Annotated in this window: 58 protein-coding genes and 1 pseudogene (2 of these 59 cut by a window edge); 46 read left to right on the top strand and 13 right to left on the bottom strand. The window is 31.2% G+C overall.

What is annotated here, in order from left to right; all coding sequences use genetic code 11:
• The 4 genes from ACREV6_RS07610 to ACREV6_RS07595 form a co-directional block, all read left to right on the top strand.
• On the top strand, positions 1–361 hold the end of the coding sequence (locus ACREV6_RS07610; RefSeq protein WP_431577411.1) for a phosphoglycerate dehydrogenase. It extends 581 nt beyond the left edge of the window; the window shows 361 of its 942 coding nt (coding positions 582–942); its start codon lies beyond the left edge, outside the window; it ends in the stop codon at positions 359–361.
• Between the two features lie 61 nt (positions 362–422).
• The gene (locus tag ACREV6_RS07605) at positions 423–2171 is read left to right on the top strand and encodes a MutS-related protein (protein ID WP_431577410.1); all 1749 of its coding nucleotides are present in this window, start codon (positions 423–425) and stop codon (positions 2169–2171) included.
• A gap of 58 nt (positions 2172–2229) precedes the next feature.
• On the top strand, positions 2230–3459 hold the full coding sequence (locus ACREV6_RS07600) for a competence/damage-inducible protein A (protein WP_431577409.1): 1230 nt from the start codon (positions 2230–2232) through the stop codon (positions 3457–3459).
• Between the two features lie 27 nt (positions 3460–3486).
• The gene (locus ACREV6_RS07595; RefSeq protein ID WP_431577408.1) at positions 3487–4524 is read left to right on the top strand and encodes a hypothetical protein; all 1038 of its coding nucleotides are present in this window, start codon (positions 3487–3489) and stop codon (positions 4522–4524) included.
• A 210-nt stretch (positions 4525–4734) separates the two neighbouring features.
• Here the strand turns inward: ACREV6_RS07595 and ACREV6_RS07590 are convergent, their stop codons facing one another.
• From ACREV6_RS07590 to ACREV6_RS07560, 7 genes are all read right to left on the bottom strand, one after another.
• Positions 4735–5247, bottom strand: coding sequence for a ferritin (locus ACREV6_RS07590; protein ID WP_431577407.1), 513 nt, complete (start codon positions 5245–5247; stop codon positions 4735–4737).
• 288 nt (positions 5248–5535) lie between these two features.
• Positions 5536–6729 (bottom strand): S8 family serine peptidase, encoded by a 1194-nt coding sequence (locus ACREV6_RS07585; protein ID WP_431577406.1) that lies wholly within the window; start codon positions 6727–6729, stop codon positions 5536–5538.
• 106 nt (positions 6730–6835) lie between these two features.
• A complete protein-coding gene (locus tag ACREV6_RS07580) occupies positions 6836–7741 on the bottom strand; it encodes a selenium metabolism-associated LysR family transcriptional regulator (RefSeq protein WP_431577405.1) in 906 nt (301 codons plus the stop codon).
• 199 nt (positions 7742–7940) lie between these two features.
• A complete protein-coding gene (locus ACREV6_RS07575; protein WP_431577404.1) occupies positions 7941–8369 on the bottom strand; it encodes a DMT family transporter in 429 nt (142 codons plus the stop codon).
• Between the two features lie 87 nt (positions 8370–8456).
• Complete coding sequence (locus tag ACREV6_RS07570) at positions 8457–8942, bottom strand: dUTP diphosphatase (RefSeq protein WP_431577403.1); 486 nt, start codon at positions 8940–8942, stop codon at positions 8457–8459.
• A 32-nt stretch (positions 8943–8974) separates the two neighbouring features.
• On the bottom strand, positions 8975–9523 hold the full coding sequence (locus ACREV6_RS07565; protein ID WP_431577402.1) for a 2'-5' RNA ligase family protein: 549 nt from the start codon (positions 9521–9523) through the stop codon (positions 8975–8977).
• 39 nt (positions 9524–9562) lie between these two features.
• A complete protein-coding gene (locus ACREV6_RS07560) occupies positions 9563–10111 on the bottom strand; it encodes a hypothetical protein (RefSeq protein WP_431577401.1) in 549 nt (182 codons plus the stop codon).
• A 190-nt stretch (positions 10112–10301) separates the two neighbouring features.
• Between ACREV6_RS07560 and ACREV6_RS07555 the strand changes: the two genes are divergently transcribed.
• The 12 genes from ACREV6_RS07555 to nudC all read left to right on the top strand — a co-directional run bounded on the left by ACREV6_RS07555 (position 10302) and on the right by nudC (position 20600).
• Entirely contained in the window at positions 10302–10460 is a 159-nt protein-coding gene (locus ACREV6_RS07555; protein WP_431577400.1) for a DUF1540 domain-containing protein, read from the top strand.
• A 234-nt stretch (positions 10461–10694) separates the two neighbouring features.
• Positions 10695–11951 (top strand): UDP-N-acetylglucosamine 1-carboxyvinyltransferase, encoded by a 1257-nt coding sequence (gene murA / locus ACREV6_RS07550; RefSeq protein WP_431577399.1) that lies wholly within the window; start codon positions 10695–10697, stop codon positions 11949–11951.
• A gap of 17 nt (positions 11952–11968) precedes the next feature.
• Positions 11969–12754 (top strand): MBL fold metallo-hydrolase, encoded by a 786-nt coding sequence (locus ACREV6_RS07545; RefSeq protein WP_431577398.1) that lies wholly within the window; start codon positions 11969–11971, stop codon positions 12752–12754.
• A gap of 14 nt (positions 12755–12768) precedes the next feature.
• Entirely contained in the window at positions 12769–13332 is a 564-nt protein-coding gene (locus ACREV6_RS07540) for a GerMN domain-containing protein (RefSeq protein ID WP_431577397.1), read from the top strand.
• Positions 13333–13456: 124 nt separating this feature from the next.
• Positions 13457–13954: an SEC-C metal-binding domain-containing protein gene (locus tag ACREV6_RS07535; protein WP_431577396.1), complete on the top strand. Its 498-nt coding sequence runs from the start codon at positions 13457–13459 to the stop codon at positions 13952–13954.
• 215 nt (positions 13955–14169) lie between these two features.
• Positions 14170–14784, top strand: coding sequence for a TetR/AcrR family transcriptional regulator (locus ACREV6_RS07530; RefSeq protein WP_431577395.1), 615 nt, complete (start codon positions 14170–14172; stop codon positions 14782–14784).
• A gap of 66 nt (positions 14785–14850) precedes the next feature.
• Positions 14851–15735 carry an ABC transporter ATP-binding protein gene (locus tag ACREV6_RS07525; RefSeq protein ID WP_431577394.1) on the top strand — a complete coding sequence of 295 codons (885 nt, stop codon included), beginning with the start codon at positions 14851–14853 and terminating at the stop codon, positions 15733–15735.
• A gap of 5 nt (positions 15736–15740) precedes the next feature.
• On the top strand, positions 15741–16538 hold the full coding sequence (locus ACREV6_RS07520) for an ABC transporter permease subunit (protein WP_431577393.1): 798 nt from the start codon (positions 15741–15743) through the stop codon (positions 16536–16538).
• Between the two features lie 48 nt (positions 16539–16586).
• The gene (locus ACREV6_RS07515) at positions 16587–17384 is read left to right on the top strand and encodes a DUF2705 family protein (RefSeq protein ID WP_431577392.1); all 798 of its coding nucleotides are present in this window, start codon (positions 16587–16589) and stop codon (positions 17382–17384) included.
• A 23-nt stretch (positions 17385–17407) separates the two neighbouring features.
• Positions 17408–17887 (top strand): 23S rRNA (pseudouridine(1915)-N(3))-methyltransferase RlmH, encoded by a 480-nt coding sequence (gene rlmH, locus ACREV6_RS07510; RefSeq protein ID WP_431577391.1) that lies wholly within the window; start codon positions 17408–17410, stop codon positions 17885–17887.
• Positions 17888–18372: 485 nt separating this feature from the next.
• Positions 18373–19386 (top strand): GNAT family N-acetyltransferase, encoded by a 1014-nt coding sequence (locus ACREV6_RS07505; RefSeq protein ID WP_431577390.1) that lies wholly within the window; start codon positions 18373–18375, stop codon positions 19384–19386.
• Between the two features lie 413 nt (positions 19387–19799).
• Positions 19800–20600 carry an NAD(+) diphosphatase gene (nudC, locus tag ACREV6_RS07500; RefSeq protein ID WP_431577389.1) on the top strand — a complete coding sequence of 267 codons (801 nt, stop codon included), beginning with the start codon at positions 19800–19802 and terminating at the stop codon, positions 20598–20600.
• A gap of 238 nt (positions 20601–20838) precedes the next feature.
• On the opposite strand, the gene ACREV6_RS07495 is transcribed toward nudC, so the two are convergent.
• Entirely contained in the window at positions 20839–21495 is a 657-nt protein-coding gene (locus ACREV6_RS07495; protein ID WP_431577388.1) for an FBP domain-containing protein, read from the bottom strand.
• A gap of 519 nt (positions 21496–22014) precedes the next feature.
• On the opposite strand from ACREV6_RS07495, the gene ACREV6_RS07490 reads away from it, so the two are divergent.
• From ACREV6_RS07490 to ACREV6_RS07400, 19 genes are all read left to right on the top strand, one after another.
• Entirely contained in the window at positions 22015–22308 is a 294-nt protein-coding gene (locus tag ACREV6_RS07490; RefSeq protein WP_431577387.1) for a CD3324 family protein, read from the top strand.
• A 347-nt stretch (positions 22309–22655) separates the two neighbouring features.
• Positions 22656–23564, top strand: coding sequence for an alpha/beta fold hydrolase (locus tag ACREV6_RS07485; RefSeq protein ID WP_431577386.1), 909 nt, complete (start codon positions 22656–22658; stop codon positions 23562–23564).
• Between the two features lie 32 nt (positions 23565–23596).
• A complete protein-coding gene (locus ACREV6_RS07480; protein ID WP_431577385.1) occupies positions 23597–24478 on the top strand; it encodes an AraC family transcriptional regulator in 882 nt (293 codons plus the stop codon).
• Positions 24479–24779: 301 nt separating this feature from the next.
• Complete coding sequence (locus ACREV6_RS07475; RefSeq protein WP_431577384.1) at positions 24780–26528, top strand: ABC transporter ATP-binding protein; 1749 nt, start codon at positions 24780–24782, stop codon at positions 26526–26528.
• A complete protein-coding gene (locus ACREV6_RS07470; RefSeq protein ID WP_431577383.1) occupies positions 26525–28297 on the top strand; it encodes an ATP-binding cassette domain-containing protein in 1773 nt (590 codons plus the stop codon). The genes ACREV6_RS07475 and ACREV6_RS07470 overlap by 4 nt, the downstream gene beginning before the upstream one ends.
• A 58-nt stretch (positions 28298–28355) precedes the next feature.
• Positions 28356–29900 carry a GNAT family N-acetyltransferase gene (locus tag ACREV6_RS07465; RefSeq protein ID WP_431577382.1) on the top strand — a complete coding sequence of 515 codons (1545 nt, stop codon included), beginning with the start codon at positions 28356–28358 and terminating at the stop codon, positions 29898–29900.
• Entirely contained in the window at positions 29897–30655 is a 759-nt protein-coding gene (locus tag ACREV6_RS07460) for a hypothetical protein (protein WP_431577381.1), read from the top strand. The genes ACREV6_RS07465 and ACREV6_RS07460 overlap by 4 nt, the downstream gene beginning before the upstream one ends.
• A gap of 269 nt (positions 30656–30924) precedes the next feature.
• Entirely contained in the window at positions 30925–31941 is a 1017-nt protein-coding gene (locus tag ACREV6_RS07455; RefSeq protein WP_431577380.1) for a LytTR family transcriptional regulator DNA-binding domain-containing protein, read from the top strand.
• Positions 31942–32110: 169 nt separating this feature from the next.
• Positions 32111–32956 carry an ABC transporter ATP-binding protein gene (locus ACREV6_RS07450; RefSeq protein WP_431577379.1) on the top strand — a complete coding sequence of 282 codons (846 nt, stop codon included), beginning with the start codon at positions 32111–32113 and terminating at the stop codon, positions 32954–32956.
• Positions 32956–33687 carry an ABC transporter permease gene (locus ACREV6_RS07445; protein WP_431577378.1) on the top strand — a complete coding sequence of 244 codons (732 nt, stop codon included), beginning with the start codon at positions 32956–32958 and terminating at the stop codon, positions 33685–33687. The genes ACREV6_RS07450 and ACREV6_RS07445 overlap by 1 nt, the downstream gene beginning before the upstream one ends.
• Before the next feature lie 202 nt (positions 33688–33889).
• A complete protein-coding gene (locus ACREV6_RS07440; RefSeq protein ID WP_431577377.1) occupies positions 33890–34393 on the top strand; it encodes a kinase in 504 nt (167 codons plus the stop codon).
• A gap of 150 nt (positions 34394–34543) precedes the next feature.
• The gene (locus ACREV6_RS07435) at positions 34544–35479 is read left to right on the top strand and encodes a helix-turn-helix transcriptional regulator (RefSeq protein WP_431577376.1); all 936 of its coding nucleotides are present in this window, start codon (positions 34544–34546) and stop codon (positions 35477–35479) included.
• A 132-nt stretch (positions 35480–35611) separates the two neighbouring features.
• The gene (locus tag ACREV6_RS07430) at positions 35612–35869 is read left to right on the top strand and encodes a zinc ribbon domain-containing protein (RefSeq protein WP_431577375.1); all 258 of its coding nucleotides are present in this window, start codon (positions 35612–35614) and stop codon (positions 35867–35869) included.
• Between the two features lie 121 nt (positions 35870–35990).
• Positions 35991–36749 carry an N-acetyltransferase gene (locus tag ACREV6_RS07425; RefSeq protein WP_431577374.1) on the top strand — a complete coding sequence of 253 codons (759 nt, stop codon included), beginning with the start codon at positions 35991–35993 and terminating at the stop codon, positions 36747–36749.
• 108 nt (positions 36750–36857) lie between these two features.
• Positions 36858–37904: a MerR family transcriptional regulator gene (locus ACREV6_RS07420; RefSeq protein ID WP_431577373.1), complete on the top strand. Its 1047-nt coding sequence runs from the start codon at positions 36858–36860 to the stop codon at positions 37902–37904.
• Between the two features lie 262 nt (positions 37905–38166).
• A complete protein-coding gene (locus ACREV6_RS07415) occupies positions 38167–38331 on the top strand; it encodes a hypothetical protein (RefSeq protein WP_431577372.1) in 165 nt (54 codons plus the stop codon).
• A gap of 151 nt (positions 38332–38482) precedes the next feature.
• Positions 38483–39616, top strand: coding sequence for an ABC transporter permease (locus tag ACREV6_RS07410; protein ID WP_431577371.1), 1134 nt, complete (start codon positions 38483–38485; stop codon positions 39614–39616).
• 1 nt (position 39617) lies between these two features.
• The gene (locus tag ACREV6_RS07405) at positions 39618–40811 is read left to right on the top strand and encodes an ABC transporter permease (RefSeq protein ID WP_431577370.1); all 1194 of its coding nucleotides are present in this window, start codon (positions 39618–39620) and stop codon (positions 40809–40811) included.
• Between the two features lie 2 nt (positions 40812–40813).
• A complete protein-coding gene (locus tag ACREV6_RS07400; RefSeq protein ID WP_431577369.1) occupies positions 40814–41512 on the top strand; it encodes an ABC transporter ATP-binding protein in 699 nt (232 codons plus the stop codon).
• 31 nt (positions 41513–41543) lie between these two features.
• On the opposite strand, the gene ACREV6_RS07395 is transcribed toward ACREV6_RS07400, so the two are convergent.
• Positions 41544–42404, bottom strand: coding sequence for an AraC family transcriptional regulator (locus ACREV6_RS07395; RefSeq protein ID WP_431577368.1), 861 nt, complete (start codon positions 42402–42404; stop codon positions 41544–41546).
• A 174-nt stretch (positions 42405–42578) separates the two neighbouring features.
• Here ACREV6_RS07395 and ACREV6_RS07390 point away from each other — a divergent pair, with 174 nt between their 5' ends.
• The 5 genes and pseudogenes from ACREV6_RS07390 to ACREV6_RS07370 all read left to right on the top strand — a co-directional run bounded on the left by ACREV6_RS07390 (position 42579) and on the right by ACREV6_RS07370 (position 46928).
• Positions 42579–44036: a UDP-N-acetylmuramoyl-L-alanyl-D-glutamate--2,6-diaminopimelate ligase gene (locus ACREV6_RS07390; protein ID WP_431577367.1), complete on the top strand. Its 1458-nt coding sequence runs from the start codon at positions 42579–42581 to the stop codon at positions 44034–44036.
• Between the two features lie 48 nt (positions 44037–44084).
• Positions 44085–45330, top strand: a pseudogene (locus ACREV6_RS07385) (dicarboxylate/amino acid:cation symporter).
• Between the two features lie 100 nt (positions 45331–45430).
• Positions 45431–46081: a hypothetical protein gene (locus ACREV6_RS07380; RefSeq protein WP_431577366.1), complete on the top strand. Its 651-nt coding sequence runs from the start codon at positions 45431–45433 to the stop codon at positions 46079–46081.
• Positions 46071–46391 (top strand): PadR family transcriptional regulator, encoded by a 321-nt coding sequence (locus tag ACREV6_RS07375; RefSeq protein ID WP_431577365.1) that lies wholly within the window; start codon positions 46071–46073, stop codon positions 46389–46391. The genes ACREV6_RS07380 and ACREV6_RS07375 overlap by 11 nt, the downstream gene beginning before the upstream one ends.
• A 168-nt stretch (positions 46392–46559) precedes the next feature.
• The gene (locus ACREV6_RS07370) at positions 46560–46928 is read left to right on the top strand and encodes a hypothetical protein (RefSeq protein ID WP_431577364.1); all 369 of its coding nucleotides are present in this window, start codon (positions 46560–46562) and stop codon (positions 46926–46928) included.
• Between the two features lie 69 nt (positions 46929–46997).
• Here the strand turns inward: ACREV6_RS07370 and ACREV6_RS07365 are convergent, their stop codons facing one another.
• The 4 genes from ACREV6_RS07365 to ACREV6_RS07350 all read right to left on the bottom strand — a co-directional run bounded on the left by ACREV6_RS07365 (position 46998) and on the right by ACREV6_RS07350 (position 51469).
• Positions 46998–48887: an FtsX-like permease family protein gene (locus tag ACREV6_RS07365; protein WP_431577363.1), complete on the bottom strand. Its 1890-nt coding sequence runs from the start codon at positions 48885–48887 to the stop codon at positions 46998–47000.
• Positions 48884–49678 carry an ABC transporter ATP-binding protein gene (locus tag ACREV6_RS07360; protein ID WP_431577362.1) on the bottom strand — a complete coding sequence of 265 codons (795 nt, stop codon included), beginning with the start codon at positions 49676–49678 and terminating at the stop codon, positions 48884–48886. The genes ACREV6_RS07365 and ACREV6_RS07360 overlap by 4 nt, the downstream gene beginning before the upstream one ends.
• A 100-nt stretch (positions 49679–49778) precedes the next feature.
• Positions 49779–50669 (bottom strand): sensor histidine kinase, encoded by an 891-nt coding sequence (locus ACREV6_RS07355; RefSeq protein WP_431577361.1) that lies wholly within the window; start codon positions 50667–50669, stop codon positions 49779–49781.
• A 125-nt stretch (positions 50670–50794) separates the two neighbouring features.
• A complete protein-coding gene (locus ACREV6_RS07350; RefSeq protein ID WP_431577360.1) occupies positions 50795–51469 on the bottom strand; it encodes a response regulator transcription factor in 675 nt (224 codons plus the stop codon).
• Between the two features lie 320 nt (positions 51470–51789).
• Between ACREV6_RS07350 and ACREV6_RS07345 the strand changes: the two genes are divergently transcribed.
• The 6 genes from ACREV6_RS07345 to ACREV6_RS07320 all read left to right on the top strand — a co-directional run.
• Positions 51790–52167 (top strand): BlaI/MecI/CopY family transcriptional regulator, encoded by a 378-nt coding sequence (locus ACREV6_RS07345; protein ID WP_431577359.1) that lies wholly within the window; start codon positions 51790–51792, stop codon positions 52165–52167.
• 3 nt (positions 52168–52170) lie between these two features.
• Complete coding sequence (locus ACREV6_RS07340) at positions 52171–54471, top strand: M56 family metallopeptidase (protein ID WP_431577358.1); 2301 nt, start codon at positions 52171–52173, stop codon at positions 54469–54471.
• Between the two features lie 152 nt (positions 54472–54623).
• Positions 54624–55253, top strand: a complete 630-nt coding sequence (locus ACREV6_RS07335) for a hypothetical protein (RefSeq protein ID WP_431577357.1) — start codon at positions 54624–54626, stop codon at positions 55251–55253.
• A 250-nt stretch (positions 55254–55503) separates the two neighbouring features.
• A complete protein-coding gene (locus ACREV6_RS07330; RefSeq protein ID WP_431577356.1) occupies positions 55504–56199 on the top strand; it encodes a response regulator transcription factor in 696 nt (231 codons plus the stop codon).
• A gap of 89 nt (positions 56200–56288) precedes the next feature.
• Complete coding sequence (locus tag ACREV6_RS07325) at positions 56289–57212, top strand: ABC transporter ATP-binding protein (RefSeq protein ID WP_431577355.1); 924 nt, start codon at positions 56289–56291, stop codon at positions 57210–57212.
• Positions 57205–57671, top strand: the 5' portion of a protein-coding gene (locus ACREV6_RS07320) for a DUF2705 family protein (protein ID WP_431577354.1). 403 nt of this gene lie beyond the right edge of the window; only the first 467 of its 870 coding nucleotides appear in the window; its start codon is at positions 57205–57207; its stop codon lies off the right edge, out of view. The genes ACREV6_RS07325 and ACREV6_RS07320 overlap by 8 nt, the downstream gene beginning before the upstream one ends.

Here is a 57671-nt window from a genome sequence, read left to right as displayed (position 1 = left end):
TGCTACAATACCATATACAAAAGCTACTCATCATTTAATTAATGAAGAGAGATTTATGGAAATGAAAACTGGTGCTTATTTTATAAATGTAGCTAGAGGCAGTATTGTAGATGAGGGTGCTCTATTGAAAAACTTAACGAATGGCAAATTGGCAGGGGCGGCCTTAGATGTGTATGAAGAAGAACCTTTAAAAGAAAATAATTCATTATGGGATTTAAGTAACGTTATATTAACTTCTCACAATTCCTGGATTTCAGAGATGAGAAACGAGAGAAGGTTTGATATTATTTATAAAAATATGAAAAAATATCTTAAAGGGGAAGGGTTAGTGAATACAGTAAATCTGAAAAAAGGGTATTAGATACAACTAAATAAATAAAAAGTAAGATACTAGATTGTTATTTTTTAAGGGGATAGGATAAATGGAGAAGGATAAAAAATTTAACAACTTATTTTTAACGAGTATGGCTATGGTTGCAATTACAGCGTATTTATCAATTGCTTTAGGAAAAAACATAAATGAAATATATTTTTGGGGAATAAGTATTTCCATAGTTTTGCTGATGCTTGGACTAGTAGCGAGGAGTAAATCAATATTCTACAAGAATTTAAAACAGGTTAGGGAGAACTATGGTAAGGAGAATAAGAGAGAGAGAGAATTTGAAGATATCAAATTATTGTTTGATATCTTCAAATATAAAAATCCAGAAGATATATATATTGATGATCAAACTTATTTAGATTTTAATATGGATAAGGTTTTTAATAAGGTAGATAGAACTTTGTCTTCTCCAGGGGAGCAGTATTTATATCACATTTTAAGAAATCCGATTTTGAAGCAAGAAAAACTAATTAATAGAAATAAGAATATAAGTTTTTTTCAACATAATAAGGAAATAAGAGAAAAAATCCAAGTTAGTTTATTAAAGCTTGGAAGGCCGCGTAATAATACCATAACATCTTTTTTATGGAATGAAATTTCCTATAAAACATCACTTTTGCCATTGCTATATTTGCTTAGCATATTAGCATGTGGTTCTTTAGCCTCAATAGCTTTTATTGGTATATCTAGAGCATTTCCTTTTATATTTATAATTTTAGCGGCTAATAGCTATATTAGTATTAAGATTAAAAAACAAATTGGTTCTGAAATTGAATCTATGGGCTATTTGGGTAAAGTTATTTCTATAGCTGAGGTTATGGGTAAAATAGAGGATAAGGAGATAAAAGAATATACTTTAAAGCTTAAAGAAAAAGCAAAGGTTTGCAAGGTAATAATGAAAAAAGCTACCTCCATTGGAATAGGTAGAATAGAAGGCGTAGATATTCTTTATGAGTACTTTAATTTGTTTTTTTTAATAGAAGCTAGAGGCTTTTATAAAATAATAGATGAGGTTAAGTCACATATTGAAGAAATAAGAAGTGTTTATTTAATCTTAGGGGAAATTGACGCATTAATCTCTGTAGCATCCTACAGAGAGGGACTTTTAGAATATGCAGAGCCAAAATTAACAAAAGGATTTAAAGCAATAAAAGCTGAAAATATAAAACACCCATTAGTAGAAGCTGCTGTAGGTAATTCTTTAACTATAGAAAAAGGTGTTATTATAACTGGTTCAAACATGTCAGGCAAATCTACTTTTTTAAGAGCTATAGGCTTGAATGCGCTATTTGCCCAAACTATATTCACATGCCTTGCTACAAGCTATGAAGGTGGATATTTCAATATAGTATCATCAATGACTGTAAGTGATAATGTAATTAGTGGGAAAAGTTATTATTTAAGCGAGGCAGAGGCAATATTTAGAATAATTAATGATTGCAATGAGGAAGTAACAAATTTATGCCTTATTGATGAGATTTTTAGGGGAACTAATCCTATTGAGAGGGTAAATGCTTCTACTGAGATTTTAGCTTATTTGTCTAGACATAATTCCTTGGTTGCAGTAGCTACACATGATCTTGATATAACCAATATGCTAGGAGATTTATATGAATGCTATTATTTTACTGAGAATGTGGGAGAACAGGGATTAGAGTTTGATTATCAAATAAGAAAAGGAGTATCTTCTACTAGAAATGCAATAAAGGTACTTGAATTTATGGGATATCCAAAAGAAATCACTTATAGAACTAACGAAAGAATTTCAAAAAGCCAACATAAGGAATAAAAAAAAATACATAGATGCCACTTGCCACGTGGGTGGCACTAGGAAAGAGGAGATAATTATGAGAGCAGAAATATTAGCAGTAGGAACGGAAATATTGCTGGGGGATATAATCAATACAAATGCGCAATATATAGCCAAGAGACTTGCAGATTTAGGCATAGCAGTTTATCATCAGTCAGTAGTTGGAGATAACCCAGAGAGGCTACTCGAGGCATATAGACTAGCTTTTAGTAGAGCTGACTTAGTTATAACTACTGGGGGACTTGGACCTACAAAGGATGATTTAACTAAGGAAGTAGCTTTTGAGTATTTCGGGAAGAAGAGTGTAGTTCATGAAGCTTCTATGAAAATTATTGAGGGATATTTTAAGGAAATGAATAAACCAATGGCGAAAAGCAACGTGAAACAGGCATATTTCCCAGTAGATGCAGTTATACTTCCCAATAATAATGGCACAGCACCAGGATGCATAATTGAGGAAAATGGGAAGATAGTTGCACTTTTACCTGGACCACCTAGAGAAATGAAACCTATGTTTGAGGAGGCTGTAGTTCCTTATCTTGAAAAGTTTCAACAGGGTGTATTAGTTTCAAAGGTGCTTCGTGTTATAGGTGTGGGAGAGAGCTCAGCTGAGGAAATGATAGAAGATATATTAGATAATCAAACAAATCCAACTGTGGCACCTTATGCTAAAGATGGAGAAATGCTTTTTAGAATTACAGCAAAGGCAAATACCCAGGAGCGGGGCATAAAACTTATAGAGCCTATGGAAAATGCAATACGTAGCAGACTAGGCAATAACATTTATGGGGAAGGGGATATAACCCTAGAGAATGTACTTGGCGAAATGCTTATAAATAAAAAGTTAACTATAGCTACTGCGGAGTCCTGTACTGGAGGAATGGTAGCAGCAAAGCTTGTAAATTATCCAGGTATATCTTCTGTGTTTATTGATGGCGTCGTGACTTATAGTAATGAGGCTAAAATTAATAGACTAGGAGTTTCGGCAAAAACCTTGGATAAGTATGGCGCAGTAAGTAGTGAAGTGGCGGCGGAAATGGCACAAGGCATAGCGAAAACATCAGGCACTAAGATTGGGATTTCAACAACAGGCATTGCAGGTCCAGATGGTGGAAGCGCTGAAAAACCAGTGGGGCTTGTATATGTAGGCTTATATATGAATGGGGAAGTTAAAACAAAGATGCTTAAATTATCAGGAGATAGGCAGAAAATAAGGGAAAGAGCAACTATGCAACTTTTGGACTGGCTTAGACGAGAGCTACTATAATTCTCAACTGAAAAAGGTGGGGTATAAATGCATAATAAAGAAATAAACATATGTTTAGTAGGATTTGGAAATGCTGCACAGGAATTTTGCAGAATGTTAATAACTAAAAACCTAGAAGTTAAAGAGAACACTGGATATGATATTAAAGTCACAGCTATTGCAGGCAGGTCTAAGGGTGGAATTATTAATGCTAAGGGAATAGACCTTACGAGGACTCTTTGCGATGTGGAAGACAGTGGAAAGTTTGATTCTACTGCAGAAGATACTGTGACTATGGAAACATTACAGATTATAAGGAATTGTAATGCTAACCTGCTCGTTGAACTTAGCTCCTTATCTATTCACGATGGAGAGCCGGCAATAACTCATATAGAGACTGCCTTTGATAGAGGTATGCATGTTATAACAGGAAACAAAGGGCCTATAGCCTTTAAGTATCAAAAACTTCGTGATAATTCAAAAGATAAAGGTCTACAATTCTTATATGAAACTACTGTAATGGATGGCACCCCTATTTTTAATTTTGTTAAATACACACTGCTAGGATGCAAGGTGTTATCTTTTAAAGGAATATTAAATTCTACAACCAATTTTGTGTTAGAACAAATGGAAAGTGGAAATAGTTATGAAGATGCTATTAAAGAAGCTAAAAGAAGAGGGTTTGCAGAAGCTGACCCAACCTTAGACATTGATGGATGGGATGCAGCTGCAAAAACTGCAGCCTTACTAAATGTGTTAATGGACACGAATGTAAATCCTACAGAAATAGATAGAAAAGGGATATCACATATTACTTTACATGATATAAAAAAAGCTAAGGTAGAAAATTGTAAAATTAAGCTTCTATGCGAAGGATATATTGAAGACAATAAAGCAAAAGGACGGGTACATCCAGTTTATATAAACTATAAGGATACCTTTAGCAATATAGATGCAACATCTTCGATATTAGCTGTAACAACAGATTTAATGGGAGAAGTGCAAATAATTGAAAAGAATCCTGAAATTCAGCAAACAGCTTATGGTATATATAGTGATTTGCTAACACTTATAAAAACATTATAATGTCACAGATGATGGTTTAAGAGAGTTTTAAGATGAAAAAACCGCATAAGTATAAAGGCACATACCAATAATGGTATGTGCCTTAAAAAATATGTTACTTTAACGACATTTCAGAAGGAAGTATCTCACTTCTATAAGTGGGAGTCAGAATCTCCTTCTGAAGTCGTTAATTGTAGCATCGCAGATGATGATTTCATAGATCCATAAATTTTATCTAGTAGTAACAGGTGGAACAAAAACTCTTGCTGCAAGTTCTGTATCTAGTAGATAAAGACTTGTAGGGTCATCATTAATTCTTTCAAGTCTTTTTATTAGACCACTAAAGTTAGATTCTTCCTCAACTTGCTCATCAATAAACCACTTAAGTAAGCTTATAGTAGCATGTTCTCTTTCTTCTGTAGCAATGTCAGTAAGGTTGTAAATTTTACTAGTTACAATTTTTTCATGATTATACGATATTTGGAAAGCTTCAAGAAGTGATTTAAAATCATTTTGAGGATCAGGCATCCCTTCTAAAACTATTCTTCCATTCATTTCATTTACATAATTATAAAATTTCATAGCATGGAATTTTTCTTCTTCGGCTTGAACTTTAAACCAATTAGAAAAACCATCAAAATCCTCTGATGCGCAATAAGCCGCCATAGCTAAATAAATGTGTGCGGAATATAGCTCAAAGTTTATTTGTTTGTTTAGTTCATTTAATAATTTTTCGCTTATCATAATAATCCTCCTCGTGTTCCTTTGGGGGCACATAACAATAAGTATGCCCTTGAAAACGTAAATTCATAATGGTATATAATATTGTCCGAGTATTGATAATCATTTTTAATTAATTATCAATATTAATGAATATCTATATTATACACCTAATCAATTGTACTGTATATATTATTAACTAATGTTTAAAATATATTAATATATGATTTTTAGGGTTATGATTTAAGGCACATAAAAACAAATAATAAGTCAAATACGTTAACATAGGACTTATTATTTATTCTCATGTGCCTAAGGTAATAGTTTTTCTAAATTTATAATTCCTGACCCTTGCATATATTTCGGAAAATTTAATAAGTTTGAAGATATCTTTAGTAATGCCAATGTATCTTTGAAGCATAAATTTTTATTGTTTTCATAGAGGAGAGCGCATATACCACTTATAAAAGCAGCGGAGCATGAAGTTCCTGTATAGGTGGTATATAAATTAGTGATATGAGGAGGGTAAAGCTTCACACCATTTTTTTCAGAGATGAATTTTGTATCTGAAATCAAGGAACAAATATCAACACAGGCAGAAATCAAATTTGGTTTATCCTGTTTTTTAAAAGGGCCACAGGAAGAATATTCATATATTTTTGTGCTAAAAGTGTTATCATACCCACCTACAGTTATACAATTATTAAGGGTAGCTATGCCTCGTATTGAACTTTTAATACTTTTATTACTTCCACTAGGAACAATTACTACCAGGCCTTTTGATATTGCAAGGTCAAAAAGCTTAGAAAACAGTGAAAGTATAAATTCATCAGTCTCAAGAGTTTCAAAGGGGAGGCAAATAATTTTAATATTGAAGTCACTACTCTCCACAATTAGAGTTTCTAATGAAAATAAAATATCAGATATAAAGCCCTTCCCTAGTTTATCAAAGGCCTTAATCACATAAAGGTGGCTATCTTTTGCCACACCTTTGTACATACCCTTTGACCCAGAACCACTACCACAAATTAATCCACTCATAAAGGTGCCGTGACCATTGTCATCATAAGGATAATTTAAATTGTTAACAAAATCCACAAATTTTTTGATGCTATTGGTAGGATTCAATAAGTCAACATGTGGATACACACCACTGTCAACTAGTCCAACGCCAATACCCTTGCCAGTTAAATCATAGTTTGTTTGAAAGGATATACCATTAGATGACAGTATGCTATTACCACACAAATGGGCGTAGGAATCTAAAGTTATATATGCTACTTGTGGATATTCTAGTAATTTGTCTATAGCACTTGGTGTTAAAATAGCACAAATACAGTTTACACCGGAAATATGACGTAGGATATCGCATTTTAAGGATTTAATTTTATCCATGGTTTTAATTTCAAGGGACTTGCAGTATATTATTACCCTATAATTTTCATATAGGTTACTGAGCAAAGCATGATTTAAGGTAGGATCTAATTTATGTTTCAAGGAAAACATGTATGCCTCCTAAGGTATTGTTACATTATTATAGTATATGCGAATTTTGAAAATATGTTAATAAAAAAAGCATATATTACCAAATAAATTTAGTAATATATGCTTTTTAGCCCTCATATTCTATTAGCGAAAACATCTCATTGCACATGTTAAAAAATGCATTAGCAATAGGGGTTAATGTTCGTTTTGAATTAACAATTAAATATAGATTTCTTTTTAAAAGTAAATCGTTAATTTTACTTATCTTTATTTTACTCTTATCAATATAATCAAGAGAAATTTTTTCGGAAATGATGGATACACCTGTTCCTAGCTTTACAAATTGAAGAAGGTTGTCCAAAGTATTTACTTCACAAAATACGTTTAATAAATTAGGGTTCAGACCCTTTGATTCAAGGGCTGTATCAAGGGTACTCCTAGTTGCTGAATTTTTCTCTCTAATTATAAACTTATATTGAAGCAAATCCTTTAAAGTTATTTCATCAGGAATATTAAGGCTTGTACTAGAGATTAGAACAAGATTATCTTCCATAAGCTTGTAGCTTTTTATCTTTTCGTTTTTAATTGTAGTTCCAACTATAGCAATTTCACACTGAAGATCTAAAATATCCTTAATTATATCCCCGGAACTTTGTTCTGTAATATTAAAACGAACATCAGGATAGGATTTACTAAATTTTTTTATAAGCTCAGGCACCAGTGAGTTGCAGGGAGTTGTGCTGGCTGATAAATTTAATTTTCCAGAGATTGTAGTATTAAAGTTAGAAAGATTAGAAACAGCATTATTTCGAATATTTATTATATTAATTGCATATTCTAAAAAAGAATGGCCGGCAGGCGTTAAGTATACTTCTTTAGATGTTCTGTCAAAAAGTTGAACATTTAATTCTCTTTCTAAGCTAGCTATATGTGAACTTATTGTAGGTTGCGATAAAAAAATCGTATTAGCCGCTTTAGAAAAACTTTTAAACCTGGCAACATTAATGAAGGCTTCAATCTGTTTGAAATCCATAAGTATCCTCCTTGTATATTGAATATATATATATAGTAGTTAGATTTAAATTTTAATACAATTCATAAAAACTTATAAGCAAACCACTATACCTTTAGGGTAGTGGTTATTGACATATAATTGTGGGGGTATTTACAGTTAATTTCAATAGGGAAGATAAAAAATAACACTGATTTTCCGAAAAAATAGAAAGAGCCTATTACCCTTTCCATTTGAATATTATTATTCCTACAACCATTACGCCAACTCCTATAAACTTAGGTAGGGTGAATTTTATTTGCTCTGCGCCAAACATTCCAAAGCTATCAATTATACCAGCTGCAAAAAGTTGAGCAACTAATATAGTTGCAATAGAATAGGTTGGTCCGAGCTTTGTTATACCTTGCATAACAGAAAATATAATTATAGCACCTAGGAGTCCTCCTAGTAAATACAATTTATTTACATCTTTTATAGCTTTTAAATTACCATTACCAACTACAAGGAGCATTATTAGGGTGAGAATTAAACCAGTGGCTTGAACAAAAACATTAGTTTCCCAAAGCCCAATTTTTTCACTTACCCTTGTATTAAAAACACCTTGAAGACTCATGCAAACACCTGCAATGATAGAAAATATTAATCCCAATTACAATCACACTCCTCTAGGTTAGTTTACCCAGAATGTATTGTAATATTAAAAAAATATAATTATAAAATTTTAAAAAGACGGGATTTAATATCCATTATCCTGTCTTTCGTGATTGATGTTGTTTTTATATAAGTACGCATTTTCAATATCTTTCTTGGAAAAGCCTAAATTTTCACCTAAACTTAAAAAATCCTGAAAAATGTTTAAGTAGCTATCCAATGAAGAACAGGTTATAAAATCTGAAATATTTGTATATAAGTTTAAAAACTGCTCAGATAATTCAAATGTAATATGTTTAGTTTTTAAAGTAATATCTTCAAAGTTTTTTTCTATTCCGATGCTTAAAATAAAATGCAGACAATCAACATACTCCTCTAGAATTACATCATCATTTGAAGGAGATTTTGTACTCCAAAATTTAAAACAACGTGTTTCATTTGCTAGTTCCCCTAGTTCTACTTGAAGGGATAGTATTTTTTTTCTAAGTAATGGTATTCCGCACAGGTTATGTTCTGCTTCTATTCTTTTATCTAAAGCATCTTGCATTTGAAATAATCTCTGTAAGTTCATGTTTAAACCGCCTTTTTACTAAATCGTATATTTTATAAAGTGTATTTTTTAACCACCATTTCATCATTATCATTTATAGGTTTCCAAAGCTCTACGCAGTGGATTGTAATAGTTTTTAACAATTTCTCATCCTTAGCTAATTTACAAGCGTCTAAATATTCACTATCAGACCACTCTCTATCAGCAAAAGTTGTGTTAGCTAGTGAAATATGTAAATTCCAATTTTCAATATGTTCACGAACATTATAACCTTGTGATTTTAAAATAGAATTTATATTCTTAGATAATTCATATATAGTGCCTGTATTATTAATGTTTAAGTTTACGGATTTAAATGGAGGGTCAAAGCATATTACACCATTTAATTCAACTTGGAATTCAGTATAATCTAGGAGAATATTTTTTAAAGAAATATCCAAATCGAAAAGATTGGGATCCGTTATTATTTCTAGAGTTATATGAAGCATAGGTAAATCTGTTCCGGACCTATACAGGCTATATTTTTCACAAAGTGTCTTTTGCAGTGATTCCACATACGTATAAGAATCACTGTCAAATAAAGCAACCAAATAGTAAACCATTTTTATCACCCTCAAACTTAAAACATAACTTTATGTTCTTTAGTATTCTCTTAGATCATAAGTTTTAACTATCATTTCTTTTTTAATACTAACCTGTTTCCATAATTCAAGGCGGCAAACCTTTGCAAACTTAAAAAAATCATCCTTATCTAAATTAGCATCAATAGTAATTGGTCCTCCGTTATATAATTTTTTAATAATGTGATTGGCATTAGATAAGAGAATTCGTAGATCAATATTATCATTCTCACTTTTAACGTTAAAGCCATGTAAATCTAAAGTATCTGTAATACTTCTAGCTAAACGATAAATATATCCTTTATCTTCAACTTTAAGATTAACTTGAGTAAAATTTTCGGTTAAACTAATACTATTGTTTATGTTAACTTTGAATTTCTTATAAGGAACCATAATTTTAGAAACAACTACATCTAATTTTTCTAAATCAGGATTCGTTATACTACATATTGATATATAAAGATTAGGGGAGCTTTTGTATAGTTTATATTTCCTACAAATATCTCTTTGAATATTTTGAATTGTAGAATTAGATTCATCATCAAATAAAGCAACTAAAAAGTATTTCATATTTTTCCTCCGAATAAAATTAATAACCAAGATTGGTTAACATTATTTTAATTAAATTATAAATATATTATAACATATTTTTTTAGTTTTGTATTTTCTATGTAAATTTATGTATACTATTTTACTAGCATAATTAATTTTAATTATGTTAATAATAATTTTATAATCAATTAAAGGAGGTGCTTTTAATATGGAGCATAATGACAGTATAGGTTGTATAGTAAGTGAGTGTAAATTTCATTGTAAAGATGATAACTATTGTACTTTAAACAAAATCGAAGTCATAAAACATGAAAGTGTTGCTAAAACACAAGAATGTACAGACTGTGGAAGTTTTAAAACATCATAATAATATAAAAATCACCGGCCTATCGCGGGTGATTTTTATATTATTATGAAAAAACTATGGCTATTTAAATAAATTATATATTAAACAAAATAATATCATTTCATATTTTCAAAATAAATGTTAGAATATAATTTAGGTATGTTATAATGGCATGTATATATAAAAATAAAAGTAAAATAAAAAGTAAATTATAAAGTAAATTAATATATAAAGTATAGTGAGGATGATACGAATATGGATAAATTGGTAATTAACGGAGGAAAACCTATACTTGGTCAGGTAGAAATAAGTGGTGCCAAAAATGCAGCAGTAGCAATTCTACCAGTAGCTATAATCGCAAGTAAGGGAAAGTGTATCATTGAAAATATTCCGGATATAGAAGATGTAAATTGTATTGAAAGAATATTAGAGGATCTAGGTTGTGAAATTAAAAGAGAAAATAATTCAGTTTCTATAGATAGTACAAATATAATTAGCATGGATGCGAGTACTGAAGATGTAAGAAAAATGAGAGCGTCTTATTATTTAATTGGTGCACTTTTAGCTAGATTTAAAAAAGCTAAAGTGGATCTCCCAGGGGGTTGCCCTATAGGTGTAAGACCAATAGATCAACATATAAAAGGATTTGAGGCACTTGGAGCAACCGTAACAATTGAGAATGGTGCTGTAAATGTTGAGGCGGATAGACTAATTGGAACCAGTATTTATTTTGATGTTGTTAGTGTAGGTGCAACAATAAATGTAATGGCTGCAGCAACTCTTGCAGAAGGTACAACTATTTTAGAAAATTCTGCAAAAGAACCTCATGTGGTTGACGTAGCTAACTTTTTAAACTCTATGGGAGCTAATGTTAAAGGTGCAGGTACAGATGTTATAAGAATCATAGGTGTAAAAGAATTAACAGGATGTACCTACAGTGTAATTCCAGATCAGATTGAGGCAGGTACCTTTATGATAGCAGCCGCTGCTTGTGGTGGTGAAGTAACTGTAAATAATGTTATTCCAAAACATCTTGAATCAATTTCTGCAAAGCTCATGGAAATGGGGGCAGAGGTACATGAAGGTGGAGACAGTGTTACGGTTAAAGCTAAGGGAAGACTTAAGGCTGTAAATATTAAGACGCTTCCTTATCCAGGATTTCCAACGGATGTGCAACAACCAATGAATACATTATTATGCATTTCAGAGGGCAGAAGCATAATAAATGAAAGTATCTGGGAAGCTAGATTTAAACATGTGGATGAATTAAAAAAGATGGGGGCTTCCATTAAAGTAGAAGGAAGTGTAGCTACAGTTGATGGCGTAGATAAACTGATAGGAACAGTTGTAACAGCATCAGATTTAAGAGCCGGAGCAGCACTAGTTATAGCAGGCCTTATAGCAGAAGGTACTACAGAAATTTTAGGAATAGAACATATTGATAGAGGATATCCAAACATTGAAGAAAAATTCAGGAGTATAGGGGCCGATATAAGTAGAGTTACAATTTAAAATTAAAGGAGACAATTATGATATTTTGTCCATTATATAGTGGAAGCAGTGGGAATAGCGTATTTGTAGCGTCAGAAAATACAAAGATTTTAGTAGATGTTGGTATGCCAGGAAAAAGCATTGAAAGTGCTCTTAACCATATAAATCAAGACCCTAACCATATTGATGGTATTTTTATTACTCATGAACATTCTGACCACATAAAAGGTGCCGGGATTATTTCTAGAAGATACGATACACCAATATATGCCAATGAGGCCACTTGGAAGGCTATGGAAAATAAAATAGGCAATATAAAAGAACATAATATAAGAATTATTAATAATAATTCTGTGGACATAAATGATATGCATATAATAAATTATAGTATATCACATGATGCTGTAAACCCTATAGGGTATGCTTTTTACAGCGGAAAAAAGAAGGCATGTATAGCTACTGATTTAGGCTACTTTTCTGAGGAAGTAAAGACTATAATAAAAGATGCAGATGTAATTTTACTAGAGAGTAATCATGATGTGGAAATGGTAAAGTTTGGCCCTTATCCATACCCATTAAAAAGAAGGATATTAAGTGACGTGGGCCATTTATCCAATGATGCATGTGGAAATGCTATAGTGGAAATAATGAATGACAAACAAAAACGCATTATTCTAGGACATTTGAGTAAAACGAATAATTTTCCAGAGTTAGCATATCAAACAGTGGTTAATATACTCAAAGACAATTATATTGAAATAGGTAAGGACATTTTTTTAGATCTAGCTAGAAGGGACATGCCAAGTGATGTAATTGATTTTTAAAGGAGAGGTCAAATATGAAAAATGTAACAAAATTACTATTATGTTCATTACTTGTTATTTCAACAGTAGCATTTTCTGGGTGTGAAAAAAAAGATAGTAAAAGTGTAGTAAACAAAGAAAAGATTGAGAATTTAAAACTTCCCCTAGAAAAAGATGACTTTATCCAATTTGGTATTTATTTTGATGGTACAAAAGATGATTCTAATGTAGAAGTAATTAAAGATGAGAGAATTATCAATAAAGAAGAACTTATTGGGGAAGCTATTATGCAAGAACTTATAAAAGGACCTACTGTAAAAAGTGAGTTAAAACCAATACTCCCTAAAGAAACTAGATTATTAAGTTTTTCGATTAAAGATAGTATCGCTTATGTTAATTTGAGTAAAGAAGCTAGAATAAAGATGTCAGTTGCAAAAGAAAAAAGTTGTTTGCAAGGTATAGCTGCGTCATTAACTCAATTGCCATCTGTACAAAAAGTAAGAATAACTATGGAAAATAAAGATATTGAAACAATAGGTGGGAACTTTGATATATCTAAGCCCTTTAGTAAAGAAGAAATAGTACTAATAAAAAAATAGGAAACTAGCTATGGAAAATTCATTTAATTTAAGATATTTAAACATAAATGTTGAAAATTAGTGAAATATTTATTATAATAATGGAATATAACAAAATACATTATGATTCGAAGGAGAATGAAACATGAGTTTATATAAAGAGTGGACAGATATGGTGGTTGACTATGTTAAACGTAGAGGAGAACCTGCGTTTTGGCAAGAATATGGAGAAGTAGAAAAACGCATTTACACTAAATTATTATCAAACCATAAAGATGAGGTTAAAGGTACAATAGGAGAACTTGCAAAACACTTTGATGTATCTAACATTTATTTTATGGGATTTACTGATGGAATAAACGACAGTCTCTTAGAACCAGTAGTATTAGAAGAAACTGAAGAGGGCACTGAAGTAGATTTTAAAATAGACTATGAAAAACTTTATTTTAATATGTTAGACGCAAAAGCAGATTATCTATATGAGCTTCCACAATGGGAAGGGATTTTCTCAAAAGAAAAGAGAAAAGAAATTCAAAGAGCTTATAGAGATTCCAAAATGGTAGTTAATACTGATAAAGTTGGAAGAAATGATGTATGCCCTTGCGGAAGTGGAAAAAAATATAAGAAATGTTGTGGAAAATAATTACAAGAAATTACGTAAAATTATAAATAATTATAATAAATAAAACCTTGCATATTTGTGTAGGTTTTATTTATTTTTTTTGAATTTTTATAACACAAAAGTTATTCATATATTGTTAAAAATAGTAAAATAACAATATTTTTCCTGTAGGGGGGGTTGTTTTTTCCAGTCATCGGCGTAATATTATGACTATACTAGTCAGAAAGGAGCTTTATATGTATCAGATTTTTTATAAATTGGATGAAGAAAAACAAAATCGGATTATTAATGCAGGAACGAATATATTTTCTACAAATGATTATAAACATGCATCAACAGATGATATTGCAGCAGAAGCAAAAATTGCAAAAGGTTCATTATTTCAATATTTTAAGAATAAAAAATCATTATTTATTTTTTTGTATGAATATACTATGAAAATTTATGAAAAAAAAGTGTACGAAAAGTTTAATTTTGATGAGACAGATTATTTTGAAATGCTTCGCCAAAGTCTGAATTTTACAATGGCTCTTTTAGAGAAATATCCTTATATGTACAAATTTGTTATCAAGGCAAGTTACGAGAAAATGCCTGAGATTGTTGAATCTATTAAAGAAGTCAATGAAAAAATAGAAGAAAAAATGTATAAGAAAATGTTTGAGAAAATCGATTTAAGTAAGTTCAAAGATGGCACGGATATTGAAAAATTGAATAAAATGATTTCATGGTGTTCGGAAGGTATCTGGAACGATGGTGTTAAAAATCATTCAAGTATGAGTGAAATGTATGAACAGGCACTCGAGATTTATAATTTTTATAAAAATGCGGTATATAAGGAAGAATTTCTATAATAAAAAATATAATTGAAATCGACTATTTTGTACTGTATATAAAAAAATCATAAGGAGGGTTTAAAAATGAATGTTATTGAAATCAAAAATTTGACTAAAAGCTATGGCAAAGCAAGAGGGATCACTGATGTGAGTTTTAATGTGCAGCAAGGAGAAATTTTTGGCTTTATTGGGCCTAATGGTGCAGGAAAATCAACAACAATAAGAACATTGTTATCCCTAATTTATCCGACGTCTGGTAGTGCTACAATTTTTGGTAAGGACTGCGTTAAATTTGGACCGGAGATAAAGAAGGAAATAGGATACCTACCATCAGAGGTTTTTTATTATGACAATATGAAGGTTATTGACCTTCTAAAGTATTCAGCTAGTTTTTACAAGAAAGATTGTACCAAGAGAATTCATGAATTGGCTGAAACAATGAACCTTGATCTTAATAAGAAAATTGATGATTTATCTTATGGTAATAAAAAGAAAGTTGGTATTGTCCAAGGGCTTTTACACTCACCTAAACTTATTATACTTGATGAGCCTACTAGTGGACTCGACCCCCTTATGCAACAAAAATTCTTTGAACTTCTAGAGCAGGAGAATAAGCAGGGTGCAACAATTTTACTTTCTTCGCATATTTTAAGTGAGGTTCAGAGGCTATGTAATCGTGTTGCCATTATTAAAGAGGGAAAGATCATAAAGGTTGAAAAAATTAGTACGCTACAAGAAAGTAACCATAAAAAGTTCAAAATAGAAGTGGCATCAAAGATAGAAGATAATTACTTTAATATAAGTGGTGTAAGTGCTTTAGATATAAAAGGTAAAATAGTAAGCTTTTTATTTAGGGGTAATATTAATTTTGTTATGAAAAAGATTTCAGAAATAGATATAACAAATCTTTGGATTGAAGAGCCAGACCTTGAAGAAATCTTTATGCATTATTATGCGAAGGAGGACTAAAATCTATGAATATGTTTTTACATGAACTTAAGGCTTATAGAAAATCCACTATAATATGGACAGGGTCTTTAATTGCCCTTGTTACAATTTTCTTGTCAATGTATCCAGCTTTTTCAAATGAAGTTGAAGCATTTAAAAAGTTGATGGAAGGATTTCCAGAGCCAGTAAGAAAAGCATTGGGTCTCTCTGTAGATAGTATGTCTTCTATTTTAGGATTTTACTCCTATACATTTTTATATTTAACACTTTGTGGTGCAATTCAAGCTATGAATCTAGGCACCTCCATTATATCAAAGGAAGTTCGCGCAAAAACAGCAGATTTCCTTTTAACTAAACCTGTTACTCGCAGGGCAATTATGACATCAAAGTTAATAGCTGCAGTAACCTGTCTAATAATTACTAATACAACTTATCTAGTGGTTGCTAGTATTATGGCGTCTCTTGTAAAAACAGAAGAATATAGTTACAAAATATTCTTTATGATTTCTATTACATTATTTTTCGTCCAGATTATGTTTCTATCGCTGGGAATTATAATTTCTGTGGTGGGACCTAAGATTAAATCTGTGCTACCTATTTCCCTTGGTACGGTATTTATATTTTTTATTATTGGAATGTTTTCATCCACAACCGGGGATGTTGCTATGCGTTATATTACGCCCTTTAAGTATTTTGACACGGGGTACATTATAAAAAATTCTAGTTATGAGGTTACATTTATTATAATAGAAATAGTGTTTATTATTGCAGTAATTTCTGCTAGCTATTTTGTGTATGCTAGGAAGGATGTCCACGCTGTTTAAGGGTGATTAACAATTTATAGTTATCTAGGAATATAAGGAGGTAAGGTTATGAATATATTTATTGTAGAGATGAGAGCTCATAGAAAAAGCCTTATTATATGGGCTTTTGGTATACTATTTATGGTTGTGGCTGGTATGGGGAAATTTGCTGCTTTATCATCCTCAGGGCAATCTATGAATGAACTATTGGATCAAATGCCAAAATTTATGCTAGCAATTATGGGTGTCGGTACGTTAGATTTGTCAAAGGCTAGTGGTTATTATGGAGTGCTATTTTTATACTTAGTACTTATGGCGACGATTCATGCTGCTATGCTTGGAGCTGATATAATTTCAAAGGAAGAACGAGATAAAACAGCAGAGTTTTTATTGGCAAAGCCGATTTCAAGAAATGAAATCATCACATCAAAATTGTTGGCTGCCACAATGAATATTTTGATATTTAATGTTATTACTTTGGTATCTTCAATAATTATAGTAGGAAAGTACAGCAGAGGTGAAGCGGTAAGTGCAGACATAGTAATATTAATGATGGGAATGCTTATTTTGCAGCTTATGTTTATGCTTATTGGCACAGCCATAGCTGCTGTGAGCAAAAAACCTAAGATAGCTACATCTATATCTACAGCCATACTGTTAATAACATTTATACTATCTATAGCCATAGATATAAACAGTAAACTTAAAAATCTTAAATATCTTACGCCGTTTAAGTATTTTGAAGCTAAAGATTTGATGAATGGCTGTGGATTTCAATGGAGCTTTGTGATATTATCAATTATAATTATTTTGGTAATGTTGTGCATCACATATGTGTTTTATAAAAAAAGGGATTTGAATATATAGAAATGTTAAAAAGGAGACCTAGAATGAACATAACTATTATTTGTGTAGGAAAAATAAAGGAAAAATATTTAAAAAGTGCTATAGATGAATATACCAAAAGACTATCTAGATACTGCAAGCTTAATATAGTTGAATTAAGTGACGAGAAAACTCCAGATAATGCTTCAGAAAAACAAGAGGTTTTAATAAAAGAAAAAGAAGGAGAGGCAATACTTAAGAGCATAAAGGATAATATGTTTGTAATTGCTCTAGAGTTAAAAGGAAATATGCTATCCTCTGAGGAACTGTCAAATTATATAATGGAATTGGGCGTCAAGGGTGAAAGTAATATAGCTTTTGTCATTGGGGGATCATTAGGATTATCGAGGGCTGTTTTAGAAAGATCCAATTACAAATTATGCTTTTCAAAGATGACTTTCCCACATCAATTATTTAGAGTAATGCTTCTAGAACAGGTTTATAGAGGGTTTAGAATAATAAGTGGAGAACCGTACCATAAGTAAATGAGGTTTATAGCTTTAGGCATTGATATAACTTGCCTAAGGCTATTTTTATAGGTGAAAATACCGTATCACAAGTAGGTAAAATGATTTTCGTATGTAATATTTATGAAAAAAGTTATAATATACATTATAAATAGGGATGTGTAAAGAAGAATAAGAGTGATATTTACAAATGGATAAGTACATTAAATGTATGTAAAAAACAATTATGAACTGTTTTTTACATAGTTAATAGTAATTTGTTATGCTAAAATATGTAATATAATATAAATTAGTAACTATTCAGCCTTAGAGTTAATTTTTCATTCAGCAGTACGCATTGTAGGGAATCAACGCAGCAGCAACATTGAAAAGAGGACTTTTTTCCTTATTATTTAATTTAAAAAAAGTCCCCTTCTTAGGAGCGCAAGTGATTCAAGACACTGCGTACTGCGTAAGAATCTTTTGCTAGCTGAATAGTTACATAAATTATTTGGAGGATAGAAATGAGCAAACATGAATTCAGATTAATTACTATTGATAATATACCTGCAATGGCTGACTTGCTAATACACAGGCAAAATCTTGAGAGCCAAACATTTCCATTTATAAAAAATAGTTGTCTTAATGTGGAATATATCACGAATACTCTTCAGGAACTGTTCGCTGATAGTAAAGTCATTGGGATGGGGGCATTCGATAATAATGAATTGCTAGGTTACATAATAGGAGAGTTAGGGTTTGATGCTATGAGAGGCAGACATGCATGGGTGCCCTATGAGGGTATTGCTATCAGAGTGGACCAATCCTCTGAACTTATTCGCAGTCTTTATGCCAAGGTCTCAGCTTTATGGCTTCAGCAAGGATGCTTCATCCACTATACGTTTATACCACTTGGAAATCAGGAGTACTATGAAGCCTATCAAAGATTAAGCTTCGCTATTCAACAAGTATTTGGAATAATGAATATGAACGATTACAAGCTCTTTGAAAATGTATCTGATGCAGAGGTTCGATTCGCTAACAAAAACGATAGTGAAATAATGGCGAAGATGTCCAGTATAATTTTCTCACATCAGAATAAAGCACCAGTTTTTGAACTTGCACTACCGGAAGTTATAAATAGAATAAAAACTGGATATGAAAAAATGGTTGAAGATGATGACACAACGATCCTTATTGCAGAAAAAGATATGAAGGAATTAGGATTTCAAGCATATGGACCGGCCGATTCAACGTTAATGACACCTGATAACGGAGTAGAGCTAAGTATCTCAGGTACTTGCGGTTCTCAAAGGGGAAATGGTGTTGGTAAAAAGTTAATGAATGAAGGTTATAGAATCATGAAAGAAAAGGGATACGATTATATAACAGCAGATTGGAGAATAACGAATCTTACCTCTTCAACATTTTGGCCTAAGTGTGGATTTAAGCCTATAGCCTATAGAATGGTTAGACATATTGATAACAATGTAGCATGGGCAAACTTTGATAACCTGAATATTAAGTCGCTGGATTAATAAGTAACAGACACCGTACTTTCGTACTTATTTAAAACCGCAGTTACAGTGATACGGAGAACCGTACCATAAGTAAATGAGGTTTTGTTAAAATGGATAAAGGTAGGGAGGAACGGTAAACCGCACCTCCACTCCACTATGAAATCTACGAATACATAACCAGGGCTACAACAGTTGCGTTAAGTTTACCTTCGCAAAATTACTTATTCTATAAATTGGTAGAGTAAAGAAAAATTAATAATAAATAAGCCAATGATATTAAAAATGTCATTGGCTTATGTTGTATGAAAGATTGTAGTATTGTTATTGTAGATGTATAATATATGCAAATAAGTGTAAAAGCGGGTCCATATTTTTTTACTGATATAAAAAAGAATATGTTTTTAATTTTTAAGTTAATGGGGGTAAATTAAATGGATAATAAGAATCTTAATGAGTATAGTGGATGTTCATATTGTTTTCTATTTTATAAAAGGGGAATTGCAGTTAAAGAACATTCTAAGTTCCTATCAACTAGTGAAGTTGAACAATTGGGAATTGACAATTCAAAATTGATTTATATAGGTACAGCAGAGGGTAATGATTATTATGCTATAGGTGTAAATAAGGAGGACATTGTTAAAGGATATTCAGTAATGGATATTGGAGATATGCGTGATGAGGTTTCTGAAAATGTATTTTCACTTGTTTTACGTGGATTACATTTTATAAACTGGTTAGATAAAACAAAATATTGTAGCTGTTGTGGAAGTAAAGTTAATATAGAGCATAAAAAGGCCTACATTGAATGTTTAAATTGTGGAAATCTTATGTATCCCTTTATAAATCCATGTATTTTAGTTGCTGTTTTGAAAGATGATAAAATTCTTTTAGCACATTCACCTCATTTCCCACCTTATTTATATAGTACTTTGGCTGGGTTTGTTGAGCCAGGGGAATCCTTAGAGACATGTGTAAGGAGAGAAGTGAGAGAAGAAGTTGGAATTGAGATAAAAAACATTAAATACTTTGGCACTCATCCATGGCCTTTTTCTAATTCAATTATGATTGGTTTCATAGCTGAGCATGCATCAGGAGAAATACAAATAGATAATAATGAAATAGAAGCAGCTGATTGGTTTTCATTAGATGATTTACCAAATATACCAGAATATAAGTTCAGTTTTGCAAGAATTGTTATTGACCACTTGCTTGAATCAAGGAAAAAACAATAGCTAGAAATTAGGTAGTAATATTTGATGTAACTTATATATTAGTATTTAAAGATAATGAAGGACAGAGAGTTAATAGCTACTGTCCTTTTTGCTTTATTTATGTTTAAAGGAAGAAATGGAAAATATATAATGGATAACTGCCTAAAGCATAGTATAAGGTGCTTTAGGCTAGAAAATCTCAATTATATTTATTCTGTGATCTTTTGCACCTGTGGAGGTAGTATGGATATGCATGTCACTATCCCTTTATATTGTTTACGTCCTTTAAAATTTTCTCAAGCTTTTCGATTTTTACAATTCGGTCGTTACACTTCTTACTATCTAAACATAGATCAAAGCCAATTGACCTATAGGCATCTTCCCCTGTTGTTTTGCAGATAGGTGAAACAAAGTCTACTTCATTTTCGCCAGCTGAGTGATTGCAAAGCACACATCTATGAGCGTTATTGGAGCCACAACTTGAAAGTCTACATGCCATACCTATAAGTTTACCATCCATATTATAAGCTACAAATAATTTTCTGATGGATTTATCAATCCAACCTAAATACACATTCTTTGAAGCCTGTGCAGTTAGGCTTGGTAATTTAAATTTCTTTTCCTTTTTAAACAATCTATTAATTTGTGCATTTGTAATGGTTGGCATTCCATATACATATTCATTCAATTCAGCTAAATATTTATGGATATGCACGGGGGTGTTTATTTTACCAATATCAAGTAGTTCTTTTTCTTCCTCGGATAAATTTGTGAAAATATTTAATATTTGCTGGTGTTTGTATGCTTTAGTAACTTCAATAATATTAGGATCTAAACAAACCTTAAAAGCATTCTCTAAATCATATAAGCGCTTTCTTATATAATTATACTCTTGTTTTTTAATAAAAGTTTTCAAAAAACCTAGCACCTCTTTTCAAATAAAATCATAACATAGTTTAAAATAAAAATTCAATCTAATAAATGATTCTGTAAAGAGTATGAGCATTGAAGTTTGTCTCAATAGTTTAGGATTTTAATTGAAATGTATAAAAAAAAAATGTATAATATAAATGTTGTTTCTTAATATAATTAGAAGTTAGTATTTATGAAAGGTGTGAATTGTATGATTTACAAAAATGAATTCGGATTAAAAGAAACTCCTTGCGAAGGCCATAAGAACTAAATCGGCTATGCTTTGCTTGGAGATTATTTTGTTAAAATAGCTGATGTTGAATTATATGGTCTTGCTAAGTTCTTTTTGATTTAAATTAAAGGGCTTTAGTCAGTGCGCAATTATTCAGCATTAGCCGATTTAATAGATGATTTCATACATTCCTTCCTTTATATAAGAATGGAAACTGTTGCAAACTTAGTTTTGTGACAGTTTTTTTGGTCTTTGCTTCAACAAAAATTAAATTTTTGAAGGAGTAAAGATATGAAATATAGTAATGCATACAATGTTTTACCGATTTATATAGTAAAAGTTATTCAAAAATACGTGGACGGGGAATATTTATATATACCCAGAAAAGAAGAAGAACAAAAGAAATGGGGAGAAAAAAGCGGCTCAAGAGATACTTTTAAAAAAAGAAATGCGGAAATTTATTTAAAAAATATAAAAGGTGCTGAAATTTTAGATTTAGCTCAGGAATACTATCTTTCAGATAAAAGTATAAGAAGAATTATTAGTCAGCAAAAGAAGATTATGCTCGAAATTAATGCAGAATAATAAACGAGATTGAAAGCCACCATTTGGATACATCAAATAATAATGGTGCTCTAAGGCGTATCATAATTTAAATAAATTACAGAAATAGTAGCTATCCAATTGCAACTGGGCTGCTATTTTTTAAAACTTTTTTTATGTAGCACCATTAATGTTAATAGTGTTATTAAGAATTATCCTGCCTAAAATAGCAACAGTAAAACGTCGTTACTATTTTGTAAGTTTAGAATAAATCAATTCAGACAAATTAAAGCACAATAAGACAGAAACAAAATGTTATCTTCTGATATACTTTAGTGTAGGTAAGAAATTAGGAAATGATTAAGGTTATTATAGGGAGGACGTATTAGATGGGGGATTATTATAAAATTAGGGGAAAAAATATCTATACTGAAATTCTTGGAGAGGATTCATTACCAGTATTGTTATTTATTCATGGTGGGCCCGGTGGAATTGGTGTTGCAGATTTTATTCAATATCAGGGGGATAGATTATCAAAAAACTTTAAAGTTATAGCCCCAGAGCAAAGGGGAGTATGGAGATCTGAGGCTATTTTAGATGAAGAATATATTTCACTAGAAGATATTATTGAAGACTTTGAAGAATTAAGAAAAAAATTACATATAAATAAATGGTCACTGCTTAGTCACTCATTTGGTGGGTATCTTGCTGTTCTTTATGCTAATTTATATCCTGATTCTATTGAATATATGATATATGAATGTCCGTCTTTTAATTTTGCACTTTCAGAGCGTTCTATGCTAAAGGCAGCAGCAAATGAATTGAATAAATTAGGAAACAATATTTTGGCAGAAGAATATTTAAAAGAATTGAAAGATATTACAGATTACAAAGAAATTAATAAACTTCTTATAAAGGCATTAAATGAGCTTGGAGAGAACTGTAATAACTTTATGTGGTATGGAAATGATAAGCAAATAATTGAAAAAATAGCTGTGGCTACTAAAGATGGTGGAGCCTTATGGCGTAAATCTATCAATACAAGAATGAAATTACTAAAGGATTGGCGAGTATATAATGATGTATTTACTGAATTATCAAATGTAAATAAGTCTTCTTTATTAATTAAAAGTAAATATGATCCGATAACTTGTGAAGTGCAAACAGAAGAATTTATGAATCGAGTGAAAGACAAACAAGTGGTTACATTTGATTTTTCTGGTCATTATGCTAGGGTTGAAGAACCTGATAAGTATTGTGAAGTTATAACAAATTATATATATAAGAAGATGAAATAAGTGGAATTTTTATATAATGATTTTAAAAGGAGATGAGAAAGTTGGAAACAATCACATTGCTTAACAATACACTTGAATACATTGAAAGAAATTTGGACGCAGTACTTAATATAGATGAAATATCAAAAGTTGCATGCTCATCACGATATCACTTTCAGCGTGTTTTTTATGCATTAACAGGATTTACAGTAACTCAGTACATAAGAAATCGCAGACTTACCCTTGCAGCAGAAGAGCTGGTTGCAACAGACAAAAGAGTAGCTGATATAGCATTGAAATATGGTTATGAAAATCCAGAAGCATTTACTAAAGCTTTTAAAAGACTGCATGGAATATCCCCATCGGCTTTAAAAAAACTTAATGGAAAAATCAAAGCTTTTACCAAAATGTCTTTTCAGATATCAATAAAGGGAGAATGCGAAATTATTTATAGAATAGTTGAAAAGGGAGATTTTAAAGTATTTGGTGCAGAATTTGTAACAACGTCGGTTAATGATGCTGCGTATGGGGAGATACCAAAATTTATTAATAAGATTTTTAAAAATGGAACACATGATAGGATAAATGAACTTCTAGGAAACTCCAAAGGCACTTTGTTAAATGGATTTCATTATGGGTTTGAAGAAGATGGAACAAGAAAATATATAATGGGAGCTGAACAGTTCGAAGAAGATATACCAGATGAATTTACTATACTAAAGGTACCAAAACACACATGGGCAGTATTTGAAGGTAATGGAGATGTGCCCAATAATTTAATTATACAAAATATTTGGAGACGTATATATTCAGAATGGTTCCCTTCTTCTGGATTTGAACAAGCAGAGGGTCCATGTATTGAAAAAAACTTTTGGAATGATGAAAAACAGAGTGGATATAAGTGCGAAGTATGGATTCCTATAAGGAGAAAATAGATTAATTAGTATAATATATTTATATCTTGTAAAACCATATATGAAATTCTTATTAAGAAGCTTAGTATGAACGTTGAAGAATGTGTCTATGCTGATTAGGGAATTGAATTATTTAAAGCTACCACAATGTGTGGTAGCTTTTTGTGTAAAGAACAATATAGAAAAATTTAATATCTTTTATATGGAGTATTTAAAGAGTAAAATTAAGCCATAGTGAAGCCTATGTTGCAACAGGGGATTTTGATCAAGCAGATTTGCTTTAAGTTTGTAAACAAAATCAAGTCCAAAATGGAGATGTAATATGAAAAAGAAAAAATATTTTGGTTCATTTTTAAAAAAATACCTTAAAGGTGAAAGAAAAATCATGATATCCCTGGCAATATTTTTTATTGTTAATATCGTGCTTCAAATCGTTGCGCCACAGGTGTTGAGTTATTTTATTGATTCCGCACAATCCGGAAAATCCTTCAAATATATCAGCTTGATAGTTTTGATTTACCTGGTCATAATCATTCTGAAGATGGCTGCGGGCGCATGTGAGTCATATTTTGCACAGTGTTTCGGCTGGAAAATCACCAATTCATTCAGAAAAGATGTATTGGCGCACTTTCTTAAAATAGATATGGAACAACATGAAAAGTGGACAAGCGGTGAGGCGATAACAAGGTTGGATGAAGATGTCGAAGGGCTTTTCTCATACTTTTATACGCTGATTTTCAAGCTGGTAGCAAGCACCGTGTTTATGGTGGTTGCTCTGGCAGTTTTGGCACAGAAAAATCTGTTAATTGCTGTTGTTATGCTGTTGTTTTGTATCGCTACGGTCTGGATTTTTAAGGCCATACAGGATTACGGTACGAAATTATATGTCTGCAGGTCGGCAGCCACTTCTAAATTTAACGGAATCATGAAGGAAAGAATCGACAACGCTGTTGAAATACGAATTAACGCTTCAGAGAAATATTCGCTTCACAGCTTGAAGGTGGCAATGAAAAAGCGGTTTAAGGAAAGCTTTCCTGCGGCAATGATGTATTCAAAACTATGGAGTGTATCAACGATTCTCGATGCTATCGTCACTGTGCTTTCGCTGGGTATTGCAGTTGTGCTGTGGGGCAAAGGTCTTATCACACTGGGAACAGTATATCTCATTTATACATATTCGAAATTGATTTATAACCCGCTTCAGGAGTTCAGAAACAATATAAGTAGTCTGCAAGAGGCAAAAGCCGGGCTTATAAGGGTAAAGGAAATGCTAGACATCGAGAGCGGGATTGCTGAAGGATCGCGAGAAACAAGCGGCAGGGATATCACGCTTACGGTAAAGGATCTGAGTTTCGGGTATTCTGAGGATAATGATGTGCTTCATGATATCTGCTTTGAACTTAAGCGGGGAGAAAGGCTGGGTGTCATGGGCGAGACGGGCTCTGGAAAAACCACGCTGGCGAAGCTTCTGGCAAGATTGTACGAGTTTAAATGCGGTGAGATACTGCTTAGCGGAGTAAGTGTAAAGGAACTGAAAGGCGAAAACCTACACGATACAATTGCGTACTGCACTCAGGAGGTTCAGTTTCTTCACGGAACCTTACGGGACAATATAACATTATATAACGAGGATTTTTCAGACGAGGCGATACATAACGCCATAAAACAGATGGGGCTGGAACAGTGGTTCGGAAAGTTTCCTGAAGCGCTTGACACATATCTTGCGATGGGGGAAAATAATCTATCAGCAGGCGAAGCGCAGCTGATTTCTATAATCCGTTTGTTCTTGAAAGACCCAGCAATCGTTATCCTGGACGAAATTTCCTCGCGGCTGGATTATGTGACTGAGCAGAGAATTCTGTCTGCAATCGACGTTCTTACACTCCACAGAACGGTCATTACCATTGCACATAAACTTTCGGCACTGAGATGGACCGACAACATAATGATACTAAAGGACGGAAAAGTAGTTGAATACGGCAGAAAAGAAGAACTGGAAAAAGATGAATCTGGAAGGTTTTACAGCCTGTGCAAAGCGATGGAAGTTGAATATGGAGGTGAGAACAAATGAAAAAGTCAAGATATTCTAAGCTTTTGCGGCGATTACTAGTTTACAGGCCGTGGATTTTCATTATCAGCCTTCTTTGCAATATATTGATTTTTTCACAAGCCGCAGCAGTGGCATATTTTGTGCGTGAGATTCTGAACACCGTTGAAGCTGGATCACGCAGTGGCGCAAGTGAGCTTCTCGGAGTAAAGCTGTTTCTCGCAGGGATTCTTGGAGTTGCATTGCTGAGAATTGCTGCCATCAAGGTATGTGCAGTAATGGATACTACTCAGAGATTCTATTATGAAAATCTTCTGAGAAACAACATAATGAAAATTATATATAAGCAAAAAAATATCAAAAACATCGCCGGCAGATCAGAAAAGGCGTTTGAGATTGTTGACGATGATGTTCCGGCCTGCGCTTTTCCGGCGGAACTTCTGTCGGAAGTGCTGGGATATGTGGTGTATTCTTTGATTGCCATCGCATCGCTATTGATAATCAACTGGAGAGTAACGATCTATATCTTTATCCCGTTGTCCCTGGCGATACTGATAATCGGCATTGCTTCAAAGAAAATCAAGGAAAACCGTAAGGTTAACCGTGAAATTCACGAGAAGGTAAGCGAGACAATCAGTGACATAGCAAATCTTGTTCAGACAATCAAAGCCTCTGGTGAGAACGACAGCGTTTTGAAGCATTATGAAAAGTTGAATAGAAAAAGGCTTGATGTTGTGCTGAAGGATAAGTTGTTCGAATCAAGCTTGCAGGCTGTAACGGGTAGCACGGTATATATAGGTACTGCTGTCATGTTGCTTGTTGTTGCGAAGAGTATGATGAAGGGAGAGTTTCCCATAGGTGACTTTAGCATGTTCGTGTATTATCTCGGAACTCTTGCAAACTGTGTGGAAAGGATTACGGAGCTAGTGTCGGAAACAAAGCAGGCAGAGGTTTCATATGACCGTATCATTGAACTTGTGGGGAAACGAAGCGAAAATGAGCTGACCGCACATTGCGACTTAAGCGCCTTTAGAGACATCAAAAAATTCGAATATGGATGTATGGAAAGAATGCCACTTACGGAGTTTAATGTAAGAAATCTTACATACTCTCATGATGACAGAAATGGTATATACGATATAAGCTTTACGTTGAAGCAGGGAGAGGTTCTTGTTGTGGCAGGTGGGATTGGTTCGGGAAAATCGACTGTGCTCAATGTTCTGACGGGCGTCGTTCCGAAAGATTCGGGGCAGGTTTTCTGGAACGGTACCGAGATTCAACACCAGAAGGAGTTTTTCGTACCGCCGAATGTTGCATACACGCCACAGATTACAAGAATGTTCAGCGATACGATACGTGAGAATCTGCTGCAGGGCAGACATGCAAGCGAGGTCGAAATCAGCGAAGCCCTGTATAATTCAGTGTTTGAAAGTGATGTTGCCGAAATGGAAAACGGACTTGATACGCTGGCAGGTAGCCGAGGCAACAGACTTTCGGGAGGTCAGAAGCAAAGATTTGCGCTGGCACGAATGTTAATTCATGATGCCGAGCTGTATGTGATGGATGATAGCTCCAGCGCAATTGATATCGAAACGGAAAAGGAATTCTGGAACCGTTTTGAAAAAAATATTGTCAAAAAGAAATTCGCCTGCATAATCGCATCAAACAAAAAGTATGTATTAGATCGGGCGGATAAAATTATATTTTTGAAGGACGGCCATGTCATAGGTTGCGGAAAAGCCGATGAACTGTCAATACGTTGTGAGGAATTCGCTAGGATTTATGAGGGGTGATTCAAAAGCTTGTCTAATATAGAAAAGAAACGAAAACAGAATATAATAGGGGGTAATTATGGAAGGTTTAAAAATTGTAGAATACACTCCAGCCTATGCAGGGGCTATTGCAGAAATGTGGCAGAAGAGTACTGAAGGATTTAATGGGGAAAACTGTAACCAAACAGAGGAAAGTGTACTGGCTGATCATGCAAACTCAACTGACATAAATACATATCTTGCTATACTTGGTGATGAGGTACTTGGGTACTGTGCATTTTCAAAATATTTAAAGGATGAGGGAGCACTACATATTAGACTTTTAAATGCTAGATATGATTGTCATGGAAAGGGAATTGGTAAGGCACTTGTAAAGAAGGCAGTAGAAAGAACTATTGAACTTAAGTGGTCTCGTCTGGATTTATATACATGGCCTGCAAATACAAAAGCAATACCTTTATACAAAAAGTGTGGCTATTTCTTTGAAAATAGGCAGGATACTACTCATCTTATGAATTTCATTCCAACTGTTATGCATACTGAGGCAGTGAAGGACTATTTTAAGGATGCAGATTGGTATAATGACATGAAAAGAACAATAAATATGGAACCAGATGGAAGAGGTGAAAACGGTTTTGACTTTTATGAGTACAACTGGGATAAGAATGGGAAAAAGCTTAGGGTGGAATTTGAAAGAAGGGGTAGAGGGGTAAGACTTATTGAAACAGATGATTATAAGATTTCGCTATCTGCTGATTCGCAAAATCTAATTTTTGGTAGGAGCTACAAGGCTACTTATGAAATTATTAATAAAACAGGTAAACCATTAAATGTTGAAATAATAGGTAAGGATGATAAGAACATTAAATTTTCATTAAATAGAAAAATTGACGTTATAGAAAAAGAAATAGTTGAAGGAGAATTTTATATATCAGAAATGGCGACGGAGTTTGGTAATTTTAAAACTCATCCTGGAGTTGTAGCTGAGGTTGTTATAAATAGTAAGAAAGCACTATTTAAGCTTGGGATAGTTCCTAAATTTCCAGCAAAAATATCCTTAGAATGTGATGACTTAGAGAGATGTAGTGGAGAAAATGTCAATATGTATATTGACATTGAAAGCTACATTAATGAGAATGGAATATTTGAATTTGAGCTTCCTGAATGCAGTGATATAGATTTTTCTAAAAGAATGTTTAAAATCGAATTAGCAAAAAATAAGAAAGTTTCAATACCTGTAGAGTGCTTTTTGAAAAAGCCATCTATTTATGGAGTAGAACTTGCTATTAAGGTAACATTAGAATCAGGGGAAAATATTCAGTTTAAAAAGAATACGGGAGTGATTTTTAGAGGACAAGACTCTGCCTTTGGTGGAGAAATTAATGGCAAATACGTAATTGTAAATGGAGTGTATAAATTAACTCTTGATAAAAATTATAATGGAGTAGAAATATTCGTAGGAGAAAAGAAAAAAGATACCTATATAGTATATCCAAAGCTTGGGATGCCATATTCTGAAGAGTTTAGCAGCGTAATTAACACAAATACAGTAAAATCACGACTTTTTAAAGGAAGAGAAAAGCTCAAGAAGATTATGGATAAGTATGAGGAGTGTGCAAAATGAAAAATGAAACTGATGAAAGAATAAAAAAGGCCCTCCTAAAGGTCACTAAAGAAGCAGTTGAAATTAAGGACAGTATTTGGACTAATATTGATAACGTAGTGGATTATAGGGTTAATGTGGAACCACAAAGATACAGGAAACCTAAACTCAGAGGAACCTGGGTCAGTATCTTAGCCAAAGGGATAGCAGCAGCTGTTCTTCTCATTTTTGTAGCAGTTGGAACACCACCTGGAGTTTCAGCAATAAATAAAGTTAAATCCATACTTGCTCCAAAGAAAAATGTAGTTCAGAGTCTGGAGGGACAGGGCTATAAGAAGGAAGTGACATTGGTAGAAAGCAAAAGTGGATATACAATATATATTGATGAAGACTATTTTAAGGTAGAACATCTAGCAGGCATAGATAAGATTACTCCAAAGAATAAGTCAACGGATTCTAAACTGCCGGAAGTTTATATGGAAATTCAGCAAGTAAGCGGCACTAAACCTCAAGAAATTTATTCCAAACTGGAAAATGAACTTAAAAGCAGTAATATGGTAGTGCGCAACACTGGTAAAGTAAATACCCCAATGAATGCTTTGAGAATTTCAGCTTCAGTAGGTACAAAATGGAATGATAAAATGGTTGTATATTATATTGCCTCTAATAATAAAGGCGGAAGCTTTATTATTAAAGAGCAACTTTTTAATGAGGCAGAAGAAGGCCTTGGAGGCAGGTTTGATAATTCCTTGAAGGAATTTAGGGTGGAAGATTAGTGTTATAATAAAAGTAGGTATTTTAAAAGTAGATATGAATAATATATAAGCCATAAAAATATAGCTATAAACAAATGGAGTAACTATAGATAAAAACAGATAATGCAGTAAAATCAACGGCCAAACAAGAAAAGGTGCTAATCTTTGAAGGAGAGAGCGCTTTTTTTTGTTAACGATATTTTAGCACTAAGGGATATAATAGTAATTAATTAACATATCACGTTTTTTTGTGATAAAATTAGGGTATAAAATTTGGAAGGATGTTTTATATGCTGAAAATCAAAGGTCTATATAAAGAACAAAAGAATAATGTGATAAGAGATATAGATATTAATATAAAAAAAAGTAGTTCTATAAGTATAGAGTGCAGCAATGAAATAAGCGATTTGCTGGTGAATTTGGTTTTAGGAAAAGAAACACCAGCAAAAGGTGAAATATATATAGAAGACGTAAGAAATGACCAGTATCTTAAAACTAATATTTGTAGTATTGGAGTTGTACTAAGAGAAGACACTTTTTATGAGAGGATGACTATAGAGGAATATATGAAGTTTTTCTCTAATATTTTAGGCTTGAAAGTAGATTATAAAGAAATAATGCTTAAGCTTGCGCTCTTAGACATTGGTAATATAAAAATAAAAAACTTGAATTACTCTCAAAGAAGAAGAGTAAGCTTTGCAAGAGAAAGATTAAAACAGCCCAAACTTTTAATATTTCAGGAGCCAATTCTTAATATGGACAGGAATGGAGCTAAAATAATAATAGAAAATATCGAGGAATTACGATCTGTTGGAACGGCTGTGTTAATTACATCTGTGCTTTTTAAAGATACTCTTATGCTTTCTGAAAAGGCTTATAGATTAACTGATGAGGGATTGGACGAGCTTAATAATGACAGAGAAGAAGTTATTAATGATACAGAAGTAGCCCAGGATAAAAATTCAATTTATAAAATTCAAAAAATTTCTGCCAAGGTAGAGGAAAGAACATTGCTGTTTGATCCTAAAGAGATTGACTATGTGGAAAGCGAACAGGGAATTAGCAATTTATACATTAGAGGAGAAAAGTTCCCTTGTACTCTTTCGCTTACAGAGTTAGAGGAGAGATTAAAATATTTTGGGTTTTTCAGATGTCATAGATCTTACCTTGTAAATTTGCAGAGAGTTAAAGAAATGATCACCTGGACAAGGAATAGCTACAGCCTAAGTCTGGATGATAAAGTAAAGAGTTCCATTCCTTTGTCTAAAGGAAGATTAGAGGAACTAAAAACTGTACTAAAATTATGATTTCCTGAAATTTGGTAGAAAAATTGTTCCATTTAGAAAATATATGCTCCAATTAACCCTTAAAAGCTGTCATTCAACCAATAGAATACTCTTTTGGTAGTTATTTTATGGTGGTGATATTTAATTTCTGTAATAATTGAATTATGGAAAACAAAAGGGGGTTTTTAAATTGGAAAATATTATATCTATGAAAAATGTAAGAAAAGATTTTAAAGAAAACACGGCTTTGAAGAATTTAACTTTCAGTATTAAAGAAGGTGAAGTTTTTGGTTTCTTAGGACCAAGTGGATCAGGAAAAACTACTACTATTAAACTATTAACTGCTCAATTAATAACAACTAGTGGTGAGGTTAAGGTGTTTGGAAAAGAGGTATATGCTAATAAAAAATATATTGTTAAAAACATTGGAGTATTATCTGATACTAGTGGAATGTATGATAGGCTATCCGTTTTAGATAATCTTATGCTGTATGCAGATATAAATGCTGTCCCTAAGAAAAATGTTTTGGAAATATTAGAGAAGATAGGTATGAGTGAAACTATAAAAAAAGAAGCTAAAAAGCTTTCAAAGGGTATGAAGCAAAGACTTATGATAGCCAGAGCCGTGCTTCACAAACCAAAATTACTATTCCTAGATGAGCCTACCTCTTCATTAGATCCAGGCACAACTTTAGAGATTCACAAGCTACTTAGAAAGCTTAATGAGGAAGGAACTACTATATTTTTGACCACTCACAACATGGAGGAAGCAGATAAACTCTGTGATAGAGTAGCCTTTTTAAATGCTGGTGAAATAGTGGATATAGGAAATCCGGAAGCTTTAAAACTAAAATACATCAATGATGATATAAAAGTAATTTTGAAGGACAATCATAAAGAAATTATGCTGAAAAATGATGCAGAAGGTGCTTCCAAAATTAAAACTTTGATGGAAGAAGGGCAGCTGCTAGCAATTCATTCATTAGAGCCAAGCTTAGAAAAAATATTCTTAAACCTTACAGGGAGGGAACTATAATGGAATTTTCAACAAGAAGAGTAAAAGCATTGTTTAAGAAGGAAATAAAGGATTTAGGCAAAAACATGAATGTTTTGCTGATGTGCATGCTGCCAATTATGTTTAGCATTATCTATTCAAAGCTATTCGGAGGAAATACATCCAGTGATCAAATAGGAAAGGTAGATATACTAATTATGTGTCTAGGTATGAACCTTACAATGGTATCTAGTTTTGTTATAGCGATGCTGATTGCTGAAGAAAAAGAAAAAAATACTCTTCGAACGCTTATGCTTTCAGGTGTATCACCCTTAGAATTTTTAACTGGAAAGGCGCTGATAACACTTTTGGTGTCGGTAATTATCAATGTAGCAATGTTTTTTATAGTTGGGTTTAATGCCCAGTATTTAGGGAAATATATATTAATAACCACTTTAGTAGTTTTTAGTATGATAGAAATTGGGGCTGTGATTGGAGTGATTGCTCCTAATCAAATGGCTACAGGAGTAGTTGGTATGCCTGTGATTATGATTCTTTTGATGATACCAATATTTGCAAAATTAAATAAAACACTAACAAGAATAGCAGAGTTCCTGCCTAATTATAATATGAACCTAATGCTGGAAAAGGTATTTAAATGTGAAACAATTGGTATTGAGTCCGTCTATAGCCTATGTGTAGTTTTGGTATGGATATTAATTGCTGCAGTTGCGTTTGTTTGCACTTATGATAAAAGGGGATTAGATAAATAACAATGGTTTTCAGTAATATGCTTAAAACATGTAAAATAACAGGTATTCTTAATATTCAAAAGTTGTTGTTTCAACTTTTGAATATTAGGTGACGTAAATGTTAAAATTGAAAGTGCGAACAAGTTCAATAAAGCAGAACTAAAAGATTTTTATAATTGGCATAAAGGTAAATAGTAATTCAATTCAGAAGGGAAGATATCAGATGGATGGAGTGGCAAAATTAATAATACTAAGAGGTAATTCTGGAAGTGGTAAGACTACTACAGGCAAGGCTTTACAAAGAAAATTTGGACATGGTACAATGCTAATTTCACAAGATGTCGTTAGAAGAGAAATGCTATTTGTGAAAGATGGAGCCAATCCAGAAGCGAGTAAGTTATTGTTGGAACTTGCAATATACGGAAAAAGCCATTGCAATATAGTAATTTTGGAAGGTATTTTAAATTCAAAGTGGTATAAAAAATTATTTGAAAATTTACTTAATAAATTCAACAACCAAATTTGTGCATATTACTTTGATATACCTTTTGAAGAAACTTTAAATCGTCATAAACAAAAGCCTAATGTACATGAATTTGGAGAAAAGGAAATGAGAAAATGGTGGAATGAAAAAGATTTATTGGATATCATTCCTGAAATATGCCTGCATAAAGAATTAATGTTAAATGAAATAGTGGATATAATCTATCAAGATGTTATAAAGTAAGTAATAAATTTCAAATGATTTTAGCTTAAGTTATGTCGTATTTTTCATAAGTTGCATCACAACTGTAGATAAGTGCAAAGCAACTTGAGCAGGCTAGAATTTAGAAATGAAGTGGAAAATTAAAATTATCATACATAAAGAGGTAAAAAAATGAAAGTAGATAGATTACTTGCAATTACAATGCTTTTAATAAACAAACATAAGGTCACGGCGAGTGAACTTGCGGAGTATTTTGAAGTATCGGTGAGAACAATACATCGAGATATGGAGTCAATTTGCAAAGCTGGTATACCCATAATTTCTTGCCAAGGAAAAAATGGTGGCTATTCCATAATGGAAAACTATAAGGTGGACAAAAACTTTTTAAAGGAAGATGAAATATTGTCATTAGTTACGGCATTAAAAGGAATTAATAAAACTTATGAGGATAAAAATATAGGAAATATTATTGAAAAAGTATGCGGGTTGATACCAAAAAAAAGTATTGAGAATTTTAATAAAAGAAGGAATTATTTTATTGTAGATTTTACACCATGGGGTGAAAGTAATACTCAAAAGAGAAAAATTCAAGAATTAAGGCCTGCGTTAGAAGAAAATAAACTAGTTTCATTTTGCTACACTAATTTAAATGGAGTGCAAACGGAAAGATGTATAGAACCAATGTCTTTAGTTCTAAAAATATCTTCTTGGTATTTGTATGGATATTGCAGGTATAGAGAGGATTATAGATTATTTAAATTATCAAAAATGAAAAAACTAACTATTTTAGAACAGTTTTTTAAACAAAGAGAAAAGACATTAACTGAAGTACCCTTTGAGAACGGATGGAACAATGATAGAATTCAGCACATAGTAATGAAATTCACACAAAAGGTAAGATCAAAGGTTGATGATTATTTTGATGAGGAGCAAATGGTCCTTACTAAGGAGGGGGATATAATAGTAACAGTAGATTATCCTGAAGATGAATGGGTTTATAGTACAGTTTTAAGCTTTGGAAGTGAAGTTGAAGTAATTGAGCCTGCTCATATAAGAAAAATTATTAAAGAAAGGGCAGAAAAAATTTGTGATATATATAAGTCATAATCAAAGAAATAAATAAAAAATTTTAATTTATAATTAAACAGGACATATTGTTGTCATGTTTGTTTAGTTATAATAAAAATATAATAATCAAATGCAAAGTTAAGCATTTGTATGTTGAAAGGGGATAATATCATGGAAAATTCAATTTGTCAAAGCTGCGGTATGCCTATGAATTCTAAGGAGGTTTTTGGTACAAATAGTGACGGAACTCCTAATACTGATTATTGCACTTACTGTTACCAAAAAGGAAATTTCACTTCAGTAAACATAACTATGGAAGAAGAAATTGAGATTTGCGTTCCTTTTATGAAGGAAGATGGAATGGATGAAGACGAAGCAAGGGAGCTTTTGAAAAAAACTTTTCCTAAGCTTAAAAGATGGGAAAAATAATAGCGATTATTTCAAAATTGTGAAACTTAATAAAGAATAGAAAAATGGTACCACATATAATATGACATAATGTTGTCAGATTATATGTGGTATCATTTAATGAAATAAAGGGAGAATTATTATGGAACTTATTCAGATAACAAAAAACAATATAGATAAAGAACATATATGTTGTGCTATTGCTGAAAAAAAAGGGGAATGTTGTGCTAAGTCTAAAAAAGACTGGCTTAAAGAACGATTTAAAGACGGACTTATTTTTAAAAAAGCAAATGTAAGAGGTAAAGTGTTTATTGAATATATACCTGGTGAAAAAGCTTGGTATCCAATTAACGCAGATGAATATATGGTTATTGATTGCTTTTGGGTTTCTGGACAATATAAAGGAAAAGGAATATCAAATCTATTAATAGATGAATGTATTAAAGATAGTAAATTTATAGGAAAAAAAGGAATTGCTGTACTTTCATCAAAAGATAAAATTCCATATCTAAGTGATGGAAAACATTTGAAATATAAAGGGTTTAAAGTAGCTGACACTGCCAAGCCATATTATGAACTTTTGTATCTTCCCTTTGAAGAAGGTGTAGAAAAACCATCTTTTAAAAATTGTGCCAAAGAAAGCAAAATTTTAGAAGATGGGTTGGTAGTATATTATTCCAATCAATGTCCACATACAGAAAAATATGTTCAAATAATAAAAGAAATAGCTAATAAGCGAAGTGTTGAATTAACTATACATAAATATGAAAATTTAGTTAGTGCAAAAAATGCACCATCACCATTTACAACATATAGCTTTTTCTTTAATGGTGAATTTGTAACAAATGAAATCTTATCAGAAAAGAAATTTATTAAATTTCTTGATGAAAATAGCCTGTGATATTTCACCACTTGACCTTCGCCTAAGGTAAAGGTTTATACTATAATTAAGTTAGAGATTAAGCTTAAAACTTACCTTCTAAAAAATCTATTGGTATGAGGTGGAGAAGTGGAAATAAAGTATAGTATTAAAGAAGTGGCAGAATTGTTTAATATAACAACAAATAAGATTAGATTTTACGAGAAAAAGGGGCTAATAATAGCTGCGCGGGATGAGGAAAATAATTATCGCTATTATACAGATAAGGACTTAATAAAATTACAGACCATTCTTATGTATAGAATATTAAATATACCTATAGAAGATATAGAAGATATATTGAAGAATGATTATAAGAATAATGTATTAAATCATTTTTATAAGCAGTGGGAAATTATAAACAATGAAGTTCATAGAGCAAAACTGATTCAAAGTTCTCTGGAAGAAATAATGGATACAATCTATGATGCAAATGATGAAAAATATCATATAAGCATTATTGAATCCATTAAAAAGATGAATGAAATATATAAAATAAAAGAAAACTGGAAGGATAAATGGGATTTTGATGGATGGGCAAAAAACTATGATAAAGATGTAAAAAGAGATATAGGTAGTTTGAAAATTTATAAAAACTATGAAGTGATTTTAGATACGATTTTTAAAAAAGCAACCAGGGATATAGATAAAGAAGTTGAAATATTAGAAATAGGTGTGGGCACCGGTAATCTTGCAAATCGATTTTTAACACAAGGATTTCATATCACAGGACTAGATCAATCTAGGGAAATGCTAAATGTGGCAAAAGAAAAATTTCCAAAGCTAAAACTGAGACTAGGAGAATTTTTAAAGATTCCCTTTGAAAATAATACTTTTGATATTATTGTATCCACCTATGCATTCCATCACTTGAATGAAGTGGAAAAGGGAATTGCCATTAAGGAAATGCTAAGGATTTTAAAGAATGATGGAAAGATAATAATTGGAGACCTTATGTTTGAAAATGAAAATCAAAAGCAAGAAATCATGAAAAGTCTAACAAAAAAACAAATTGATGAAATTGAAGACGAGTATTATTCAAACATTGAGTTATTACAAAATGAATTTGGAAAGTATGGTAAAAGGTTAAATGTGTCTCAAATTGATGAGTTCAATTTTGTAGTTCAAGTAGCCTGAATAGTAAGCTCAATCGTTCTCTTTCGAAAACACCCCTGGGATGTTTATTTTTATAAGTATGTAAAAATAAACAAATAAAGTAGACACAGGTAAATGCCTGTGTCTACTTTATTTGGGCTCCGAAACCTTATACAATGGTAATGTTACGGTAAGGTAAATCGATAGTTGAAAAAATAGAATAATGGTAAAGTAGTGTAAGAGATAAACAAGGAGTGATAAAGATGAATACGATATTAAAAGTTAAAGATATTGAAAAAAGTATATGGAAATAAAGGAAATGCTACCAAAAGTTATGGTACTTATGGGGGTTAGTAGGCTATTGTTTTATTATACAGCTTCTAGTGTAATTATTGTTGTGATGATTATTAAACATAGAAAAAACAAAAAAAATTATCAAAGAGAATATTGCGCCTTAGTTAATTTATAACAAATCTTAAGTAATTATTACAAATTGTAAAATAACTTGAAAATTAGAAAATTATGTTATAACATTAACATGATTGAGGTTTTATGAAAAGTAGTAAGGGTGGCACTACTATTTTATTTTAATACTATAAAATTAATATTGGAGTGACGCAATGTTTAAATTAATTTTAAGAAAAATAAAGAGCAATTTTTTTCATTATTTTTTAATATATATAGGTTATTTTTCAGCTATATTAGTGATTTCATTTGGATTTACTTTTTTAAAATGTAGCAAAGATATAAATATTGACTATACAAATGGTAAATTAAGCCACCAACAGTTGATTACCGTTAATATTAATAAAGATTTAAATAACATATATTATGATAAATTAACGAATATTTTAAAAAAGCATTCAAAAACAATAGCAATCAGAATAGACGGTTTAATGGCAGAAAAAGCTGGTGGAGGTGGCGTGTGGCAAATCCCAATTCAACCAGTACTATTTGATGAAACACCGGAATGGATTCCCACAATTACTCGCGGACGATACTTAAACCCACATGAAAGTAAGTCAAAAGCTAAAATCGCTGTTATAGGTACTGGTGTAGAAGCTAATAAAATAAGTGAAAATAACTATATTAATTTAGGCGGAGAAAAATTTGAAATTATAGGTACTGCAGGTAAGTTACGTAATTTTTCTAATTATCTAGGTTCTGTTTTTATTCCATTAGAATCTTTGCCTGATAAAATGAAAAAAAATATAAAAACAATTAACATATACTTATTGAAAAACAATGATAATTGTAAAAATGAAATGAATGAAATATTAAATGATGTTAATAAGTTACCCAATATAAAGGCAGCCCAAGTTGAAATAGGCGAAAACTTATCTCAGTTTTATACTACGGTGTCAATAACTACAGTTGTAAGTTGTTTAATTATATTAGTATCTGTAAGTAATATAATTATTTTAGTGTTTTATTTAATGTTAAAAAACAAAAAAAATATTTTAATTAGTATTGCTTTAGGTGCAAACAGAAAAATAATTTGGAAACAAATATTTATCGAACTTATATTAGTATCATTATGTGCTATTGTTTCTGCATTTATAGTTGCAAATTTATTAACGCCATTTGTTAAAAACAATTTCACAAATATTTTAAATATACAAGATATGCAATTTAGTTATTTAAATATAATAGTAACTTCTTTAGCTACTGTTATAATGAGTTTTTTAATATCAATAATAAGTGTGAAAAAGTTTTTCAAGTTAAATCTTATAACAGAATTAAAAGGGGAGTAGTATGTTTAGATTACGAGTATTGATTAAATCTATAACAAAGCAAGGTATAAAGTTTAAATTAGTTTTTTTTCAATTAATTATAGTATTTATATCTTTAAATTTTGCTTTTACTTTAATAAATAAAAACATAGAAGTAAAAAATAACATTAATAAACTAGTTAATAAAGATACATCAGCACTACTTAAAATTTCAGTAGGTTCACAAAATGAAGATCCTCTGAATTCAATTAATAAAATACATGAACAAATTTCAAAAAATAAAATGGTTGATAAAATAGGAAGTTATTGTATAGACGAAGTTAAAGTCGATCAAAGCGAGATTAATGCTGTTTTTTTCAATAGAGGTGCTATTGATTTATATAATATCGATATTTGTAAAGGTAGCAATAAAATTTTCAGTTACAAAAAAATCCAAAATGAGCTTCCAATTATAATTAGTAATAATTTATCAAACAAATGGGATGTAGGTGATGTAATTACTGCTAAAATGCAGCAAAATAACCGACCAAAAGATTTCAAATTAAAAGTTATAGGAATAACAAATAAAAATGCTGTTTTTTGGAATTCTAGGATAGGTGATAAATCATCGATTACTTCTTTAAAAAATTCTATTATTATACCATTTGATAAACCATACTTTTTTGATGAGAGTATTGATATTAGAATGAAATCTCGTAACACTGTTGTTTCAACAAAAAAAATGAAGGACTTAAATGAATTTATAACTTATTTTTCAAAACTTAAGTATAGTAATACATCACTTGAATTTTTTAAAGTTAATGAATTGATAATTCAAATATATAGGATTAGCAAACCTTGGATTATGATGACATTAACATTCTCATTTTTATTATCTGTTTTATCATGCATAGGATTTATAGGTATATTAATAAGCTACATTACTTTTAGAAAGAGAGAATATGGAATTAGATTCGCATTAGGATCAACAAGTAAAGAATTATCAAGATTAGTATGTGGAGAAATATCTTTGTCACTGTTTATAACTAATTTTATATCTATTCTTATTCTAATTGTTACAAATTATGTAGTAAAAATGGACTTAAACACATTATTAATTATTAAATCTAGTATACCTTCTTTTATCATTTCTATTACTCTAGTTTTTATAACATTTTTAATATATAAATCCAATATATTAAAGAAAAATATTGTTGATTTAATAAGGGGGAATTAATTTTGAGTTATATAAAATTAGTAGAAATTGTAAAAAAATATGGAGATGGAGAGGAAACTCTTTATGCGTTAAATAAGGTTAATTTAAGTATAGAAAAAGGGGACATGCTAGCAATTATAGGAACATCAGGCTCTGGGAAATCTACATTGTTAAATTTGATTGGATGTCTAGACAACAGTACTAGTGGAAAATTTGAATTTGATGGTAAAGATATTACAAATTATAATGATAAAGAATTAGCTATAATAAGAAACACTAAAATGGGATTTATATTTCAAAATTTTTCTTTGATTACAGAATATAATGTTATTGAAAATGTTGAATTACCTCTTATATATAGAAACCTACTTTTAGGTAAAAGTAAACAATTAAGCAAAACTAAAATAAAAGAATTGGCAATAGAGTCTTTAAAAAAAGTTGGTATGGATGAGTCTATAAATAAAAAAATCACTCAATTATCCGGTGGACAACAGCAAAGAGTTGCAATAGCAAGAGCTTTAGTTAATAAACCAGATATAATTTTAGCTGATGAACCAACAGGTGCATTAGATAAAAATAATAGTTTAAACATTATTAATATATTAAAAAATATTAATGATACAAGTAATACCACAGTAATTCTTGTTACTCATAACGAACAACTTGCAAGCTTTTGCAAAAAAACTATTATAATAGAAGATGGTATTATTGTAAAACAGTAATTGTTACTATTTTCAGTCTCTGATTCATGCATTAATTGGATTTATAATATTGCTTAGGTGATAGCCCAAATTCTTTTTTAAAGGCCCGTACAAAGCTAGAATAATCCCCAAAGCCACATTGCGCGCAAACCTCTCCAGATTGCATGCCACTTTTTATAAGATTGGCAGCCTTTATAACTCTCTTTTTTAGAATATAGCTATATAAGGTGTAGCCTGTCTCTTCTTTAAATAAGTGCATCAAGTAATATTTATTTAAATAAAATGCTTTTGAAAGCATGTCTATAGATAAATCCCTATCTAGATTTGAATTTATAAAGCTCAGGATAGCTTCTATTCTAGGGTCATATTTAATGTCATCAATATTTTCATGTATATCCATTCCAAGAAATAATCTATTTATTTTTACCATGAACTGAATAAATAAAGCATTTCTTAATATAGTGCTACCGAAAGCCACATCTTGCATCTCTTGTTCAATGTCAGCTAGGTTTTGTTTTAATGAAGTTATATGGTCATTGGTTAATCTAATAAGGTTGAGCTTTCGCTCAGATGCCAATTGAAAACAACTTAGTAAATCACAGTTGTTTTTATTATGGCCTTCTAAAAACAATGGATTTAGCCACAATATCATTCTTACGTAAGGCACAGTTGGGCTTATTATTGGTAGATGAAGGTCATTTTTACCAACTAACAATATATCCCAAGGTTTTAGCTTATAAGACTTTCCTTCAATTATATATGTAACTTCTCCTGAAATAAAAACAATTATTTTATTAAAATCATGGTAGTGAATTTCAAATTCATTTTTTTTCTGATCTTTTAGATTAAAGAAAAGAAAATCTTCATTAAGGTACCCTCTTTTTATATTTTGCGTAGAATCATTATTATCCATATAAACACCTCAGATATTAATATTATAGCACTTTATGCAAGATATTAAGCATTATCTACAATAAAAATAGTAAATCTGTGGCATATAATAATTATTAGGAACTAATGGTAAATATTGCAGCATCGAAGATGATGAACAGCTGCAGCAGATGATAATTTAATAGGAGGAAGTAGTATGAAATTGTATGAGTTATTAAAAGGAATAGATCATGAGATATTAGTGGGGGATCTCAATTTGGAGGTATGCAATATAACTTGGGATTCAAGGAAAGTAGATAGCAGTTCACTTTTTATTGCAGTAAAAAATAAAAATATAGATAGACACAATTTTGCATTAGAGGCTATAAACAATGGTGCTATAGCATTGGTTGTAGAATATGAAATTCCCAATATACCAGGAAATATTACAGTCATTAAAGTTAAAAAAGCAAGAAAATCAATGGCTATAATAGCTCAAAACTACTATGAAAATCCAACAGAAAAACTAAAAATCATAGGTGTTACAGGTACCAATGGAAAAACTTCAGTTAGCTATTTTATATCAAAAATACTTGAAACGTTTCAGATTAAATGTGGAATTATTGGTACTATAGAAAATGCTATTTCAAGGCAAAAATTGAAAACGGAAAAGTTGAATCCAACTACACCTGATTCCATCGAGCTTCAAGGATCCTTTGCAGAAATGCTGTGTTATGGAGCAACCCATGCAGCTATAGAGGTAAGCTCCAGTGCATTATCTCAAGATAGAGTCTATGGATGTGAATTTGATGTTGGTGTATTTACAAATTTAACTCAAGATCATTTAGAAGAGCATGGAACTATGGAGAATTATAAAAATGCTAAGTTAAAGCTTTTTCAGATGTGTAAAAAAGCAGTAATAAATATAGATGATGCAGTTGCAATTGACATAAGGGCCACCTCAAATTGTGAGATTATAACTTATGGTATAGAGAATGCCTGTGATTTTAGAGCAACAAATATCAATTATACAAGTAGTGGCATGAATTTTAAACTTGATCATAATGGCGAAATTAGAGAAGTTAAGCTTAATATACCAGGAAGATTTAGTGTGTATAATGCATTGGCTGCAATTGCAAGTTGCTATTGCCTAGGTCTAAATTTAGATGACATAATAAAGGGTGTTAGGGCGCTGAAGGGGGTACCGGGAAGATTCCAAGCCATACCAAATAGTAAAGGCATTTTAACTATAGTAGACTATGCCCATTCACCAGATGGACTAGAAAATATACTAACCTCAGTTAAGGAAATTACTAAAGGTAGAATAATTTTAGTTTTTGGTTGTGGTGGCAATAGAGACATAGGTAAAAGACCAATAATGGGTGAAATAGCAGGAAGGTATAGTGACTACTGTGTTATTACTTCAGATAATCCTAGAGTGGAAAAGCCAAACTTGATAATTGCGGATATTGAGATAGGAGTGGCTAAAACCAGTTGTAGCTATGAAAAAATAGAGGATAGAAAGCAAGCGATTTTTAAAGCACTTAGTATGGCAGAAGGCGATGATACGGTTATAATTGCAGGAAAGGGACATGAGGATTATCAAATATTAAAGGAGGAAACTATACATTTTAGTGACGAGGAAGTGGTTGAAAAATATTTTTTAAGTCGTTAATTGCAGCATCGCAGATGATGATTTAATATAAAAAGGGGCTAAATATATATGAAGAACTTTTTAAAGAATTATAAGATGTCCTTAGTGTTACTTTTATCAATATTAATAGGCGGAATAATAGGCATTATTTTAGGTCCCAAGGCTTTAGTATTAGAACCTTTTGGACAAATATTTATAAACATGATGTTTACTATAATAGTGCCGTTAGTGTTCTTTAGTGTAGCATCATCTATAGCTAATATGGGTGGTACGAATAGGCTTGGTAAAATAATGATAAGTATTGCAATAATTTTTGTAGCCACTGCATTGATATCTGGTATATTGGCTATTATAGCAGCATTGATTTTTAATCCAGGTAAAGGATTAGATGCGGAAGTCGTTAAAACTATTTTATCTAAGGTGGGAGGAGAAATTGGCAGGGAAGCTGAAAAAATATCTTTAGCTGAGCGACTAGTAAACACAATTACAGTGGGAGATTTCTCAGGACTATTCTCAAAAAATAATATGCTTCAAATAATCATTTTTTCTGTGCTATTTGGAATAGCAACTACATTAGTTGGTGAAAAAGCAACAGTTGTAAAAACCTTTTTAAACTCGATTACAGCTATAATGATGAAAATGGTAAACATTATTATGTACTATGCCCCAATTGGACTTGGATGTTATTTTGCCTCCGTTGTTGGGCAGCTCGGAGCACAGATATTACAAGGATATTTAAAGGTCTTCCTCTTATATTTAGGGATTTCAGTAGTATATTACATTTTTTAGCATATATTCTTATTTATCAGCAGGGGAAATGGGCTTTAGAGCATTCTGGAAAAATGCAATTTTACCAACAGTAACAGCACTAGCTACTTGTTCAAGTGCTGCATCAATTCCGGTTAATCTTGAAGCTACGAAGAAAATAGGTGTACCAAAAGACATTGCAGAAACGGTAATACCCTTTGGAGCTAACACACACAAGGATGGTTCAGTTATTGGCGGAGTGTTAAAAATAGTATTTCTATTTGGCTTATTTGGTAAAGACATTAACAATATTCAAACGGTATTATCAATACTTGCAGTAAATTTTTTAGTAGGAGCAGTTATGGGAGCAATCCCAGGTGGTGGAATGATTGGAGAGATGCTTATAATAAGTGTTTATGGATTTCCACCTGAAGCGCTTCCTATAATAGTTGTTATTAGCACAATTATAGATGCACCAGCCACAGTATTAAACTCAACAGGAAACACAGCCTGTGCAATGCTCGTTGCAAGATTTGTTGATGGGGATAAATGGCTAAAGGTTAGTTAATTTACATAATTACGCCAAGCAAATATTGACAAACAAACTACTATGCTATAAAATGTGACTATCATGTAAAGCATGGTAGTTTGTTTGGGGGATGATAAATATGAATAGGATAAACAGGAAGGAAAAATATTGTCTTAAGGGAGAGTATTATGAAGCGCTTGAAGTGATAAACTCAAAACTTATGCAGGTTGTTCCAAATTTGTTTAGAAATGAAGTATATTCTGATTTAATTGATCTTTTTTACAGGAATCAAAGTCAGGGTAAGTCTTTTTCAGAGGCGATTGGGTCTAGTATAGATGATTTTGTTGCTGAGATTGTAGATACTTACTATTCAACTTTAAGTATAAGGAAATGGATAGGTCATTTATTTCAAAATGCGCTTTTATTATCTTTAATATGTACGTTTTTTTATATAGTAAATTCTTTAGTAACTCGAAGTTCAGTAGCACTTTCTTTTGCCACTATTATTATTTCCGCAATTGGGTTTATATCAGGATTAATATGTTTTTATTGTAATTATAAGATTGTGTATAAATTAAAAGGTTGGACCAGAAGTTTAGTACAACTTTTTTTACAGTTGACTCCAATGTATATAGTTATTTTTGGGGGAGAGTTAATATATAATTTGACACAAGATATTGTAGTTTCAAAAAAACTTATAATGGGAATGATAATATTACAAATTCTATTATATGTTGTACTTAAACTCAGTTATAGATTTAACGGAAAGCGTGAGCAAAATGGCAATTAGTTCTCAACTATTAAAAGGACTTATGGATGGAGTAATTCTCAAAATAATATCTAAAGAACAGACTTATGGATATGAAATTTATATAAAACTACAAGAAGTGGGATTCAAAGATTTTGCGGAAGGTTCATTATATCCATTGTTATTAAGACTGGAGAGAAAGGAATTAATTTCAGGTGTAAAGAAAAAATCACAAATAGGTCCATGTAGAAAATATTATACTTTAACTCAAGCTGGGGTAGAGGAAATGGAGCTTTTTAAATTGACCTGGGATAAAATAGCTGATGCGGTTCAAGGGGTTTGGATGGTATAATTACTAATTTTGTGCGGAAAGCACACTTTCGCAAATACCCTTAGTTACATTATTTATACATGTATGTAAAAATAAGGTAACTAAGTATTTTACGTTGTAATAGTTGGAAATTATATGGGGCCTTAAGTGTTTCTGAATTCATTAGTATTATAAGGAGGTTTATAAAAAATGAAGGATAAAAAAACCATTTTTATATATTTAATTACTGCTTTAACTGTTTTGTTAAATTGCTTAATGCTATTTATTACAAGGTTAGAGAACGAGGATATATTTTCTAATATATTTGTAATAATTATTGCATTATTTTGTCTTAAAATTTATATGATTGCAATTAAAACTAATCAAACTTTAAAAATGAGACCAGAATTTTATGGCATTTTGTTTTTGTTTGGTGTTTCTGCAATGAGGTTTTTAAATAGAATAATTCAAATTTCAGATGCAATTAATTATTCTAGTATTATTGTTTTCATTGGTGCAGGTACATTTTTTTTGTTTATTGCTATTGGCAGAATTGCATCCAATAAAAAAAACAAGTAAAGGAAATTACTGGGGCAAACCTAAAAAAATATTGCGATGACATGAGAAGATGGATTTTCCTTACCTAAATTAAAGAACTATCTTCATATACTTCCTTGTAGTAGCAATAAAATAACCTATATATACTACAATAAAAATAACAATGCTCCAGATGGCAGGTACCATTATATTGAAATCCATGAGTTTGCTTAAAACAGACATTGCAACGCAACTATGAATTATACCTACAATTAAAGGTAGCAGATATGACATTCCTATTTGCCTTGTAGTAGCTCTGAAAATCTCCTTCTTCGTCATTCCAAGCCTTTTTAGTAAAATATATTTGTCCTTATCTAAATAAGCTTCGGATACAAGTTTAAAATATATAATGCTTCCTGTAGCAATTATGAAAACAAGTGCGAGAAAAGCTCCAAGGAAATAAATTATTCCAAAAATGCTGTAGGAAGACTTATCTTTACTAACATTTACATGTAAAGATTCTTTAATGGGTTTAATTTTAATTAACTCCTGTTCTAGTAATTTAATATTGTCTGTATTATTTATTTTTATACCATTAAACTCATATATGCCAGCAGTGGGCCTAAGTAAATTATAGTCTTCATCATTTAATATCAGACAAAGGGGGATAGCATTCCCGAAAATAGGGGTTTTAAGTGTATTTTTTATAGTATAATCTTTATTATTTATAGAAGCTTTTACATTTTTGTAATCATAAAGACTCATTATAACACTAGGGGGTGATACATATAAAATTTCACCTTTAGACAATTTTTCTTCTTTAAAAATTTTTAGATTTTTTGCTTTTAGATCAGAACTAATTTTTATAAAATCCGAATATTTTAATGCCACATATTCTTCAATTGGTGATTCATTTTCTGCATAAATATGGGGTTTTATAATAAGGACTTCAGTATTTTCTTCAAGGATTATATCTTTTTTAGATGATGTTAACTTGTCTCTTACCTGCTGCTTCAATTTATCATCCGATGACATATAAGAAATTTCATAAGGCTTTTGTATATGATCTCTTATTTCAACAAAATATTTAAGAGATGCTACTGTTCCATAAGAAGTTAAAGTAATTGTAGCTAATATAGCAACTGCTGCTAAAGTTCGATAATTATTTTTAATTCTAAAGGCAATGTTAGACATGCACACTATATTTACTCCATTGTACAATATTTTCTTTCGGTTTATTATAAATTTCATTATTATGGAGTAGACAGAGCCAAAAAACCAATAGGTACCTATTACTACAAATATAAGGGCAAGAAGTAAATTTATTTCAAACTTTTTACCAAGAGCATGCAATGCAAAGTAATATCCTACAGACATACATATCAGAGATAACAAGCCCTTTACATAATTAACCTTTGGAAGTCTTTCTTCTCTTTTAGATGCATTAAACAAATCAATTAACTTACTTCTAGATATATTTATATAACCTAAAACTGCATTTACAAAGAAGACTGCAAAAAATGTAAGCGCAGTTTTAATTATTGCTTTAGTAGATATGAAAAAACCTATTGTCATATTGAGTATTGCTACCTTAGCCAGCATCATCAAAAATAGCTTGCAAAATACAATTCCAAGCAAAAGCCCCGCAGCCGTTGCAGTTATCCCCATAAAAATAAGCTCTATAGAGTAAATAAGGGCTATTTGAGTATTGGATACTCCCATAAAAGCATAAATTCCAATTTCTTTTTTTCTTTGATTTAAAAAAAAGGAACTTGAAAACCAGATAAAAAATATAATAAATAAAAGGAGCAAGTAAGAAACTGCAATTGATGTTCCTTTAATATAATGAGTAGTTTCATTAGCCTTTTGAAAATCAGGATTATATGTTAGTGCTACAAAATTGTAGAAAACAAGCACAGAAAAAATCATAGACATTATATAGAGACTGTAAACTTTTATATTTCTCTTGAAATTATCGAAAGCTATGCCAAAGGAGTTCATTTGAAATCCCTCATGTTTTCTTCCTTTTGCGCGTAATAATCTGTACCGCCACTCATGGATGCTCCCATGTCCATAATTCTTTGGAAAAATTCTTTTCTTTCTCCGTTTTTGTCAAGTTTTGCATGAATCTTTCCATCTTTTATAAACATTATTCTTCTGCAGTAGCTGGCAGCAAAGGCATCGTGAGTCACCATTACTATAGTAGTCTTAAATTTTTCATTTAGATGCATAAGACATTGCAGAAGTTCTGCTGCTGATTTCGAATCCAATGCTCCTGTAGGCTCGTCTGCAAATATAACAGAAGGCGAAGTTATAAGTGCTCTAGCTGCTGCAGTCCTTTGCTTTTGTCCTCCTGAGAGTTGATATGGATATTTGCTTAGATGATCCTTTAACCCTAAAAAGTCAGCTATTTCATTTACTTTTTTTATTATTTCAAGATGATTTACTTTACTAAGGGCAAGCGGAAGCGCTATATTATCCTGAACAGACATTGTATCCAGTAGGTTAAAATCCTGAAATATAAAGCCTATTTTGTCTTTTCTAAAAGTTGAAAGGGACTTTCCCTTAATATCTTTCATATCTTTTTCTTCAAAGAAATAACTCCCACTAGTAGGTGTATCGATGGTAGAAATGATATTTAAAAGAGTAGTTTTACCCGAACCAGAAGGGCCCATTATACCTAGAAATTCACCCTTTTCCACTTGCAAGTCAAGTCCGTCTAAAACGTTGGACGTCATACCTTTTAAGCCGTAAACTTTTTTTAAATTCTTAGTTTCAATAACAATACTCATAAAAATCCTCCTCATAAAATAAAAGCTTACCACTATTCTACCTATTGACTGCGCTTCCTGCCATCGAATTTAGGTTACATTTAATGTTTTAAGGTTACATTTATGTAACTTTAAAGTAATCTGATAGTTTATAAAAACATATGCTAAACTCCGTACCCAGTCCTTCCTCAGATTTAACATATATATCATGACTTAATTTATGAGCCATCTTTTTAGATAAATATAAACCCATGCCCGTAGATTTTGCGAGGCATCTTCCATTTTCTCCTGTAAAACCTCTGTCAAATATTCTCTTTATGTCTTTTGTTTTTATTCCAATACCACTATCTTTAACATAAAGCACAATAACTTTATCTTCATCTTTAGCGTAAATATTTATTTTTCCATCATTAGGTACATATTTGCAGGCGTTATTAATAAGCTGATCAACAATATATGAAAGCCATTTTTCATCTGATATAACAGTATAGTTTATATTTCCAAGTTCTAAACTCACATTTTTTGATATGAAAAGGGTAGCATTTCTTTTTACAACTTCTTTGACCAACTTTTCAATATTAACTTCACTGATTTGTAAATCTTCTGAATAGCTAGAGGCGCGACTTGTATAAAGTACCTGGTTAATAAGAAATTTTATCCTGTTAAATTCTAGTATAAGCTGCTCTGACACATCTATTTCCTCTATTTTATCAGAAAGGAGTTCACATACTGAAACAGGTATTTTTATTTCATGAACCCATTTTGTTATATAATCATCTATTTCCTCAAGGGCTAATTTTACTTTTTGAACTTTTCCTTCCATTTCAGCATTTTTAAGATTAATTATGTCTTTCATAAGCTGAACTTCAAAAGAGTAACTGCTATTAGGCAAGCTTGCATCTATGTTATCTTCCTTATTTATTGCTTCACAAATTCCTTTGTAATTATATTTCGACCTTCTATAATCAATAAATGCAAAGATTAATGATATGAAAATCAGTAAAAAATCCATGTATACTATATCAGTAAGCTGTGAATGTATAGGCTTGCTACACAATAGGACTATATTTATAGTAAACAAAATACAAATGAAATATAAAATTTTTAAGGTTGAATTTTTTATATATGTCATCACATTCATAGGAGTATGTACCCATAGCCTTTTTTAGTAACTATATAATCCTTAAGGCCTATACCACAAAGTTTAGTGCGAAGCCTGTTAATATTTACGGTGAGAGTATTGTCATTAATAAAATTATCATCATCCCAAAGGACCCTCATTATCCTCTCCCTAGATATGGTCTTACCCCTGTTTTTCATAAGCAGTAGCATTACTTTGAATTCATTTTTTGTAAGCTCAATTTTATCTTCTTTATATAAAAGGGTATTTTCCATTAAGTTTAGTATTACTCCATCACATTCTATTAAATCAGAAGGTTGCTCACCATAAAAATAGGCTCTTCTGAGCAACGCATTTATTTTGGCAATTAAAATATCCATAGAAAAAGGCTTGCTTATATATTCATCACCACCGGTATTCATAGCCATAATAATATCCATATTAGTATCCCGCGAAGAAACAAATATTATAGGCACATTTGATACTTCGCGAAGTTTACTGCAAAAGTAAAACCCATCAAAATAAGGTAGGTTTACATCCATAATAACTAAATCAGGTTTTTTACTAGCAAACTCTGCAGTTATGTTTTCAAAGTTATCCACAACAGCCGTATCAAACCCCCACTTTATCAACATTTCATTCATATTAGTGCACAGTGCTTTATCATCTTCAACTATCATTATCTTATACATTTTCCACACTCCTAAAATAAAGTGAAACCTTATTGTTTAGTTTCTCCTAATATTATGTTATATAAATTTGAGATTACTTAGTTCAATCTTGCCTTGTTTAGTATAATTGTAACATTTATTTATACAATAAATCTATATATGTAAAGTCCAAAATATTTAAAATGGATTTTGCTTTTCAAATAATCTTTTTATTTTTACCGAAAAATACTTAAAACAACGGGTAATTTCTGTTAGCTAACAAAAAAAGAATATATTGACATTATATTCTACAAGGCGTAATATAAAGTTATTCTACGCCTTGTAGAGGAAGGAGTGATATTATGGAAAATAAAAATCTGAAAATCTCCGAAGCTGAAATGGAAATTATGAAAATAGTGTGGCCTAGTAGTGAAGAAATAACCACTAATGATATATTGAATTACCTTCCAAAGGATAATTCGTGGAAGTTAACTACGGTATTAACTCTTGCTAGTAGGCTTGTAAAAAAAGGAATACTAAAAATCGATAAGAGAGGAAAAACTAACTTTTACACTGAGGTTATGTCAGAAGAAGAGTATAAAGAAGTTCAATCAAGGGTATTTTTAGAGGAGATGCATAATGGGTCTATTAAAAGCTTTATAGCAACTCTGTATAACGGAAAAAAAGTTAATAAAAAAGACCTGGAAGAATTAAGAGAATGGTTTTTAGAGGAGAAGTAAGAGATGTTAACTGAGTTGTTTTATAAGATTTTAATATTATCTTTGTCAGGAACGATAATTTTTTTTATATTAACTATTTTAAAACCAATAACTAAAAAGGTAATTACACCTTGTTGGAATTATTATTTGATTATTATAACAGTAATAACTTTTATAATTCCTTATGGTGCATTAATACCAAAAGGGGAGAAGTCTTTAATTGATATACCAACCTTTATAGAAGAAAAAAGCTCTATAGAAACTAATAAAGACACTGAAGTAATGAAAAAAAATTATACATATACTAATGATAAATCGAAAGAAACACTTCAGATAAACCCAGTGAAAGCTCAGGATATAGGTAAAACATCAAGAGTTAAGGAAAAAATGATAAAGGTTTTAAGCTATATTAAAGATAATTTATGGGTTATATGGATTTTAGGAGTGATAATTTTAAGTTGCAGTCAATTGGCAGGAGTTATTCTTTTTAAGAAAAAATTGAAGTGTAGTAGTAAAAATGTTGAAAGGCAAGAGATAAGGGATCTATTTTATGAGTGTTGCCATAAGTTGAGCATTAATAGGAAAATTACCCTAAAGGTTTGTGAGGAGATTGGAACTCCTATGGCTACAGGGTTATTTACTCCTGTAATAACAATTCCTACTGGGGAATTTGACTCAAATATATTAAAGATGATATTTTGTCATGAATTAATGCACCATAAACGTAAGGATTTATACATTAAAGGAGTGTCATTTGTAGCTTTAGCGTTGCATTGGTTTAATCCTGTGATTTATATGGTACATAAGGAATTAAATAAAAATTGTGAGCTAAGCTGCGACTTTCAAGTTATTAAGGATATGAATAGTGATGAAAAAAAATATTATGGGCTTGCTATTTTAAATGTTATAGATAAATCATTAAATAAAAGAATGACCTTATCAAATGCTATGGCAGCAAGTAGTAAAAATCAATTAAAGGAGAGATTGGAAATGATTAAGAATGGTAAAAGTCCTAAAAGATTAGTAAATACAATAGCATTAGGAGTAGCAGTAGTTGTAATTGTTACAGGTGCATTTGTAGGTAGTGCGCTAGGTAAAACAAAAGATAATAAAAATTCAAAGGATTTTGCAGTAATGGTTAAGGATAAGAGTTTATGGGCAGTAAATTTATTAAAATCAGATAAGGAAGTAATAGTAGATAAAGGTGGAGTATTTAAAAATCCTAGTATTTCACCAGATGGAGTAAGTGTTGCTTATACAAAAGATGGAAGTCTTTATATAGCTGAAATTGACTTAATAAAAGGACAGAAAAAGGCTATAAAAGTTGCGGACAAAGTAGTAAGTTATGCATGGGGAAATAATACTGATTTAGTATACGGAGCAGAAAAGGGCGGACTTAATGGGTTTAATTTAAAAACTAAAAAATCTTCTGTTTATATTAAAAGTGAAGAACGTTATGAAGAGATGGTAAGTGATAAAAATGGAACTATATATGCAGAAGTATATAGATATTATACAAAGGATGATGGTCAATATAGTGAAGCAAAAGGGCTTATAAAATATGATGTAGCTTTAGGAAAAGAAAGTTTAATAATAAAATCTAGGCCTTGGAATGACGAAACTGGAGACATGGGCTTAGTACCTAGGGTTGCTGGAGTTTCAAAGGATGGAGCTTATGTTTATATATGGTGCAGAGTTCACTCAGGATCAACAAATACTGATGGAGTTCCTTTTGGAGTGTATGATGTGAAAAATAATAAGTTTACACCTTTTAATAATGAACAAGTATATGCATTGGCTTATAAAGATAATTTAGCGATAAATCCTATAGATGGAAAGATGGCTGTAGTTAATAATGGTGGCGTAAGAGAGATGAATCTTAACAAAACTATAGGAACAGTAGATATAATAAAGGGCACATTTAGTCCTATTTTACCAGAGAGTATGATTTCTACTACTAATGACCCATACAACATGATTGCTAAGGGGGTGGTTACAATGACACCATCTTTCTCACCAGATGGGAAAAAAGTTATATATTCAGCATCTAATGCTAATGAGGATGTTCAGCAGTGGTTAAAGGCACCACACAATATTTATACTGTAGATGTGAAAACTAAAAAGGTAGAAAAAATAACTAAAGGAAATAATTTTGATTTTGCGCCTAAGTATATTTCAAAAGGACAGGGTATTATTTTTGCTAGAGATACTGGTGAAAATGTGATTTCGCTATTTAGATTAAAAGGAAATAAAGAAGAATGTGTAGCAAAAGATATTAAATTAGATTGGAAACTAGAAGGTAGTCTAGATATTTATATTAATTAAAATCGAAATGCCGTAAGTGTTATAATAAAGGTAGGTACTTTAAAATAAGATATGAATAATCTATAAGCCGATAAAAATCATATCTATAAACAAATGGGGGAACTATGGATAAAAAATTATTAGTAATTGCACTAATTTCTACGAGCTTTTTTATGGCAGGTTGTACAAATCAAAAGACAGCAGAAACACAAAGTCAGCCAGTCATCAGTATTCAAACAAAAACAGATAATGCAGTAAAATCAACTGCATCAAATAGCCCTACGAGTAATTCCACAGGTACAGAAACGGTGGAGCAAGCGCCAAAGAATAGCTCTACTGCTAACCAAACAAACACAGTAATAGAAAAGTCAACTACTAAGAGTAGTGCTACAACAAATTCCAAAAGAGAAGTAAAACAACCACAAGAAATATTTTATGGTCAATGGGTTATTGAAAAACCATTGGCATATGGAAAAGTTGGAACTTATGGAAGTGATAATATTACACAATTGATTGGTAGAAAATTAAGTTTTTCAAAAGAAAAAGCGACTTGCTTTGGGGACACGATAAAGGATTTAGATAATGTTGTTATTAACCCTTTATATAAGAAAACTGTTGTTTCAAAAGTTGACTTTGATGTTGATAATCCGGGTATTACCTTTGATAAATTAGGTATAAAAACTGATTCTATTATCCGAATTCAGACTACTGATTCAAAAGGTAATGGATGTACGTTCTTTATTAAAGATAATAACACATTAATTTTAAGTGGTGGCATGACATTTTTTAAACTTGTCAGATAAAATACCATGGTTATCGGTCATCGATTTTTTTTAAAAATCAATATAACATAAATAAGACAAGTGATATATTATACATGTATAATATATCACTTGTCTTATTTATCTAGAGGTTCATGGAAAAAGTCAAGCGTCTCTTATGTTTTAAATTATAGTAGGCTGGAGTATAATAGGAAATAAGTGAATTTATAGTAAGATAAGTATCGGGAAAAAGTAAAAGTTATGGTAATTTTCACTGGGGAGGGAAATATCTATGAAATCAGATATTAATATATTAGTAGCTGAGGATGATGCAGATATCAATGAACTGCTGTGCAATATATTGAGCATAGAAGGATATAAAGTGAAAGGTGCATATTCTGGAACAGAAGCTAAGATGTGCATAAAGCTGTATGATTATGATATTTTACTGCTTGATTTAATGCTACCAGGAATCAGTGGTGAGGCATTAATATCAGAAATAAGAAAGATGAAAATTATGCCCATTATAGTTATATCTGCAAAAACAGCTCAGGAAGACAAAATCAACGTATTAAGGCTTGGAGCAGATGATTTTGTTGGCAAGCCATTTGACATTAATGAAGTAATAGCAAGAGTGGAGGCTCAGTTAAGGCGCTATAAACAATTTTCTGTATCGAAGGTAGAGGATAATAAATTAAAGTATAAAAATATAGTTGTAGATATAGAAGCAAGGGAAGTGCTGATTAATGACAAGCTTGTTACTTTAACCCTGAGAGAATTTACAATTTTAGAGTTGTTAATGAATAATCCTAAAAAAGTATTTACAAGGGCTAATATATTCGAAACTGTGTGGAAGGATGAGTTTTTAGGAGATGATAATACGATAAATGTTCATATGAGTAATCTGCGTTCAAAATTAGCTGGAGGGGACAGTGAAACAAAATATATACAAACAGTATGGGGAATAGGGTTTAAATTACAGGAGTAAAGTTTAATACTTTCTTAAGATTTGCTTTAGCTGGTCTTATTGTTTGTAGTTCATAATGTAAACATAAGATAAGTTAAGGAGGGAAATTCATGAAGGAAATAGTATTAAAAACTCATAATATTTCAAAAAAATATGGAAATCAAGTGGCTGTCAATAATGTAAATATGACAGTGGAAAAAGGACAGATATATGGATTTATAGGAAAAAACGGAGCTGGTAAAACTACATTAATAAGAATGATAACCGGATTAATTCATAGAACCAGTGGGGAAATTGAACTTTTAGGGGCTAACGGTAACAATGGGCTAGATAAGGTTAGAACAATGGTAGGGAGCTTAGTAGAAACGCCCGCTTTTTATGGCAATATGACAGCCAGAGAAAATCTTGAGGTATCAAGATTAGTCAGAAATATAGCAGGAAGACAATGTATAGAGGAAGTTTTAGAACTTGTAGATTTAAAAGATGTAGAAAATAAAAAGGTCAAGAATTTTTCGCTAGGTATGAAGCAACGTCTAGGAATTGCAAATGCACTCTTAGGAAATCCAGCATTTATTATTTTAGATGAGCCTATAAATGGACTTGATCCTGTAAGTATTGTTGAAATCAGGGAACTTCTAAAGAAGGTAAATAAGGAAAAGGATGTAACTATATTAATATCAAGTCATATGTTAGGTGAGCTTTCAGAACTTGCAACCTGTTATGGCATACTAAATAATGGTGAATTAGTAGAAGAAATTTCTGCGGAAGAGTTAAAAGAAAAGTGCAAGCAGTATATAGAAATTGGAGTAAGTGATGCTAAGAAAGCTACTGTGTTATTAGAACTGGAAATGAATATAACTAATTATGTGGTAATGCAAGACAATATAATTAGAGTGTATAGCCACCTTGATATTATTGGAGAAATTAATACTCTTCTATCTGTTAATGGTATAGTTGTAAATCATATAGGGGTAAAAGGTCAGAATCTTGAAGAGTATTTTTTGAGTGTAGTAGGAGGTGGTAGAAATGCTTAGATTAGTAAAAGCAGAAATATATATATTATTTAAAACGAGAACCTTTAAGGTATTATGTGTAATAGCTTTATTCTTAGGTCTACTTTTATTAGGTCAATCAAGTAGTACCCAAAATAGGTTAAAGGCTATGTCACCTGAGCAGCAGAAGCAATATGTAGAAAATGATAAAATTGCCAATGAACCAAATGTATCAGTAGAGCCGTCAGGAAGTATCGGGATTCATCTAGGTGCTAAGGATATAGTTCATCCTAGGGCAATGGAAATATTTTATAGTTCATTTGGTTCTGGTGTAGTGGAAATTTTAATGGCCATATTGATAGGTGCAATGGTAGGTAGTGAGTATTCTTCAGGGACAATAAAGAATATAGTAGCTTATGGTAAGAAAAGAGAGTATTATTACATTTCGAAATTGATTGCTTGCAGTGTTGGATTTATTATAATACTAGGAATAATAGTTAG

This window comes from Clostridium sp., assembly GCF_050717515.1.
In the GTDB taxonomy this organism is placed as follows: domain Bacteria; phylum Bacillota; class Clostridia; order Clostridiales; family Clostridiaceae; genus Clostridium_AD.
Note: the sequence above shows the minus strand (reverse complement) of the source record. Positions and strands in the feature narration are given on the sequence as shown.

Coding starts and splice junctions, on each gene's coding strand:
- ACREV6_RS07605 (WP_431577410.1), top strand. CDS start 423: ATGGAGAAGGATAAAAAATTTAACAACTTATTTTTAACGAGTATGGCT.
- ACREV6_RS07600 (WP_431577409.1), top strand. CDS start 2,230: ATGAGAGCAGAAATATTAGCAGTAGGAACGGAAATATTGCTGGGGGAT.
- ACREV6_RS07595 (WP_431577408.1), top strand. CDS start 3,487: ATGCATAATAAAGAAATAAACATATGTTTAGTAGGATTTGGAAATGCT.
- ACREV6_RS07590 (WP_431577407.1), bottom strand. CDS start 5,247: ATGATAAGCGAAAAATTATTAAATGAACTAAACAAACAAATAAACTTT.
- ACREV6_RS07585 (WP_431577406.1), bottom strand. CDS start 6,729: ATGTTTTCCTTGAAACATAAATTAGATCCTACCTTAAATCATGCTTTG.
- ACREV6_RS07580 (WP_431577405.1), bottom strand. CDS start 7,741: ATGGATTTCAAACAGATTGAAGCCTTCATTAATGTTGCCAGGTTTAAA.
- ACREV6_RS07570 (WP_431577403.1), bottom strand. CDS start 8,942: ATGAACTTACAGAGATTATTTCAAATGCAAGATGCTTTAGATAAAAGA.
- ACREV6_RS07565 (WP_431577402.1), bottom strand. CDS start 9,523: ATGGTTTACTATTTGGTTGCTTTATTTGACAGTGATTCTTATACGTAT.
- ACREV6_RS07560 (WP_431577401.1), bottom strand. CDS start 10,111: ATGAAATACTTTTTAGTTGCTTTATTTGATGATGAATCTAATTCTACA.
- ACREV6_RS07555 (WP_431577400.1), top strand. CDS start 10,302: ATGGAGCATAATGACAGTATAGGTTGTATAGTAAGTGAGTGTAAATTT.
- murA (WP_431577399.1), top strand. CDS start 10,695: ATGGATAAATTGGTAATTAACGGAGGAAAACCTATACTTGGTCAGGTA.
- ACREV6_RS07545 (WP_431577398.1), top strand. CDS start 11,969: ATGATATTTTGTCCATTATATAGTGGAAGCAGTGGGAATAGCGTATTT.
- ACREV6_RS07540 (WP_431577397.1), top strand. CDS start 12,769: ATGAAAAATGTAACAAAATTACTATTATGTTCATTACTTGTTATTTCA.
- ACREV6_RS07535 (WP_431577396.1), top strand. CDS start 13,457: ATGAGTTTATATAAAGAGTGGACAGATATGGTGGTTGACTATGTTAAA.
- ACREV6_RS07530 (WP_431577395.1), top strand. CDS start 14,170: ATGTATCAGATTTTTTATAAATTGGATGAAGAAAAACAAAATCGGATT.
- ACREV6_RS07525 (WP_431577394.1), top strand. CDS start 14,851: ATGAATGTTATTGAAATCAAAAATTTGACTAAAAGCTATGGCAAAGCA.
- ACREV6_RS07520 (WP_431577393.1), top strand. CDS start 15,741: ATGAATATGTTTTTACATGAACTTAAGGCTTATAGAAAATCCACTATA.
- ACREV6_RS07515 (WP_431577392.1), top strand. CDS start 16,587: ATGAATATATTTATTGTAGAGATGAGAGCTCATAGAAAAAGCCTTATT.
- rlmH (WP_431577391.1), top strand. CDS start 17,408: ATGAACATAACTATTATTTGTGTAGGAAAAATAAAGGAAAAATATTTA.
- ACREV6_RS07505 (WP_431577390.1), top strand. CDS start 18,373: ATGAGCAAACATGAATTCAGATTAATTACTATTGATAATATACCTGCA.
- nudC (WP_431577389.1), top strand. CDS start 19,800: ATGGATAATAAGAATCTTAATGAGTATAGTGGATGTTCATATTGTTTT.
- ACREV6_RS07490 (WP_431577387.1), top strand. CDS start 22,015: ATGAAATATAGTAATGCATACAATGTTTTACCGATTTATATAGTAAAA.
- ACREV6_RS07485 (WP_431577386.1), top strand. CDS start 22,656: ATGGGGGATTATTATAAAATTAGGGGAAAAAATATCTATACTGAAATT.
- ACREV6_RS07480 (WP_431577385.1), top strand. CDS start 23,597: ATGAGAAAGTTGGAAACAATCACATTGCTTAACAATACACTTGAATAC.
- ACREV6_RS07475 (WP_431577384.1), top strand. CDS start 24,780: ATGAAAAAGAAAAAATATTTTGGTTCATTTTTAAAAAAATACCTTAAA.
- ACREV6_RS07470 (WP_431577383.1), top strand. CDS start 26,525: ATGAAAAAGTCAAGATATTCTAAGCTTTTGCGGCGATTACTAGTTTAC.
- ACREV6_RS07465 (WP_431577382.1), top strand. CDS start 28,356: ATGGAAGGTTTAAAAATTGTAGAATACACTCCAGCCTATGCAGGGGCT.
- ACREV6_RS07460 (WP_431577381.1), top strand. CDS start 29,897: ATGAAAAATGAAACTGATGAAAGAATAAAAAAGGCCCTCCTAAAGGTC.
- ACREV6_RS07455 (WP_431577380.1), top strand. CDS start 30,925: ATGCTGAAAATCAAAGGTCTATATAAAGAACAAAAGAATAATGTGATA.
- ACREV6_RS07445 (WP_431577378.1), top strand. CDS start 32,956: ATGGAATTTTCAACAAGAAGAGTAAAAGCATTGTTTAAGAAGGAAATA.
- ACREV6_RS07440 (WP_431577377.1), top strand. CDS start 33,890: ATGGATGGAGTGGCAAAATTAATAATACTAAGAGGTAATTCTGGAAGT.
- ACREV6_RS07435 (WP_431577376.1), top strand. CDS start 34,544: ATGAAAGTAGATAGATTACTTGCAATTACAATGCTTTTAATAAACAAA.
- ACREV6_RS07430 (WP_431577375.1), top strand. CDS start 35,612: ATGGAAAATTCAATTTGTCAAAGCTGCGGTATGCCTATGAATTCTAAG.
- ACREV6_RS07425 (WP_431577374.1), top strand. CDS start 35,991: ATGGAACTTATTCAGATAACAAAAAACAATATAGATAAAGAACATATA.
- ACREV6_RS07415 (WP_431577372.1), top strand. CDS start 38,167: ATGGAAATAAAGGAAATGCTACCAAAAGTTATGGTACTTATGGGGGTT.
- ACREV6_RS07410 (WP_431577371.1), top strand. CDS start 38,483: ATGTTTAAATTAATTTTAAGAAAAATAAAGAGCAATTTTTTTCATTAT.
- ACREV6_RS07405 (WP_431577370.1), top strand. CDS start 39,618: ATGTTTAGATTACGAGTATTGATTAAATCTATAACAAAGCAAGGTATA.
- ACREV6_RS07395 (WP_431577368.1), bottom strand. CDS start 42,404: ATGGATAATAATGATTCTACGCAAAATATAAAAAGAGGGTACCTTAAT.
- ACREV6_RS07390 (WP_431577367.1), top strand. CDS start 42,579: ATGAAATTGTATGAGTTATTAAAAGGAATAGATCATGAGATATTAGTG.
- ACREV6_RS07380 (WP_431577366.1), top strand. CDS start 45,431: ATGAATAGGATAAACAGGAAGGAAAAATATTGTCTTAAGGGAGAGTAT.
- ACREV6_RS07375 (WP_431577365.1), top strand. CDS start 46,071: ATGGCAATTAGTTCTCAACTATTAAAAGGACTTATGGATGGAGTAATT.
- ACREV6_RS07370 (WP_431577364.1), top strand. CDS start 46,560: ATGAAGGATAAAAAAACCATTTTTATATATTTAATTACTGCTTTAACT.
- ACREV6_RS07365 (WP_431577363.1), bottom strand. CDS start 48,887: ATGAACTCCTTTGGCATAGCTTTCGATAATTTCAAGAGAAATATAAAA.
- ACREV6_RS07360 (WP_431577362.1), bottom strand. CDS start 49,678: ATGAGTATTGTTATTGAAACTAAGAATTTAAAAAAAGTTTACGGCTTA.
- ACREV6_RS07355 (WP_431577361.1), bottom strand. CDS start 50,669: ATGGATTTTTTACTGATTTTCATATCATTAATCTTTGCATTTATTGAT.
- ACREV6_RS07350 (WP_431577360.1), bottom strand. CDS start 51,469: ATGTATAAGATAATGATAGTTGAAGATGATAAAGCACTGTGCACTAAT.
- ACREV6_RS07345 (WP_431577359.1), top strand. CDS start 51,790: ATGGAAAATAAAAATCTGAAAATCTCCGAAGCTGAAATGGAAATTATG.
- ACREV6_RS07340 (WP_431577358.1), top strand. CDS start 52,171: ATGTTAACTGAGTTGTTTTATAAGATTTTAATATTATCTTTGTCAGGA.
- ACREV6_RS07335 (WP_431577357.1), top strand. CDS start 54,624: ATGGCAGGTTGTACAAATCAAAAGACAGCAGAAACACAAAGTCAGCCA.
- ACREV6_RS07330 (WP_431577356.1), top strand. CDS start 55,504: ATGAAATCAGATATTAATATATTAGTAGCTGAGGATGATGCAGATATC.
- ACREV6_RS07325 (WP_431577355.1), top strand. CDS start 56,289: ATGAAGGAAATAGTATTAAAAACTCATAATATTTCAAAAAAATATGGA.